Origin of the sequence: Nonomuraea sp. NPDC050394 (assembly GCF_044459065.1) — a bacterium.
Lineage (GTDB): Bacteria > Actinomycetota > Actinomycetes > Streptosporangiales > Streptosporangiaceae > Nonomuraea.
Genome location: NZ_JBITIO010000010.1, coordinates 227,866 through 284,352 on the forward strand (window position 1 = coordinate 227,866; position 56,487 = coordinate 284,352).

The 56,487-nt window shown below is 70.9% G+C and carries 52 protein-coding genes and 1 tRNA gene (2 of these 53 cut by a window edge); 26 read left to right on the plus strand and 27 right to left on the minus strand.

The window, feature by feature from the left end:
- Together ACIBKY_RS34390 and ACIBKY_RS34395 are read right to left on the minus strand one after the other, a co-directional pair.
- Window positions 1–841: the 5' portion of a peptidoglycan D,D-transpeptidase FtsI family protein gene (locus ACIBKY_RS34390; RefSeq protein ID WP_397103300.1), read on the minus strand. It extends 617 nt beyond the left edge of the window; the window shows 841 of its 1,458 coding nt (coding positions 1–841); its start codon is at window positions 839–841; the stop codon falls past the left edge of the window.
- A gap of 36 nt (window positions 842–877) precedes the next feature.
- Window positions 878–1,246, minus strand: a complete 369-nt coding sequence (locus tag ACIBKY_RS34395) for a MerR family transcriptional regulator (protein ID WP_397103301.1) — start codon at window positions 1,244–1,246, stop codon at window positions 878–880.
- Between the two features lie 69 nt (window positions 1,247–1,315).
- On the opposite strand from ACIBKY_RS34395, the gene ACIBKY_RS34400 reads away from it, so the two are divergent.
- Window positions 1,316–2,239, plus strand: coding sequence for an aldo/keto reductase (locus ACIBKY_RS34400; protein ID WP_397103303.1), 924 nt, complete (start codon window positions 1,316–1,318; stop codon window positions 2,237–2,239).
- Here the strand turns inward: ACIBKY_RS34400 and ACIBKY_RS34405 are convergent.
- A complete protein-coding gene (locus ACIBKY_RS34405; protein WP_397103305.1) occupies window positions 2,236–4,101 on the minus strand; it encodes an ABC transporter ATP-binding protein in 1,866 nt (621 codons plus the stop codon). The genes ACIBKY_RS34400 and ACIBKY_RS34405 overlap by 4 nt on opposite strands.
- Window positions 4,102–4,242: 141 nt before the next feature.
- Here ACIBKY_RS34405 and ACIBKY_RS34410 point away from each other — a divergent pair, with 141 nt between their 5' ends.
- From ACIBKY_RS34410 to ACIBKY_RS34435, 6 genes are all read left to right on the plus strand, one after another.
- The gene (locus tag ACIBKY_RS34410) at window positions 4,243–6,651 is read left to right on the plus strand and encodes a LuxR C-terminal-related transcriptional regulator (protein ID WP_397103307.1); all 2,409 of its coding nucleotides are present in this window, start codon (window positions 4,243–4,245) and stop codon (window positions 6,649–6,651) included.
- A gap of 20 nt (window positions 6,652–6,671) precedes the next feature.
- On the plus strand, window positions 6,672–9,032 hold the full coding sequence (locus tag ACIBKY_RS34415) for a tetratricopeptide repeat protein (protein ID WP_397103309.1): 2,361 nt from the start codon (window positions 6,672–6,674) through the stop codon (window positions 9,030–9,032).
- A 392-nt stretch (window positions 9,033–9,424) separates the two neighbouring features.
- Window positions 9,425–10,204 carry an AMP-binding protein gene (locus ACIBKY_RS34420; protein ID WP_397103311.1) on the plus strand — a complete coding sequence of 260 codons (780 nt, stop codon included), beginning with the start codon at window positions 9,425–9,427 and terminating at the stop codon, window positions 10,202–10,204.
- 109 nt (window positions 10,205–10,313) lie between these two features.
- Window positions 10,314–11,612, plus strand: a complete 1,299-nt coding sequence (locus ACIBKY_RS34425; RefSeq protein WP_379612434.1) for an ABC transporter substrate-binding protein — start codon at window positions 10,314–10,316, stop codon at window positions 11,610–11,612.
- Window positions 11,613–11,661: 49 nt separating this feature from the next.
- Window positions 11,662–12,543, plus strand: a complete 882-nt coding sequence (locus tag ACIBKY_RS34430) for a carbohydrate ABC transporter permease (RefSeq protein ID WP_397103314.1) — start codon at window positions 11,662–11,664, stop codon at window positions 12,541–12,543.
- Entirely contained in the window at window positions 12,540–13,367 is an 828-nt protein-coding gene (locus ACIBKY_RS34435) for a carbohydrate ABC transporter permease (protein ID WP_397103316.1), read from the plus strand. The genes ACIBKY_RS34430 and ACIBKY_RS34435 overlap by 4 nt, the downstream gene beginning before the upstream one ends.
- Here ACIBKY_RS34435 and ACIBKY_RS34440 read toward each other — a convergent pair.
- The 9 genes from ACIBKY_RS34440 to ACIBKY_RS34480 form a co-directional block, all read right to left on the minus strand.
- Window positions 13,357–14,376: a 2-hydroxyacid dehydrogenase gene (locus ACIBKY_RS34440; RefSeq protein WP_397103318.1), complete on the minus strand. Its 1,020-nt coding sequence runs from the start codon at window positions 14,374–14,376 to the stop codon at window positions 13,357–13,359. The two genes, ACIBKY_RS34435 and ACIBKY_RS34440, sit on opposite strands and share 11 nt — an antisense overlap.
- On the minus strand, window positions 14,373–14,966 hold the full coding sequence (locus ACIBKY_RS34445) for a histidine phosphatase family protein (RefSeq protein ID WP_397103320.1): 594 nt from the start codon (window positions 14,964–14,966) through the stop codon (window positions 14,373–14,375). Before ACIBKY_RS34445 ends, ACIBKY_RS34440 begins: the two co-directional genes overlap by 4 nt.
- On the minus strand, window positions 14,963–16,423 hold the full coding sequence (locus ACIBKY_RS34450; protein ID WP_397103322.1) for an FGGY-family carbohydrate kinase: 1,461 nt from the start codon (window positions 16,421–16,423) through the stop codon (window positions 14,963–14,965). The genes ACIBKY_RS34445 and ACIBKY_RS34450 overlap by 4 nt, the downstream gene beginning before the upstream one ends.
- A complete protein-coding gene (locus ACIBKY_RS34455; protein WP_397103324.1) occupies window positions 16,420–17,871 on the minus strand; it encodes an FGGY family carbohydrate kinase in 1,452 nt (483 codons plus the stop codon). The genes ACIBKY_RS34450 and ACIBKY_RS34455 overlap by 4 nt, the downstream gene beginning before the upstream one ends.
- Window positions 17,871–19,064, minus strand: coding sequence for a sugar ABC transporter permease (locus ACIBKY_RS34460; RefSeq protein ID WP_397103326.1), 1,194 nt, complete (start codon window positions 19,062–19,064; stop codon window positions 17,871–17,873). The genes ACIBKY_RS34455 and ACIBKY_RS34460 overlap by 1 nt, the downstream gene beginning before the upstream one ends.
- Window positions 19,061–19,816 (minus strand): ATP-binding cassette domain-containing protein, encoded by a 756-nt coding sequence (locus tag ACIBKY_RS34465; RefSeq protein WP_397103328.1) that lies wholly within the window; start codon window positions 19,814–19,816, stop codon window positions 19,061–19,063. Before ACIBKY_RS34465 ends, ACIBKY_RS34460 begins: the two co-directional genes overlap by 4 nt.
- Window positions 19,817–19,818: 2 nt before the next feature.
- Complete coding sequence (locus ACIBKY_RS34470; RefSeq protein ID WP_397103330.1) at window positions 19,819–20,868, minus strand: sugar ABC transporter substrate-binding protein; 1,050 nt, start codon at window positions 20,866–20,868, stop codon at window positions 19,819–19,821.
- 68 nt (window positions 20,869–20,936) lie between these two features.
- Window positions 20,937–21,878, minus strand: coding sequence for a sugar-binding transcriptional regulator (locus ACIBKY_RS34475; RefSeq protein ID WP_397103332.1), 942 nt, complete (start codon window positions 21,876–21,878; stop codon window positions 20,937–20,939).
- 43 nt (window positions 21,879–21,921) lie between these two features.
- Window positions 21,922–22,920: an ArsR family transcriptional regulator gene (locus ACIBKY_RS34480; RefSeq protein ID WP_397103334.1), complete on the minus strand. Its 999-nt coding sequence runs from the start codon at window positions 22,918–22,920 to the stop codon at window positions 21,922–21,924.
- Between the two features lie 116 nt (window positions 22,921–23,036).
- On the opposite strand from ACIBKY_RS34480, the gene ACIBKY_RS34485 reads away from it, so the two are divergent.
- Window positions 23,037–24,245 carry an MFS transporter gene (locus ACIBKY_RS34485; RefSeq protein WP_397103336.1) on the plus strand — a complete coding sequence of 403 codons (1,209 nt, stop codon included), beginning with the start codon at window positions 23,037–23,039 and terminating at the stop codon, window positions 24,243–24,245.
- On the opposite strand, the gene ACIBKY_RS34490 is transcribed toward ACIBKY_RS34485, so the two are convergent.
- Window positions 24,202–25,191 carry a LacI family DNA-binding transcriptional regulator gene (locus ACIBKY_RS34490; RefSeq protein WP_397103338.1) on the minus strand — a complete coding sequence of 330 codons (990 nt, stop codon included), beginning with the start codon at window positions 25,189–25,191 and terminating at the stop codon, window positions 24,202–24,204. The two genes, ACIBKY_RS34485 and ACIBKY_RS34490, sit on opposite strands and share 44 nt — an antisense overlap.
- A 69-nt stretch (window positions 25,192–25,260) precedes the next feature.
- Between ACIBKY_RS34490 and ACIBKY_RS34495 the strand changes: the two genes are divergently transcribed.
- Genes ACIBKY_RS34495 through ACIBKY_RS34505 form a run of 3 tightly spaced genes read left to right on the plus strand, consistent with a single transcriptional unit; the run spans window position 25,261 to window position 28,208 of the window.
- Complete coding sequence (locus ACIBKY_RS34495) at window positions 25,261–26,433, plus strand: MFS transporter (RefSeq protein ID WP_397103340.1); 1,173 nt, start codon at window positions 25,261–25,263, stop codon at window positions 26,431–26,433.
- A 3-nt stretch (window positions 26,434–26,436) separates the two neighbouring features.
- Window positions 26,437–27,099, plus strand: coding sequence for a hypothetical protein (locus ACIBKY_RS34500; RefSeq protein WP_397103342.1), 663 nt, complete (start codon window positions 26,437–26,439; stop codon window positions 27,097–27,099).
- Between the two features lie 20 nt (window positions 27,100–27,119).
- Window positions 27,120–28,208, plus strand: a complete 1,089-nt coding sequence (locus ACIBKY_RS34505; RefSeq protein WP_397103344.1) for a glycerophosphodiester phosphodiesterase — start codon at window positions 27,120–27,122, stop codon at window positions 28,206–28,208.
- 7 nt (window positions 28,209–28,215) lie between these two features.
- On the opposite strand, the gene ACIBKY_RS34510 is transcribed toward ACIBKY_RS34505, so the two are convergent.
- Together ACIBKY_RS34510 and ACIBKY_RS34515 are read right to left on the minus strand one after the other, a co-directional pair.
- On the minus strand, window positions 28,216–28,788 hold the full coding sequence (locus ACIBKY_RS34510) for a cysteine dioxygenase (RefSeq protein ID WP_397103346.1): 573 nt from the start codon (window positions 28,786–28,788) through the stop codon (window positions 28,216–28,218).
- Window positions 28,785–29,645, minus strand: a complete 861-nt coding sequence (locus ACIBKY_RS34515) for an amidohydrolase family protein (RefSeq protein ID WP_397103348.1) — start codon at window positions 29,643–29,645, stop codon at window positions 28,785–28,787. The genes ACIBKY_RS34510 and ACIBKY_RS34515 overlap by 4 nt, the downstream gene beginning before the upstream one ends.
- Window positions 29,646–29,807: 162 nt before the next feature.
- On the opposite strand from ACIBKY_RS34515, the gene ACIBKY_RS34520 reads away from it, so the two are divergent.
- Window positions 29,808–30,797, plus strand: coding sequence for a LacI family DNA-binding transcriptional regulator (locus ACIBKY_RS34520; protein WP_397103350.1), 990 nt, complete (start codon window positions 29,808–29,810; stop codon window positions 30,795–30,797).
- 11 nt (window positions 30,798–30,808) lie between these two features.
- Here the strand turns inward: ACIBKY_RS34520 and ACIBKY_RS34525 are convergent, their stop codons facing one another.
- From ACIBKY_RS34525 to ACIBKY_RS34545, 5 genes are read right to left on the minus strand one after another with little or no spacing between them, the layout of a single operon-like run.
- Window positions 30,809–31,729: a glycosyltransferase family 2 protein gene (locus tag ACIBKY_RS34525; protein ID WP_397103352.1), complete on the minus strand. Its 921-nt coding sequence runs from the start codon at window positions 31,727–31,729 to the stop codon at window positions 30,809–30,811.
- Window positions 31,726–32,904 (minus strand): hypothetical protein, encoded by a 1,179-nt coding sequence (locus tag ACIBKY_RS34530; protein WP_397103354.1) that lies wholly within the window; start codon window positions 32,902–32,904, stop codon window positions 31,726–31,728. The genes ACIBKY_RS34525 and ACIBKY_RS34530 overlap by 4 nt, the downstream gene beginning before the upstream one ends.
- A complete protein-coding gene (locus ACIBKY_RS34535) occupies window positions 32,901–33,620 on the minus strand; it encodes a hypothetical protein (protein WP_397103356.1) in 720 nt (239 codons plus the stop codon). The genes ACIBKY_RS34530 and ACIBKY_RS34535 overlap by 4 nt, the downstream gene beginning before the upstream one ends.
- Window positions 33,617–34,606, minus strand: a complete 990-nt coding sequence (locus tag ACIBKY_RS34540; protein ID WP_397103358.1) for a hypothetical protein — start codon at window positions 34,604–34,606, stop codon at window positions 33,617–33,619. The genes ACIBKY_RS34535 and ACIBKY_RS34540 overlap by 4 nt, the downstream gene beginning before the upstream one ends.
- Window positions 34,603–35,499, minus strand: a complete 897-nt coding sequence (locus ACIBKY_RS34545; protein ID WP_397103360.1) for a GNAT family N-acetyltransferase — start codon at window positions 35,497–35,499, stop codon at window positions 34,603–34,605. Before ACIBKY_RS34545 ends, ACIBKY_RS34540 begins: the two co-directional genes overlap by 4 nt.
- Before the next feature lie 273 nt (window positions 35,500–35,772).
- Here ACIBKY_RS34545 and ACIBKY_RS34550 point away from each other — a divergent pair, with 273 nt between their 5' ends.
- Genes ACIBKY_RS34550 through ACIBKY_RS34565 form a run of 4 tightly spaced genes read left to right on the plus strand, consistent with a single transcriptional unit; the run spans window position 35,773 to window position 39,227 of the window.
- Window positions 35,773–36,690: an NAD-dependent epimerase/dehydratase family protein gene (locus tag ACIBKY_RS34550; protein ID WP_397103362.1), complete on the plus strand. Its 918-nt coding sequence runs from the start codon at window positions 35,773–35,775 to the stop codon at window positions 36,688–36,690.
- On the plus strand, window positions 36,687–37,808 hold the full coding sequence (locus tag ACIBKY_RS34555; protein WP_397103364.1) for an ATP-grasp domain-containing protein: 1,122 nt from the start codon (window positions 36,687–36,689) through the stop codon (window positions 37,806–37,808). The genes ACIBKY_RS34550 and ACIBKY_RS34555 overlap by 4 nt, the downstream gene beginning before the upstream one ends.
- Entirely contained in the window at window positions 37,798–38,583 is a 786-nt protein-coding gene (locus tag ACIBKY_RS34560; RefSeq protein WP_397103366.1) for a hypothetical protein, read from the plus strand. Before ACIBKY_RS34555 ends, ACIBKY_RS34560 begins: the two co-directional genes overlap by 11 nt.
- On the plus strand, window positions 38,580–39,227 hold the full coding sequence (locus ACIBKY_RS34565; RefSeq protein ID WP_397103368.1) for a hypothetical protein: 648 nt from the start codon (window positions 38,580–38,582) through the stop codon (window positions 39,225–39,227). The genes ACIBKY_RS34560 and ACIBKY_RS34565 overlap by 4 nt, the downstream gene beginning before the upstream one ends.
- Here the strand turns inward: ACIBKY_RS34565 and ACIBKY_RS34570 are convergent.
- From ACIBKY_RS34570 to ACIBKY_RS34580, 3 genes are read right to left on the minus strand one after another with little or no spacing between them, the layout of a single operon-like run.
- Window positions 39,195–40,514: an aromatic amino acid ammonia-lyase gene (locus tag ACIBKY_RS34570; RefSeq protein ID WP_397103370.1), complete on the minus strand. Its 1,320-nt coding sequence runs from the start codon at window positions 40,512–40,514 to the stop codon at window positions 39,195–39,197. The two genes, ACIBKY_RS34565 and ACIBKY_RS34570, sit on opposite strands and share 33 nt — an antisense overlap.
- Window positions 40,515–40,522: 8 nt before the next feature.
- Window positions 40,523–40,897: a phage holin family protein gene (locus ACIBKY_RS34575; RefSeq protein ID WP_379612382.1), complete on the minus strand. Its 375-nt coding sequence runs from the start codon at window positions 40,895–40,897 to the stop codon at window positions 40,523–40,525.
- Window positions 40,894–42,081, minus strand: a complete 1,188-nt coding sequence (locus tag ACIBKY_RS34580) for a cation:proton antiporter (protein WP_397103372.1) — start codon at window positions 42,079–42,081, stop codon at window positions 40,894–40,896. The genes ACIBKY_RS34575 and ACIBKY_RS34580 overlap by 4 nt, the downstream gene beginning before the upstream one ends.
- A gap of 105 nt (window positions 42,082–42,186) precedes the next feature.
- Here ACIBKY_RS34580 and ACIBKY_RS34585 point away from each other — a divergent pair, with 105 nt between their 5' ends.
- Window positions 42,187–42,462 carry a hypothetical protein gene (locus tag ACIBKY_RS34585; RefSeq protein WP_397103374.1) on the plus strand — a complete coding sequence of 92 codons (276 nt, stop codon included), beginning with the start codon at window positions 42,187–42,189 and terminating at the stop codon, window positions 42,460–42,462.
- Here the strand turns inward: ACIBKY_RS34585 and ACIBKY_RS34590 are convergent.
- On the minus strand, window positions 42,459–43,229 hold the full coding sequence (locus ACIBKY_RS34590; RefSeq protein ID WP_397103376.1) for an FAD:protein FMN transferase: 771 nt from the start codon (window positions 43,227–43,229) through the stop codon (window positions 42,459–42,461). The genes ACIBKY_RS34585 and ACIBKY_RS34590 overlap by 4 nt on opposite strands.
- Window positions 43,230–43,335: 106 nt before the next feature.
- Between ACIBKY_RS34590 and ACIBKY_RS34595 the strand changes: the two genes are divergently transcribed.
- From ACIBKY_RS34595 to ACIBKY_RS34605, 3 genes are all read left to right on the plus strand, one after another.
- Window positions 43,336–43,728, plus strand: a complete 393-nt coding sequence (locus tag ACIBKY_RS34595) for an OsmC family protein (RefSeq protein ID WP_397103378.1) — start codon at window positions 43,336–43,338, stop codon at window positions 43,726–43,728.
- 291 nt (window positions 43,729–44,019) lie between these two features.
- Window positions 44,020–44,937 (plus strand): nucleoside hydrolase, encoded by a 918-nt coding sequence (locus ACIBKY_RS34600; protein WP_397103380.1) that lies wholly within the window; start codon window positions 44,020–44,022, stop codon window positions 44,935–44,937.
- Window positions 44,938–44,982: 45 nt separating this feature from the next.
- Window positions 44,983–45,056: transfer RNA gene (locus ACIBKY_RS34605), tRNA-Lys, on the plus strand.
- An 18-nt stretch (window positions 45,057–45,074) separates the two neighbouring features.
- On the opposite strand, the gene ACIBKY_RS34610 is transcribed toward ACIBKY_RS34605, so the two are convergent.
- The 3 genes from ACIBKY_RS34610 to ACIBKY_RS34620 all read right to left on the minus strand — a co-directional run bounded on the left by ACIBKY_RS34610 (window position 45,075) and on the right by ACIBKY_RS34620 (window position 46,118).
- Complete coding sequence (locus ACIBKY_RS34610) at window positions 45,075–45,359, minus strand: hypothetical protein (protein ID WP_397103382.1); 285 nt, start codon at window positions 45,357–45,359, stop codon at window positions 45,075–45,077.
- 210 nt (window positions 45,360–45,569) lie between these two features.
- Window positions 45,570–45,857 carry a hypothetical protein gene (locus ACIBKY_RS34615; protein ID WP_397103384.1) on the minus strand — a complete coding sequence of 96 codons (288 nt, stop codon included), beginning with the start codon at window positions 45,855–45,857 and terminating at the stop codon, window positions 45,570–45,572.
- Between the two features lie 51 nt (window positions 45,858–45,908).
- Window positions 45,909–46,118 carry a 4-oxalocrotonate tautomerase family protein gene (locus ACIBKY_RS34620; protein WP_397103386.1) on the minus strand — a complete coding sequence of 70 codons (210 nt, stop codon included), beginning with the start codon at window positions 46,116–46,118 and terminating at the stop codon, window positions 45,909–45,911.
- Window positions 46,119–46,248: 130 nt separating this feature from the next.
- Here ACIBKY_RS34620 and ACIBKY_RS34625 point away from each other — a divergent pair, with 130 nt between their 5' ends.
- The 6 genes from ACIBKY_RS34625 to ACIBKY_RS34650 form a co-directional block, all read left to right on the plus strand.
- Window positions 46,249–47,292 (plus strand): Kelch repeat-containing protein, encoded by a 1,044-nt coding sequence (locus tag ACIBKY_RS34625; protein ID WP_397103388.1) that lies wholly within the window; start codon window positions 46,249–46,251, stop codon window positions 47,290–47,292.
- Between the two features lie 63 nt (window positions 47,293–47,355).
- Window positions 47,356–48,192 (plus strand): helix-turn-helix domain-containing protein, encoded by an 837-nt coding sequence (locus tag ACIBKY_RS34630; protein ID WP_397103390.1) that lies wholly within the window; start codon window positions 47,356–47,358, stop codon window positions 48,190–48,192.
- 427 nt (window positions 48,193–48,619) lie between these two features.
- Window positions 48,620–52,174, plus strand: coding sequence for a DNA polymerase III subunit alpha (gene dnaE / locus ACIBKY_RS34635; protein ID WP_397103392.1), 3,555 nt, complete (start codon window positions 48,620–48,622; stop codon window positions 52,172–52,174).
- 313 nt (window positions 52,175–52,487) lie between these two features.
- On the plus strand, window positions 52,488–52,871 hold the full coding sequence (locus tag ACIBKY_RS34640) for a hypothetical protein (RefSeq protein WP_397103394.1): 384 nt from the start codon (window positions 52,488–52,490) through the stop codon (window positions 52,869–52,871).
- Window positions 52,872–52,877: 6 nt separating this feature from the next.
- Complete coding sequence (locus tag ACIBKY_RS34645; RefSeq protein WP_397103396.1) at window positions 52,878–55,529, plus strand: Hsp70 family protein; 2,652 nt, start codon at window positions 52,878–52,880, stop codon at window positions 55,527–55,529.
- A gap of 588 nt (window positions 55,530–56,117) precedes the next feature.
- Window positions 56,118–56,487 carry the beginning of a CHAT domain-containing protein gene (locus ACIBKY_RS34650; protein WP_397103398.1) on the plus strand. The gene runs 3,749 nt beyond the window's last position, so 370 of the gene's 4,119 nt are visible here — the first part of the coding sequence; the start codon lies at window positions 56,118–56,120; the stop codon falls past the right edge of the window.

The window sequence follows — 56,487 nt, forward strand, 5'->3', positions numbered from 1 at the left end:
AGGCGTAGCCCAGCGGCGGATGCCCGTCGCCGCACGAGGTCCCGCCGGAGTTGCCCAGGGAGGTGGTCGTGCCGGGAAGCTGAAGCTGGACGGGCGCGTCCACCTGAGAGGACGGCGTGTACGCGCCGGAGGCCAGCGCCGCCGCCGCGGTCACGACCTTGAACGTCGAGCCGGGCGGGTAGTTCTGGCCGAGCGCGCGGTTCAGCAGCGGCCTGCCGGGGTCGGCGCGCAGGCGACGGTCGGTCTCGGCGAGCTCGCGGGCGTCGAACCCGGCGAAGGCGTTCGGGTCGTAGGACGGGTAGGAGGCCATCGCCAGGATCGCCCCGGTCACCGGGTTGATCGCCACGGCGGCGCCGGGCCGCCCGGTCGCCTTCAAGGCGTCGTAGGCGGCCCGCTGCACCCGGTCCACGATCGTCAGCCGGACGTCCGCGCCCGCCGCGCTCCCGTCCTTCACCAGCGCGCGTACCTTGACCTTGGGGTCGGACCCCGACAACACGCCGTCCTCCGCGTGTTCGACGCCGGTCTCGCGGTAGAGGGACAGGTAACCGGTCGCGGGTGCGTAGAGCTCCCCTTCGGGATAGACCCGCCGATAGAGGTACGGCCCGCCATACGCGCGCTCACTGTAGGCGATCACCGAACCGTCGTAGGTGGAGATGTCACCCCGGGCGTGGTCGAACCTGGCGATGATCGTGCGCTGGTTGCGCGGATCGGCGTTCAGGCTGTACGCCTCGAACGCCTGCAGATAGGTGACGTTGGCCAGCAGCGCGAACAGCATCGCCGAGCAGATCAGCGCCACTCGGCGCAGGGGGATGTTGATCCGTCTCGCCCTGGGTCCGGCCATGCTCCTCGGTCTAACAGCCGGAAACCCAAGCCAGGGCTAGAGGACGCTGCGGTAGTAGGAAATCTTGTGGTGGATGTACTTCTGCCGCTCGGCGAGGTTGGCGATCTGCTCCTTGACCCGCCGGTCGTGCTCCTCGAGAAGCTCGATGCGCTCGGCGACGGTGTGCTCGCCCTGGCGGACCAGGTCGGCGAAGCGCAGCATCCCGGCGATGGGCATGCCGGTGTCGCGCAGGCAGCGGATCAGGTTCAGCCAGCCGAGGTCTCGCTGGGTGAAGCGGCGCTGGCCTGCGGAGTTGCGTTCGATGCCGGACAGCAGCCCGATCTTCTCGTAGTAACGCAGGGTGTCGAGGCTGAAGCCGGTCTCCTCGACGACCTCCGACGGTGTGTAGACGCTCACGCGACCCATCGTCCCACCTGGAGTGCACTCCAGGTCAAACTTGACCTGGAGCGGGCTCCAGGAACCACAGTCATCGCCATGAAACTCGCACTGGGCACGATCGGCTTCGGCACCGCCGTCACCATGGACGACACCTTCGCCCTGCTCGACCGGTTCGCCGAGGCCGGCGGCACGATGATCGACACGGCCAACAACTACCCCTTCTGGGTGGAGGGGTGCACCGGGGACGAGAGCGAGGCGGCCATCGGGGCGTGGCTCGCCGCGCGGGGCAACCGGGACCGGGTGGTGCTGGGCACCAAGGCCGGCGCCCGGCCCACGGTCGCCGGTGACCGCACGCTCGGCTCGATGGAGGGGCTGTCGGCGTCGGCGATCGCGAAGGCCGCCGAGGGCAGCCTCACGAGATTGCGGACCGACTACATCGATGTGTATTGGTCGCACATTGATGATGCTTCCGTCCCGCTTGAGGAGTCTTTGGAGGCGTTCAACGCGCTGGCCGAGGACGGCAAGATCCGCGCTCTCGGGGCCAGCAACATGCGCGCCTGGCGGCTGGAGCGGGCCAGGAACCTGTCGGCGGGCCAAGGCTGGATGCCGTACACCCACCTGCAGCTGCGCCATACCTACCTACGGCCGCGCCCGCTGACCCGGCAGGCCGAGAGCGCGCACGTGCTGGCGACCGAGGAGACGCTGGAACACGCGGCCGGCACCGGGATCTCGCTGTGGGCCTACAACACGCTCATGTCCGGCTCCTACACCGGGCGGGCCGACCGGCCGCTGCCGGAGTCCTACGACCACCCCGGCACCACCCGCCGCCTGGCGGTCCTGCGGGAGGTGGCCGCCGAGCTGGGCGCCACCCAGAACCAGGTCGTGCTGGCCTGGCTGCTGGCCGACGGGCACGTGCCGATCGTGGGCGCGACCCGGCTCGCCCAGCTGGAGGAGGCCATCGGCGCCACCGCGCTGAGCCTCGATCCGGCCCAGAAGGACCGCCTCGACGCCGCCGTCTAGTCGCGGTAGGCCGACGACTGCAGGGTGTAGAGGTCGGCGTACAGGCCGTTCAGCGACATCAGGGCGGCGTGGGTGCCAGCCTCGACGACCTTGCCGTGGTCGAGGACGTAGATGCGGTCGGCGTAGCGGACGCTGGCCAGCCGGTGGGTGATCAGCAGGACCGTGCGGCCGTCGGCGTGGTCGCGGATGCGTTCGAACAGGGCGTGCTCGGCGCGGGCGTCGAGGGCGGCGGTGGGCTCGTCGCAGATCAGCAGCGGGGCGTCGCGGTGGAAGCCGCGGGCCACGGCGATGCGCTGCCACTGGCCGCCGGACAGCTCCTGGCCGTCCTTGAAGCGGCGGTCGAGCAGGGTGCGGTAGCCGTGCGGGAGGTCGGCGATCACCTCGTCGGCCCCGGCCACCCGGGCGGCGGCGTCCAGCGCCTCCTCGCCCTTGCCGGTGCCCATGGTGATGTTGTAGCGGGCGGTCAGGGGCCAGCGGGTGTGGTCCTGGGCGATGACCGCGGTGCGCAGCCGCAGCGCTTCGGGCTCGACGTCGCGCAGATCGACGTCGTCCCAGGTCACGCTGCCCGTGTCGGGTTCGTAGAGGCCGGACAGGATCTTGGCCAGCGTGGTCTTGCCCGAGCCGTTCTCGCCCACGAACGCGATGACCTCGCCCTCGTTGACCTCGATGGAGACACCGCGCAGCGCCGGGTTGTCGGAGCCCGGGTAGGCGAACGTGACGTCCTGGGCGGAGATCCGGGCGAACGACGCCGGAGCCTCCACCGGGCGCGGCTTGGACAGGCGGCGCTCGGCGTCCTCGCAGAAGTCGAGGAAGTCGGTGAAGTAGAGGCCCTCCTCGTAGAGGCGGTTGGTGGCGTACATGAGATTGCCCAGCGACGACTGGCCCTGGCGGATGGCCAGGACCGCGGTGCCGGCCACGGCCAGCGGGATCGAGCCGAGCGCGAGCAGGACGCCGAGCGCCACGTAGACCAGGCCGCTGCCGAGGCCGCCCAGCGACTCGCCCACGACCCGGGTGAGCGTCTGGCGCTTGGCCAGGCGCAGCAGAACCTCCTGCTCGGCGCGGGCGACCGCGTCGTACATGCGCAGAAGGAAGCCGCGCATCGTGAACGAGCGCACCTCGGCGGCGGGCTGCCGGTTGGCCAGCAGCTCGGCGATGATCCATTTGCGGCGGTTGGCCGGGATGAGGGCGTAAAGGGTGGTGTAGCGCATGCGGGCGCTGCGCACCGCCGCCCACGCGTCGGGCAGGACGGCCAGCAGCAGCAACGGCAGCAGCACCGGATGCAGCACGCCCAGGACGCCGGCCACCGCCAGCAGCCCCACCGCGGCGGTGACCACGTCGATGGCCGAGGTGACCACCGAGTCGGCCATGGCCACGCCGCGCAGCCTGGCCCGCTGCAGCGCGTCGTGGAAGTCGGGATCGTCGTAGGCGGCGAGCTCGACCCTGCTGGTCAGGCCGTAGAGTCGCTCCTCGGTCAGCCGGCTCACCTGCGGGTCGAGCCGCGACTGCGCCCACCCGGCCCCGGCCTGTACGGCGGTGCGCATCGCCGCGGCCCCCGCCACCAGAGCCAGGCTCGGCAGCGCGGCCACCACCCGGTCGGGCGTCGGACCGTCGCTGAACAGCGCCGTCAGCACCCCGGTCGTGGCCAGCAGCCCGAACGCGGTGAACACCCCGCCGAGCAGGTTGAGTGCGACGGTGGCGACGGTGTCGCGCGGGCTGGCCCGCCACGCCAGCCGCATGGCCTGCCCGATGAGCGAGGGCAGCCGCCTGGCGATGGTGAGGAATCCGGCCTCGGCCATCGTGTCGGTGTGGGCGTGCCAGTCGGAGATGGTGATCTCGCCGATTTCCAGCGCGTCGTCGGCCATGTATGAAGTGTGCGGGAGGGCACTGACAATCCGATCTGGCCCGCGGTCAGATAAGCCTGGTCTGGCTGGCCCCAAATTCTGCGTGACGGGTGTAACACTGTCGGTAGTGCTGTTGCCCGCCCCCCGCGAGGAGTAACGACGGTGCCCACGAACCTTCCGACGGTTCCCAACGCGTTCATCGGCAGGGAGTCCGACCTGGATGAGCTGTTGCGCCTGCTGATGGCGGTGCGTGTCGTGACCTTGTGCGGCACCGGCGGCATCGGCAAGACGCGGTTGTGCCTGAGTGTGGCGCACGAGGCGGTCGAGGTGTTCAGCGACGGCGTCTGGCTGGTGGAGCTGGCCGACCTCGACTGCGGTGACCTGCTGGCGCAACGCGTGGCCGCGGTGCTGGGCGTGCAGGTGCCGCCCGACGGCGACCCCGCGCAGGCGGTGGCCACGGCGGTCGGCGGCGGCAAGCAGCTGCTCGTGCTGGACAACTGCGAGCACCTCATCGAGGACTGCGCCGAGCTGTGCACCTACCTCCTGGGCGCCTGCCCCGACCTGCGGGTGATGGCCACGAGCCGCGAGCCGCTGCGGGTGCTGGGCGAGACGGTCTGGCGGGTGCCGCCGCTGTCGCTGCTGCCGGTCGCGGGTGGCGGCAGCGACGCGGTGCGGCTGTTCGTCGACCGGTCGGTGGCCGGCGGCGGGCTGACCTGGACGGCCCAGGACGACGCCGCGGTCAGCGCGCTCTGCGCGGAACTGGAAGGCATCCCGCTGGCGATCGAGCTGGCGGCGGCGATGACCAGGGTGCTGTCGGTGGAGCAGATCAGGTCGCGCCTGTCCGACCGGTTCAAGCTGCTGACCAGCGGTTCGCGCTCGGCGCCCGCCCGTCAGCGCACGCTGCTCGCCACCGTCGAGTGGAGCTACCGGATGCTGAGCGCCCCGGCGCAGCTGCTGCTGCAGCGCCTGACCGCCTTCCGCGGCGGCTGGACGCTGGAGCTGGCCGAGCTGACCTGCCCGTGCCCGGGACTGGCCGCCGACGAGGTGCTGGCGACGATGGCCGAGCTGGTCGACAAGTCGCTGGTGCTGGCCGACGGCGAGGCGGGCGGCGAGATCCGCTACCGCATGCTCGACACGGTACGCGACTACGGCAGGCAGCGGCTGCAGGAGTCGGGCGACGAGGAGGAGCTGAGGCAGCGGCACCTGGAGTGCGTGTTCCTGGTCTCGAAGCGGCTCGGCGACCTGATCGCGACCTGCGACCGGCGCCACTGGCCGGAGATCACCCGGCGGGCGCTGGTCATCGACGCCATGCAGCCCAACCTGTACGCGGGACTGGGGTACGCCCGCCGTACCGGCCAGGTGGAGCGGGGCCTGCGCATGTGCACGGACCTGCAGTGGGTGATCATCGCGGGCGGCCGGTTCGACGAGGCGGCCAGGCACATCGACGAGCTGCTGCAGGACTCCGACACGGTCATGCCCGGCCAGGTGGCGCACGCGCTGGCGATCAGGTCGGTGGTCTGCTTCTTCGGCGGCGACGCGGTCGGCGTGGTGCGCCACGGCCGCGAGGCGGTGCGCCTGGGCCGGGCGAGCGGTCATCTGATCAGCGAGGCGCTCGCGATCATGATGATGTGCGCGGTGGGCGCCGGCGACGAGGAGATCACCCTCGACCGGGCCGCCGAGCTGGCGGGCAAGGCCGGCGACGAGTACGTACGCTCGCTCGTGACCTACATCAGGGCGCTGCACGCGCAGGTCGCCGGGCAGCTGAGGGAGTCGGCCAGGCTGTACGAGCAGATGATCGACAGCCACCGCGACGCCAACGACTGGGGGATGGCGCTGGCGGTGATCGGCCTGGCCCAGATCGCCCACTCCCGCGGCGACCTGGAGGCGGCGGCCCACCACTACCAGTACGCGCAGGAGCTGCTCGACCCGATCGACCACCGGGGCGAGCGCATCCGCTGCCTGACCGGGCTCGGCCGGATCGCCACGGAGCTGGGCGACTTCGACACCGCGCGGCGCCGGCTGGCCGAGAGCCTGGCGCTCAGCTCGGGCCTGGGCCAGCGGGCGGTAGCGGTCGAGCTGGTCGACGGCTTCGCCGACCTGGCGCTGCGCGAGGGTGAGCACGTGCGGGCCGTACGCCTGATGGCGGCGGCCTCGGCGTTGCGCGAGCGGATGGGCGGCACGCTGCTGCTCAGCATGAGCGGCGCGCGCATCCAGGAACTCCTCGCGCCCGCCAGGCGCGCGCTGGGGGAGACGATGGTGGCGCAACTGTGGGCGGAGGGCCGCACGCTGCCCTGGCACCAGGCCATCGAGTACGCCGTGCGCGGCGAGCCCCCCGTACGCCCCCGCCTGGGCATCCCGGTCCCGGTGGCGCCCGACGGCACCCTGACCGAGCGCGAACGCGAGATCGCCGGCCTCATCGCCCGGGGCCTGTCCAACAGGAAGCTGGCCGAGGAACTGGTCATCAGCCCGGCCACCGTTGCCAGGCACGTCAGCAACATCCTGGCGAAGCTCGGCTTCACCTCCAGGACGCAGGTGGCCACCTGGGCGATCGAGCATGGTATGAACGAGTAGTCGATGTCACACTCAGAGTGATGATTACCGCTTGGAACCTCCCCGCCGAGCCCAATCTGTTCGTCGGCCGCGAGTCGGATGTCGACGAGCTGGTCCAGCTGCTCGACGTGGCGCGCGTCGTGACGCTGTGCGGGGCGGGGGGCATCGGCAAGACGCGTCTGGCGATCCGCCTGGCGGCCCGGCTCGCGCCGCGCTTCTCCGGCGGCGCCCGGCTGGTCGACCTGTCCGACCTGGGTGCCGACGCGAGCGTGGCCGACCACGTGGCGGCCGCGCTGGGGCTGGCCGCCGACCCGGGCACGCCCCTGCCCGAGCGGATCGGCGAGCGCCACGTGCTGGTGGTGCTCGACAACTGCGAGCAGCTGGTGGGCGAGTGCGCCGAGCTCTCGCGCGACCTGGTCGGCGCCTGCCCGGGGGTGACCGTGCTGGCCACCAGCAGGGAGCCGCTGCGGGTGCCCGGCGAGACGGTCTGGCGGGTGCCGCCGCTGTCGCTGGCCGGCGATCCGCGGCGCTCGGAGGCGGTGCGGCTCTTCCACGCCAGGGCGGCCGCGGTCCGTCCCGGCTTCGAGCTGAGCGACGAGGTGCTGCCGCAGGTGGTGCGGCTGTGCCAGGCCCTGGACGGGCTGCCGCTGGCGATCGAGCTGGCCGCGGCCATGGTCAGGGCGCTGTCGCTGCGGCAGCTTGTCGAGCGGCTCGACGACCGCTTCCGCCTGCTGTCGGCCGGCGCCCGCACGGCCCCGGCGCGCCAGCGCACGCTGCGGGCGGCGGTCGACTGGAGCTACCGGTTGCTGTCGGAGCAGGAGCGCCTGCTGCTGCGCCGCCTGGCGGTCTTCCGTTTCTGCTGGACCCTCGACGTGGCCGAGTGGGTCTGCCAGGGCGAGGGGCTGCCCGAGGAGGACGTGCTCGCCCGGCTGTGCGACCTGGTGGACAAGTCGCTGGTCGTGGTGGACGGCGAGATCGCCGGTGAGGCGCGCTACCGGCTGCTGGAGACCGTCAGGGAGTACGCGGTCGAGCAGTTGTCCCAGACGGACGAGGAGATGGACCTGCGCCGGGCGCACCTGGCGGCGATGGCCCGGCTGGCGGTGGAGTTCAAGCAGGCGGTGGCGCCGGGGGCGCGGACGTCCTGGGCGGTGATGGAGCGCTTCGGCAACCTCTTCGACGGACTCAAGACCGAGATCGGCGCGGCGCTGGACTGGTCGATCGCGATCGGCCGCCAGGAGGTCGCGCTCAGGATGCTCACCGACATGCGCTACATGCTGGTGGCGAGCGGCCGCAATCTCGGCCTGGCCGGGCCTCTGGACCGTCTCCTGGCGACCGAGACCGGCGACCTCGGGCTCCTCGGGCAGGCGACCTTGCTCCGCGGCGAGCTGGCCGTACAGAGCGGCGACCTCGCCACCGCCGCGCGGTGCGCGCGTGCCGGCCTCGGGATGTGCAGGTCCGCGGGCGACAGCTACGGCGAGGCCGTGGGCATGATCCTGCGCGCCCAGACCTCCGGCGAGCAGGAGCCGCTGCGGCAGGCGCTGGAAGTGGCGGCCAGGAGCGGCGACGCGATCCTGGCCTCGATCGCGCAGGGCGCCAGGGCGGGCCTGGCCCTGCACGACGGCCGGCTGCACGAGGCGCGGCGGGCCTTCGAGGAGGTGCTGGCGCTGTGCGAGCGGCTCGACAACCACTGGGGCCTGTCCAACGGGCACATCGGCCTGGCCCAGGTGGCGCGCCGGGTGGGCGACAGCGCGACCGCCAAGCGCCACTACGAGAGCGGCCTGCGCCTGGTACGCCACGTCGACGCCCGCCAGCAGACCATCAGCTGCCTGGCCGGGCTCGGCAGGGTGGCGCTGGAGGAGGGTGACCTGCGCGAGGCGCGGGCGCGGCTGACCGAGGCGCTGGAGCTCAGCCGTGACGCCGGCCTGCGCACGGGCATCGCCCGCCGGCTGGAGGCGTGGGCCGGGCTGCTCGTGGCCGAGGGCGACGAGCGGCGCGCGGTGCTGCTGATGTCGGCATCGGTGGCGCTGCGCGAGCGCCGTCCCGAGGCGCGGGAGGAGGAGATCCTCGCGCCGGCGCGCCGCAGCCTGGGGGAGGCGCTGGTGGCGCAGCTGTGGGCGGAGGGGGCGGCGATGAGCGCGGACGACGCGGTGCGGTGCGCGCTCGACGGCACCCTGCCCGAGCGTTCTGACGTGCCTGTGGTGCCGATGGGCCAGGACAGCAAGCTGACGGCCAGGGAACTGGAAGTGGCCGAGCTGGTCTCACGGGGGCTGAGCAACAAGGGGATCGCCGACGAGCTGGTCATCAGCCCGGCGACGGCGGCGCGGCACGTGGCCAACATCCTGGCCAAGCTGGGGTTCGGCACGCGTACACAGATCGCCGCCTGGGTCATCGAGCAGCGCTGAGCGCAACCTCTCTACACATCTTTCCGCACCGGCGGATACATCCTCGAATGGCCATCTCAGTGCATGTGCCGCGCTCCCGGTCGGCCTAGCGTTTGCCATGTGATCGGCCGACTGGCGCCAACCTCCGAACCCCGGTGCTCCGGGGTGCCCACACCGGAGGCGCGCCCGGCCGGTCCGCCGGGAGCGTCGCGTGCCCATCACGGATCAGGGCCTCCTCGGAGGGGTGGGGGTTTTGGTCTGGGGCACGCGACAGCGGGCTCGAGCCGCGCAGGGCTCGAGCCCGCCCCCGCAACGGATTCGGTTGACGAACTGTCGAGGAACCGGTGAATGCACATCGGTATACATACATCGGTGGATGCTGCGGTACGCATGCCCGCCGTACCGTCCTAAGCATGAAGCCGATCGTCTCGTCTGCGGGCACCGTGACCAACGAGGTGTTCGGCCGGGCCTACGAACGAGGGGACCGGCCGGCGCTCGTGGATCTCCATGGCGGCCTCGTGTACAGCTATCGCAGGCTGGTCACCGAGGTGACCAGGGCGGCGTCCGGGATGGTACGCAGGGGCGCCAGGCGTGAGCAGGTCGTGGGTGTCCATGTGAGCACGGCCTGCGCGCAGACGCTGGCCGTTCACACGGTGCTCGCGGCCGGAGGCGTCGCCGCGCCGCTCGACCCGCGCCTGTCGGGGGCGGAACTGGCCGAGCGGCTTTCCGAGTGTGACGCGCGGACGCTGATCACCACGCCGGACCTGGCGCCACTGTCGCTGCGGGCGGTGGAGGAATCGCGGGTCCGGCAGGTGATCGCCTTCGGTTCCGTGGTCGACACGATCGACTTCGAGGACCTGCTGAATCTGGAGCCGGCGCCCTTACCGACGATCGACGCCCGGCTGCAGGACGCGCTGGTGCTGTCCGGCGGTCGCCGGATGGGCCAGGCGGAGCTGCTGGCGCGGATGGCGGAGCTGGACGAGCGGGTGAAGCTGTCCGAGTCCGACGTGGTTCTGGCCACCTGGAAGCCCGATGACGGGTGCGATCTGATCGCGCTGGTCGGGCTGGCGGTGCTGAGCGGCGCGCTGGTGGTGGCGGCGGCCACGTCGGACGCCGTGGATCTGCCGGGCACCAAGCACGACTTCGGCGTCACGGTCGTGACCGGACCGGGCGGTGGGTTCGAACGTCTCTGAGCTGTTATCGCGCATGCCTTGACGTCGCCGCGGGCGAAGTGGGTTGATGGCCCTACTGACAACGTTGTCAACCTGAGTTCGTTCGGGGGTCTCGAAGGGACGGTGTGCGATGCGACGACGGTGGTTGGCAGCCGTCGCGATCACGATGGCTGGCCTGCTCGGAGTGACCGCCTGTGGCGGTGGGAACACACCCGCAGGCCAGGCCACCGATGGCGCTACGAAGGCTGCGTCGAGCGACGTCGAGGTCTTCTCCTGGTGGACCGGGCCCGGTGAGGCCGACGGTCTGGCCGCGATGCGGAAGATATTTGAAACCCAGAACCCGAACCTGAAGTTCCTGGACGCCGCGGTCGCGGGCGGTTCGGGGGACAAGGCGAAGGCTCTGCTCCAGACCAAGCTGCAGGGCGGCGAGCCCCCGGACTCCTTCCAGGGTCACGCGGGCGCCGAGTTGCAGGGCTACATCAAGGCCGGGCAACTGGAGGACCTCACCTCGCTGTATGACGAGCTGAAGCTCAAGGACGTCTACCCGGCCCAGCTGGTCGAGCAGATCAGCGTGGACGGCAAGATCTACTCGGTGCCGGTGAACATCCACCGCTCCAACGTGCTGTGGTTCAACCCGGCGGTCCTGAAGGAGGCCGGGGTCGCGGGGGCGCCGAAGACGATCGAGGACTTCATCGCCGCGCTGGGCAAGGTCAAGGCCAAGGGCAAGATCCCGCTCTCCATCGGCTCGGAGTGGACGGTCACCCACCTGCTGGAGAACGTCATGCTCGGCTCGCTGGGCACCGACGGCTACAACGCGCTCTTCAAGCCGGGCGCCAACTGGGCCGCCCCCGAGGTGACCAAGGCGCTGGAGAACTTCAAGACGATCATGTCGTTCGCCGGTGACCCGCAGGACGACTGGCAGCCCGCCGCCAAGCAGGTGGCCGACGGCCAGGCGGCCTTCAACATCATGGGCGACTGGGCCTACGGCTACTTCCACAACCCGCCGGACGGCGGCCTCGGCAAGACGTCGAAGACCGACTTCGACTGGGCGCCCGCGCCCGGCACCGAGGGCACCTACCTGTGGCTGTCGGACAGCTTCACCCTGCCCAAGGGCGCCAAGAACCGAGAGGGCGCGCTCGCGTGGCTGAAGGTGGCGGCCAGCAAGGAGGGCCAGGACGCCTTCAACCCGAAGAAGGGCTCCATCCCGGCACGCAAGGACGCCGACGCCGCCCTGTACACCGACTACCTCGGTGACGCGCTGAAGGACTGGTCGGGCAACAAGCTGGCCGGATCCGTCCAGCACGGCGTGGCGGTCAGCCAGCCGTGGCTCACGGCGATCAACGAGCAGGTCGGTCTCTACCTGGGCAAGCAGGACGTGGCAGCGCTGCAGAAGGGTCTGGCCGACGCGGCCATGGCCAACGCGCAGTGACATCAAAGGGGGTACGGCCGGGCCGTACCCCCTTTGGAAAGGACTGGTTGTGAGACGGGCACGCACCTGGCTGCCTGGGCTCCTCCTCGTGGCGCCGTCCATCGTGGCGATCGGCGTCTTCGTGTACGGCATGCTCGGCTGGAACGTCCAGCTGGCCATGACGGACAAGCACAGCGAGGTGGCCGAGGGGAACTTCGTCGGGCTGAAGAACTTCATCGACATCTGGGACCTGGAGAGGTGGCACCTCTCGGTCAACCACGCGATCCTGTTCACGGTCGTGTTCGTGCTGGGCGCGCTGCTGCTCGGCTGGTTCCTGGCCTTCCTCATGGAGAAGGGGATCAGGGGCGAGGGCACGTTCCGGGCGATCTACCTGTTCCCGATGGCGATCTCGTTCGTGGCGACCGGCATCGTGTGGCGGTGGCTCATGAACTCGGGCACCGGGGAGCGGGCGGTCGGCCTGAACCGGTTGTTCGACACGATCGGGTTGCCGCAGTGGGCGTGGTTCCGTGATCAGGACTGGGGGATGGCCGCGATGGCGATTCCCGCCATCTGGCAGATGTCCGGATATGTCATGGCACTCTTCCTGGCGGGCTTCCGTGGCGTGCCGGAGGAGCTTCGTGAGGCCGCCCGGGTCGACGGCTGCACCGAGTGGGGCGTCTACCGGCACATCGTGCTGCCGCTGCTGCGGCCCGTCACGCTGTCGGCGCTGATCATCCTCGGGCACATCTCGCTCAAGGTCTTCGACCTGATCGTGGCGGTGTCCGGCAAGCAGATCATCACCGACGTGCCCGCGGTCTTCATGTGGGTGGCGGTCTTCGACTCCCAAGACCCGGCCAAGGGCGCCACCATCGCCACGTACATCGTGCTCAGCGTCGCGATCTTCGTGATCCCCTACCTCATCTGGACCGTACGGAAGGACAGGCGTTCATGAAGGCCGTGCGCCTGACCCTTCTGCTCGCCTTCGTGGTGGTCTTCCTCATCCCGATCTACGTCCTGCTGGCGACCAGCTTCAAGCCGCTCACCGAGGCGGACCCGTCACAGGCGTGGGCCCTGCCCCAGACCTGGACGCTGGAGCCCTGGCGGGTGGCGTGGGAGAAGCTGGCCCCCGGCATCTGGAACAGCGTGCTCCTCGCGGTACCCGGCTCGCTGCTGTCGTGCGCGCTGGGCTCCATGAACGGCTACGTGCTGTCCAAGTGGCGCTTCCCCGGCGCGGACCTGCTGTTCACGCTGTTCCTTTTCGGCATGTTCATCCCCTACCAGGGCGTGATGATCCCGCTGGTCGAGCTGCTGGTGAGCCTCAACGACCTGTTCGGCGTCCAGGGCGTCTTCTACGGCGGCCTGCCGGGGCTGATCCTCGCCCACGTGGTCTACGGCATCCCGATCTGCACGCTGATCTTCCGCAACTACTACGTCACCATCCCGGACGAGCTCATCGAGGCCTCCCGGGTGGACGGCGCCGGCATGCTGCGCACCTACTGGTCGGTCGTGCTGCCCGTCTCGGGCCCGGCCATCGCCGTGGTGATCATCTGGCAGTTCACCTCGTTGTGGAACGACTTCCTGTTCGCCGTGTTCATCACCGGGCCCAGGAGCTGGCCGACGACCGTCATGCTCAACAACATCGCCGGGGCGCAGGCCACGCCGTACAGCCAGCAGATGGCGGCGGCGATCCTGGCCTCGATCCCGACGATGATCATCTATGTCCTGCTCGGCCGCTTCTTCATGCGCGGGCTGATGGCCGGCGCGCTCAAGGGCTGAGCAGTTCCGGGTTGGCGAGGTGGGCCAGCGGCTCGCCGCGCGTGTAGCGGCCGACCTCCTCGGCGGCGATGCGCGCGGCGTTGGCCGCCGTCTGCTTGCTGCCGCCGGCCAGGTGCGGGGTCATCACCAGGTTCGGCGTGGTGAGCAGGCGCGAGCCGGCCGGGATGGGCTCCTCGGGGAAGACGTCAAGCGCCGCGCCGAACAGGTGGCCGGACTCCAGCGCGTCGCAGAGCGCGTCGTAGTCCAGCAGGGAGCCGCGGGCGGAGTTGACCACGACCGAGCCGCGCGGCAGGGCGGCCAGCTCGGCGGCGCCGATCATCGCGTCGGTCTCGGGGGTGGCGCGGGCGTGCAGCGACAGGAACCGCGAGCGGGCCAGCAGCTCGGGCAGCTCCACCGACTCCTCCAGCTCCACGTACGGGTCGTGCACCAGCACCTCGGCCCCGAACCCGCGCAGCATGCGGGCCACGCGGCTGCCGATCGCGCCGTAGCCGACCAGGCCGACCGTGCCGCCCTCCAGCTCGGGGCCGACGTTGTCGTAGACGTAGTAGTCGCCGCGCCAGACGCCCGCGGCCAGGTCGGCGTGCGTCTGCGGGATGCGGCGGGTGGCCGCCAGCAGGAGCGCCACCGTGTGCTCGGCGGTGGCCACCGCGTTGCGGCCCGGCGCGAACGTCACCGCGACCCCCGCCTTCGTGGCCGCGGCCAGGTTGGCGTTGACCGGCCCGCCGCGGGTGACGCAGAACAGCCTGAGCTCCTTGGCCTCGGCCAGCACCCGCTCGGTCAGCGGCGCCATCTGCGTGACGCAGACCTCGACCCCGCGCAGCGCCTCGATCAGCGACTCCTCGACGTCGGAGGCCTCCCGCACCTCGCCCACGGGGCCGAACGGCACCACCGGCCAGGGCAGCGTCAGCTCCCCGACCGCAAGTCCCGAGGGCACCTCGCGGCGCATGGCCGCCACGAGCAGGCGGTTGAGTACGAAGTGATCGCCGGCGGCGAGCACACGGACAGTCACGTGCGGCTCCAGGAAGTAGGTGCGTTGTAGCGGAGGATCGCGCCCTTGAGGTCGATCTCCGTGATCGCGCAGTTGTCCAGCCTCGGGAAGGCCCTTCTGTAGGCGCCCAGCGGCAGGCCGACCAGCGCGCACAGCGCCAGCCTGATCGCGGTGGTGTGGGCGACGACCAGCACCCGGCCGGGCGGAATCTCCCGCAGGCAGGCGAGAAAGCGCCCGGCCGCCGCGACCGGATCCTCCCCGCCGGGCAACGGGTTGGCGGCGGGGTCGGCCTCGAAGGCCGCGCGGGCCTCGGGGAAACGCTCGCGCATCTCGGCCGCGGTCAGGCCGTCGCCCTGGCCGAAGTCGAGCTCGCGCAGCCGTTCGTCCACGTGCAGCGGCACCCCGGCGGCCGTCGCGCTCGCCGCGGCGGTGATCTTCGCGCGGCTGAGCGTGGACGCCCACACGGCGCTCAGGTCCGCGCCCTTGGCCCAGGCGGCCAGCTCACGCGCCTGCTCCTCGCCGCGCGGGGTCAGCGCGACGTCGCTGAGCCCCGCGTAGCGGTTGCCGTCGTGCCAGATGGTCTCGCCGTGCCTGGCCAGCAGCAGGGTCATGCTCGTGTCCTCTCCGTCGCGTGGCGGGCCACCCGCTCGTCGAGCCAGCCCCGGGCGCGCAGCTCCTCCACGAATCGCAGGTACGGCTCCGCGTCGCGGGGCCGTGGCTCGACGATCTCCCTGGTTCTGGCCAGATCGGCGGAGGCGGCCAGGGCGGCCATGCCGAGGGCGGGCTCGGCGTTCTCGCGCAGCGTCACCGGGCGGCCGAGCACGTCGGCGCGCAACTGGTTGCCGTAGGCGCTCCTGGTGGCGCCGCCGGTCAGGATGATCTCGCCGTCGACGGGGGCGCCGAGCAGGTCGAGGTAGTCGAAGCAGAGCCGTTCGACGTAGGCCGCGCCGCGCAGGATCGCCATGTAGGTGTCCACGTCGCCGGCGGGGTCGCCGAGGGTGAAGGAGCGGGCGTCCGCGGCGGCGAAGGGGAAGCGCTCGCCGGGCGAGACCAGCGGGTAGATCACCGGCGGAACCGACCGCCCCGCGCCCTCCCGGTCCCCGATCCCGCGGGTGCCTTGGTCGCGGGTGGTGGCCTTGTGGCTCAGGGTGGTGAGGTCGCGGCCGGGCAGCGCCGTGGACAGGACGCCGGTGCCGGTGCTGGAGGCGCCGCCGGGCAGCCAGGAGCCGTCCGGGGCCCGGTGGGAGTAGACGACGCCGAGCGGGTCGTGGATCAGGTCGCGGGTGACGCCCTTGAGCACGAGCGTGGTGCCGAGCACCGAGTTCCAGGAGCCGACCCGGATCGCGCCCGCGCCGAGCTGGGCCGCGCAGCCGTCGGTGGTACCGGCCAGGATCGGAGTGCCTTCGGGCAGACCGGTCTCCCCGGCGGCCCGCGCGCAGACGCTCCCGATCCGCGCCCCCGGCCGCACCACAGGGGGCAGCACGTCCGGCGGCACCCCGAGCGCGTCCATGACCGCCGCCGGCCAGTCCTCGGCGATGAGGTCCACGCCGGTCTTCAGCGCGTTGCTCAGGTCGGTGGCCACCGGCTCACCCGCCAGGCGGCGGGTGACGAAGTCGCTCTGGTGCGCCAGCCGGACACCGGGTCCGGCCGAGCGCAGGAGCCACAGCAGCTTGGGCAGTGCCCAGTTGGCCTGCATCCGCTGGTACCCCAGCCGCGCCCACACCTGCCCGCCCACGTCGTTGACCCGGTCGAGCTCCGCGGCCGCGCGCCGGTCGTCGTACATGAGCGCCGGTGTGACCGGTTCGCCGTCCTTGGTGGTGAGCAGGATCGTTCCAGAGGTGGCGTCCACGGCGACCCCCGCGACCTCCGCGGGCTCCACGCCCGTGAGCGCCTCGGCGCAGGCCGCGGCGAGCCGGCTCCACCACCGCTCGGGGTCCTGCTCGTGCCGGTCCCCGTCGCGGCGGCTGGTCAGCGGGCGCGCGGCCGTGCCGAGCACCTCGCCGTCACCGGTGACCGCCATGGCGCGCACGCTCTGCGTCCCGAGATCGATCCCGACCCAGACACTCATGTACGGCCCCGCAACTCCGCCAGCAGGGGCCAGGTGCCCGAGGCGGCCTCCCGCAAGGCGATGAAGTCCTGAAATTTCATGATTGACCCGGATGGGTGAACGGGGCGGCCGGGCCGTACGTGCTGGGCGGCGGCCTGTGCCGTCGACGGCGCGGCACCCGTGGCGACCAGCCCGACCAGGAACGCGCCCCGCGCGCCCGCCTCCGCGTCGGCGGAGCGGAGCACGGGCAGCCCGGTCATGTCCGCGATCAGCCGCACCCACAGCGCGCTGGCCGCCCCGCCCCCGCAGACCCGCAGCTCGTGCGGCGAGCCGCCCGCGGCGGCCAGGCAGTCGGCGATGGCCAGGGCCAGTCCTTCGAGGACGGCCCTGGCGACGTGTTCGCGGCCGTGTTCCAGCGACAGCCCGAGGAAGGAGCCCCGGGCCTGCGGGTCGACGAAGGGCGAGCGCTCGCCGGCGGGGGAGAGGTAGGGCAGGAACGCAAGCCCGCCCGCGCCGGTCGTGCCCCGGGCGGCGAGGTCGGCCAGTTCCGCCGGACCGCTGAGGCCCAGCAGGCGGCAGGCCCAGTGGATCACTTCGGTGCCGGCGAACGTGGGCATCGCGCGCAGGTAGGAGGAGCCGAGCGCGACGGTGATGCCGGACGGCTCGCCGGCCAGCGAGGGACGGTCCACGACGATCTCGGTGCACAACGTGGTGCCCAGGATCGCGCAGGCCTGCCCGTCGGCCACCGCGCCCGCGCCCAGCGCGGTGGCGGCGATGTCGTAGGGCGCGAGGACGACCGGAGTGCCCTCGGGCAAGCCGACCTGCCCGGCGGCGGCGCGGGTGAGCGGCTCGGCCCGGTCGGTCAGGCGCAGCTCGGGCAGCAGCCGTCCCGCGTGCTCAAGGCCGAACAGCGTGAGGAGTTCGGCGGAGTAGCGGCCGGCGAGCAGGTCGGTGAAGGCGGAGTAGTCGGTGGCCAGGTGCCCGGTGAGCTTGGCGAACAGCCAGCCGCCGCAGTTGAGCACCGACGAGGAGCGGGACAGGCGGTCCGGGTCGTGGGCGGAGAGCCAGGCGAGGATCGCGCTCGGCAGCCCGGAGGCGGGGGCGGAGCCGTTGACGCGGAAGGCCCGCTCGGAGACGCCGGAGCGGTTCCAGCCGCGGACGATCCCGGCGGCCCTGGCGTCGTTCCACAGGATGGCCGGGCCCGTGGGCGCGCCGTCCGGGCCGACCGGCCAGCAGCCGTCGCCCTGGGCGGTCAGCGCCAGGAAGTCGACCGGGCCGACCTCGGCCGCCACCTCGGCGACCACGGCGGCGACCGCCGTCCAGACCGCGTCCATGTCCTGCTCGGCGTGGCCGGGGGCGGGCCGGGAGACGGCCACGGAACGGCGGGCCACGGCGGACTCGGTCCCGTCGGCGGTGTAGCCGACCGCCTTGATCACCGTGGTCCCGGCGTCGACGCAGATGGCCGCCATCACGCCCTGCCGTGGGAGGTACGCGACCTGCGCGCGACCGAGTCCACGATCACGGCGAGCAGGAGGACGGCCCCGGTGACCATGAAGCGGATCGAGGAGTCGAGGTTCAGCAGTGTCAGGCCGCTGGAGATCGACTGGATGACGACGATGCCGAGCAGCGCGCCGAAGGCGGTGCCGCGCCCGCCGAACAGGCTGGTGCCGCCGATCACCGCGGCGGCGATCGCGTTGAGGTTGACGTCGCCGGTGCCACTGCTCTGGTTGGCGGCGGCGAGCCTGGACGCCATGAGAATGCCGCCGATCGCGGCGAACGTGCTGCACAGGACGAACACCGAGGTGTAGGTGGCCTTCACGTTGATCGCGGCGCGCCGGGCCGCCTCGACGTTGCCGCCGACGGCGTAGACGGACTTGCCCCACTTCGTCCGGGAGAGCAGATAGTGCATGACCAGCACCATCGCCACGAACAGGACGAACATCCAGCCGACGCCGCGGGCCTGGTTGAGGTACCAGACCACGGCGCCGAGACCGATCAGCAGCGCTCCGCTGCGCACCAGCAGCCCGGTCAGGCCCCGTGCGGGCAGCCCGGCGTCGCGCCTGGCGCGGGCGTGCAGGAAGCCCGAGACGAACAGCCATCCGGCGGCCACGGCCACGAGTACGTAGGCCAGCCACGGCGGCACGAAGCTGAGCTGGGCGAAGTTCACCAGTCCCGACTCGAAGGGCAGGTTGATCGCGCCCTTGCCGCGCAGCACCCACAGCTGCAGCCCGAGGAAGGCCAGCAGCCCGGCGAGCGTGATGACGAAGCTCGGGACGCCGAAGCGGTTGAACAACTGGGCGTACAGGTAGCCGATGAGCGCGCCCAGCGCCATCGCGGCGAGGATCGCGACCACGACCGGCAGGCCACGGTCGACGAAGAGCACCGCGAGCACCGCGCCGGACAGGCCGCTGACCGAGCCGACGGACAGGTCGATCTGACCGACCAGCAGGACGCACACGATGCCCAGCGCCATGATCCCGACGGGGGCCGAGTCCATGGCCAGGTCGACCAGGTTGCGGCTGGACAGGAAGACCGGGTTGAGTATCTGGAAGACCGTCCAGATCACCACGAGCCCGACGACGACCGGGATCACGCCCAGGTCCCCGCCGCGTACGCTCTCCACGGTGCCTTTGAGCCGCTGCTTCTGCAGGGTTGTGGTCATGAGCGCGCCGCCCTTCTGCTCACCACGTTGTCGCTCGCGCCGGTGATGGCGGCGACGATCTCCTCGGCCGAGACCTCGGCGGCGTCGAACACGCCGTTGTTGCGCCCGAGTCTCAGCACCGCGACCTTGTCGGCCACCGCCTTCACGTCGGCCATGTTGTGGCTGATCATGATGACGCCCAGGTCGTTCTCCCTGAGCCGCTCGACGAGGTTGAGCACCTCGGCGGTCTGGGCCACGCCCAGCGCGGCGGTCGGCTCGTCCAGGATGATGACCTTCGGCTCGCCGAGCAGCGAGCGGGCGATGGCCACGGTCTGGCGCTGGCCGCCGGAGAGCCCGGCGACCGGCGCGCGCAGGTTGGGGATCTTCGCCGACAGCTGCTTGAGCAGGTCGTGCGAGCGGGTCTCCATGGCCACGTCGTCCAGCCGGAGCGGGCGGATCTCCTGGCCGAGGAAGAGGTTCTCGATCACGTTGAGGTTCTCGCACAGCGCCAGGTCCTGGAAGACGGTGGCGATGCCGAGCCGCTGGGCCGCGGCGGGGGTGGGGATCGCGGTCCGCCCGCCGTCGAAGGTGATCGTCCCGCCGTCCTGCGGGTGGACGCCCGACAGGACCTTGACCAGGGTGGACTTGCCCGCGCCGTTGTCGCCGACCACCGCGACGACCTGGCCGGCGCGCACGTCCAGGTCGACGTCGGTGAGCGCGGCGACCGCGCCGAAGGTCTTGGTGATCCCGCGCAGGGAGAGGATCGGGGGCATGGTTACTTGATGCCCAGCTCGGCGCAGCCCGCCGCGTACTCGCCCTTGCAGGCGTCGGCCGCCTTCATCAGCCCGCTGTCGAAGAGCACTTCCTTGATGTTCTCCTTGGTGACCACGGTCGGCACGAACAGCTCCGACGGCGTGTTGTACAGCGTGGCCTTGCCCGCGGGCTTCTTGCCCTGCATGAACTCCCACGCCACCACGGCCGACGCCTCGGCGACGATCTTGATGGGCTTGGAGATCGTGTTGTACTGGTCGCCGGCGATGATGCGCTGGGCGGCGGCGAGTTCGGCGTCGTTGCCGGTGATCGGCGGCACCTTCACGCCGGCCGCCTTGAAGGCGGCGATCGCGCCGCCGCCGGTGCCGTCGTTGGCGGCCACCACGCCGGCGATGTCGTCGCGGAACTGGCTGATCTGGCCGGCCACCCACTGCTGGGCCTTCTCCGGCTGCCAGTCGGGGGTGTCGTACTCGGCCAGCAGCTTGAAGCCGCTCGGGTCGACCGCGCTGTGGATGCCCTTCTTGATCAGGCCCGCCGCGGCGTCCGTGGGGGAGCCGTTGACCTGGAGCAGGCCGCCCTTCGCGTTCTCCTTCTTGAGGTGGTCGACGAGCGACTGCGCGATCATCGAGCCGATCTTCTCGTTGTCGAAGGAGATGTAGTAGTCGGCGGGGGTGGCCGGGATGGGCCGGTCGTAGGCGATGACCGCGATCTGCTGCGACTGCGCGGACTTCACGATGGAGGCCGCGGCGGCCGAGTCGACCGGGTCCAGCACGATGGCCTTGACCCCCTGGGCCATGGCCGAGTTGGCCTGTTGCTGCTGCTTGGAGGCGTCGGAGTCGGCGTTCTGGTAGATCACCTCGCAGCTCGGGCAGAGCTGCTTCATCTTGGCCTTGAACAGCGGGGCGTCGGCCTGCTCGTACCTGGTCGAAGCCAGGTCGGGCATGAGGAAGGCGACCTTCGCGCCTTCCGTCGAGCCCGTGCCCCCGGTGGTTGTGGCACTCCCGCACCCGGCGAGCAACGCCACCGCCAATGCGGCCGTCAGGGTTGTCTTCACGGCGACCTCCGTCCTGTGGTGCGCATCACGCTAACGCGACCACAGAACAGATGTCCAGAGCAAAATTTCTACGAGATGGTAAGGATGCTCTCCGCGGTCGTCGCGTCGGTGACCAGCCGGTTGAAGTAGCCGCCCTTGGCCGCGGCCACGATCGCGGCCGCCTTCTCGGTGCCGACGGCCACCGCGATCGAGTGGGGGATGCGCCGCAGTTCCTCGGGGCTCGTGGCCACCAGCCGCTCGCTGCCGGAGTAGCCCACGGGCTCGCCGTCGCGGTCGTAGAAGCGCGAGCACACGTCGCCGACGGCCTGGTTCAGGCCGGGCGCCTCACGCGGGACGAACGCGGGCACGACCTGGCGCATCAGCGGCGCCGAGCCGACGCCCATGATGGCGCACTTGGCCCGCGCCCACAGGTCCATGACCCGGCGCACGGACGGCTCGTGCTGCAGCGAGTAGAACAGCTCCGGTCCCGGCAGCGCGGGCGCGTACAGGTAGCTGGGCACTCCGCCAAGGCCCTCGGCAAGGATGCGGGTGGTCTCGTTGGTCTGGAACCAGGGCTGCGGCTCCTCCTGCCCGCCGACGGCCGGCGCGACCGTGACGCCGGGGAACCTGCCCAGCCCCTCGCGGGCGCACTCGTAGACGGTGCTGCCCGAGGAGACGAGCACCACGTCGCCCGGCTCCAGCCCGGTGTCGGCCAGAGCGCGGGCCAGGCCCGGCGCAAGCCACGGCCCGAGCTTCGGCCCGCTCACCTTGGGCACCAGGTAGACGCGCTGGATACCCAGGAATCCGGCCAGTTCGGCGGCCAGGCGCCCGTCCTCCAGCGTCTCCGGCCGGTGCACGCGGATCTCGACGATGCCCTGCTTGCGGGCCTCGGTCAGTAAACGGCTGACGGTGGCCCTGCTCACGCCCAGGCTGGCGGCGATCTCGGCCTGGGTGGCGTCCTCCAGGTAGTACTGCTTGGCCGCGGTGTACATCAGCTGGTGCGGGAAACGCGCTTCGGTCTCGGGATTCATGCGCGTGCTCCCTTGAACACTTGTGCTGAACGGATGATCTCGACTATACCTGTCCCTGCACCAGGGCGTCGCCGAGCGCGGTGCGAGTGTAAAGGACCTTGCGTCCGGTTCGCGTGCCTGACACCAGCCCGGCCCGGCGCAGCGCCGCCAGGTGCCCGCCCGTCGTGCCCGCGCTGTGCCCGAACAACGCCGCCAGGTGCGTCGTCGTCGCCGGCGCGGCCAGCTCGGTCAGGATGCGGGCGCGGGTGCGCCCGACGAGCCCGGCCAGCCCGCCCGGCGAGACGGCCGTGCCCGCCATGATCCCGCGCGCCGGATAGGTCAGCGCGTACGGCCACGCCTCCTCCAGATACAACCCCAGCCCCGTGGTGAACACCGACGGCAGGAAGAGCAGCCCCTTGCCGCCCAGCCGGTGAGTCCTGCCCACGGTGTCGCGCAGCCGTACCTCGATGTGCCCGGAGGGGTCCCAGCGCACCTGGGAACTGAGGTCGTCCAGCGCCGCCGCCCAGCCGTAGGTGGCCAGCCGCCCCGCCCGCTGCACGACGTCCCGCTCCAGCACCGCGTGGAAGAACGGCCAGCTCGTGGAGACGATCTCCGCCCACAGCGCCTCGTAGGCGTCGGCCAGCAGCGTGACCACGTCCGGGCCGAGGAGCATCTCGCTGATCGGCCCGGGAACCGCCGGCCGGTGCGCCGAGCGCCGTCCGGCCAGCGCCCGGTCGATCTCCGCGTGCGCCTGGGAGACCGGAGTGGCCCGCATGGCCGCCAGTTCCCGCTCGAACGGCACGTTCACGCCGGTCGGCGGCGGGGCCAGGAAGTCCACGTTGTCCGAGCCCCTGTTGCCGGAGATCACCGCCGCCGCGCGCAGCGCCGGGTGCCGCCGTTCCAGCTCCCGGTAATGCTCGCGCCAGCGCCGCGTCCAGTTGGCGTGGACCCCCGCCTCGGTGCGGCCGTCGAGCACCCATTGCGCGTGCATGGTCTCGACCAGCGGCGAGATCGCGAACCTGCTGGCCACCACGTCCTGCGGGGTGACTTCGACCCTGAACACCTTTCGGTTATATCCGAAAGTTTGGCCTGTACGGGAGAGCACGGCCCAGCATCGTGACGACCGGCGGCTCCGAACCTCCCTCCGGAGCCGCCATTCCGCTTTCGCGAGGAGTCGTGTTGTCCCAGACGAGTGAGCGCGGCGCCACCTTCGGCGAGGTCTTCGCCGTGCGGGAGTTCAGGGTGCTGTTCGGCAGCTTCGCGTTGCTGATCGCCGGTGACTCGGTCAAGATGCTGGCGCTGTCGGTGCTCGTCTACGCCCAGAGCGGCTCACCGGGCCTGTCGGCGGCGGCCTACATGGCGGGCTGGCTGCCCTACATCTTCGGCGGCATGTTCCTGCTGTCGCTGGCCGACCGGCTGCCGCCGCGGGCGCTGATGATCGCCGGAGAGCTGGTCAGGATGGTCGTCTGCCTCCTGCTGGCCTTCGCCGGGCTGCCGGTGTGGGCGATGCTCGCGCTGGTGCTGGTGACCGGGCTGTTCTCGCCGGTGTTCGGGGCGGCGCGCAACGCGATGCTGCCCGACGTGCTGCCGGGTGACGCGTTCGTGCTGGCCAGGTCGCTGATGGGGGTCACCTCCGCCGGGGCCCAGGTCGGCGGGCTGGCGCTGGGCGGGGTGTTCCTCGCCTGGACCGGAGCGCATGGGGCGCTGGCGGTCACCGCCGTCCTTTCGCTGGCGGCCGCGCTGGTGCTGCGGCTCGGCCTGCCGTACCGGGAGGCTCGGCAGGAGGGGGAGCGGGGCGCGGTGCGTACCACGCTGCGGGTGAACAGGGAATTGCTCGCCGACCGGCGGGTACGCGGGCTGCTGCTGGCCGGATGGCTGCCGGTGCTGTGCCTGGCGGGGCCGGAGGCGATGGTCGTGCCGTACATGGGCGGGCAGGGGCAGGCGGGCGTGGTGCTCGCCGCGGCGGCGGTGGGCATGGCGGTGGGGGAGTTCGTCGTGGGGCGCTTCGCCGCGCCGTCCCTGCGCGAACGGCTGTCGCTGCCGCTCGCGGTGCTGCTCGGAGTGCCCTGGTTGTTCTTCGCCCTGGAACCGGGGGTGGTGTGGGCGGCGGTGCTGTCGGCGTGCGCGACGGCCGGGCTGGCCTACCAGCTCGGGCTGCAGCGGCGCTTCCTGGAGGCGGTGCCCGAGCACGTGCGCGGGCAGGCGTTCGGCCTGCAGTCGGCGGGGCTGATGACCGGGCAGGCGGCGGGGGCGGCGATCGTGGGCGGCGTGGGCGAGCTGACCGGCCCGCCGGCGGCCATGGTCATCGGCGGCGCGGCCGGGGTGGTGGTGGCGCTGGCCCTGTTCAGGCAGCTGAGGGGGCCTGCTCGCCCGATCCGCGGGCGATGAGGCGTACCGGGAGCTGGAGGTGCTGCGCGGGGCCGCGATCACCCGCCAGGCGGCGGAACAGCAGTTCGGAGGCCACCCGGCCGAGCCCGGCCGGATCCTGGGCGATCACGGTGACGCCCGGGGTGAGCAGGTCGGCCAGTTCGAAGTCGTCGAAGCCGACCAGCGCGAGCGGCCGCCCGCGCAGCGCCCTGAGCGTGGTGACGGTCAGCCGGCCGTTGCCGGTGAACAGCGCGGTCGGCGGGTCGGGCAGGCCGAGCATGCGCTCCAGGTCGGCGACGGTGCCGGCCAGGTCGGGGGCACGCATCGAGACCAGCGCCGGGTCGGACAGCCCGCCCAGCGCCGCGCGGTAGCCCTTCAGCCGCTCGGCCGCGGTGAAGATGGACGGGCTGTCGCCGAGGAAGGCGATCCGCCGGTGCCCCGCCTCGCGCAGGTGCGCGACGGCCAGCCGGGCGCCGCCCGCGTTGTCGCACAGCACGGTGTCCACGTCGATCCCGGGGCCGGGCGGCCGGTCCACGAAGACCGCGGGTGTGCCGGCGTCGAGCTCGGGCCGCAGGTAGGAATGGTCGTCACCGGCCGGGACCACGATCAGCCCGTCCACGCGGCGCGCGCAGAACGTGCGGACCAGCTCCCGCTCGCGCTCCGGGTTCTCGCCGGAGGAACCGCTCAGCAGCAGGCAGCCGTGGGCGATCGCGACCTGCTCGACGGCGCGGCCGAGACCCGAGTAGAAAGGGTCGGAGATGTCCTCGATGACCAGGCCGACCGTGGAGGTACGGCCCTGGCGCAGGACTCTGGCGCTCTCGTTGCGGCTGTAGCCGAGCGCGTCGATGGCCGCGCGCACCCGCTCTGCGGTGGCCGGATTCACGCCGGGTTCGCCGTTGACCACCCGCGATACAGTCTTCAGCGCGACTCCGGCGGCCGAGGCGACGTCCTTCATCGTCGGTCTCACGATGCGATCATTTCTCAAGCGGCACCCCTAGACAACGTTGTCAGGAGGTTATGCGAGAGTAGATCCCCTATGTCGTTCAGGTTCGTACTGCTCGTCGCCGGATTCGTGCTCGCCGCGCTGAACCTGCGCCCGGCCATCGCGGGTGTCTCGCCGCTGCTGGACGAGATCATGACCGACGTCGGCCTCACCCCCGCGGGCGGTGGTGCGATCACCACGGTCATGATCGTCTGCCTGGGCGTCTTCGGTCCGCTCGCGCCGGTGCTGGCCCGCCGGATCGGCCTCGACCGCACGCTGCTCGCCGGGCTGCTCGTGCTCGCGCTCGGCGTGGTCCTGCGCACCCTCGACGGCGCGCCCGCCCTGTACGCGGGCGCCGCGATCGCCGCCACCGCCATCGCGGTCATGAACGTCGTCATGCCCGGCATCGTCAAACAGCACTTCCCCGGTCGCGTCAACCTCTTCACCGGCATCTACAGCTCCGCCGCGAGCGCGGGCGCGGCGACCGCCTCCGCGCTCATGATTCCCCTGGAGAGATCCACAGGGTACGGCTGGCGCGGCGTCTCCGCCATGATCGCGTTGCCCGCGCTGGCCGGTGCGCTGCTCTGGCTGCCGCAGGCGCTGGGCAAGCAGGCCGCCGCCCAGAACGGTCCCCGCCCCTTCCGCGCGGTCATCCGCAGCCGGATCACCTGGTACGTCACCGGCCTCATGGGCCTGCAGTCGCTCACCTTCTACGTGATCCTGGCCTGGCTGCCGACCGTCTTCCTGGAGGCAGGGCTCCCGGCCGACCAGTCCGGATACCTACTCAGCATGACGACGCTCGTGCAGGTGGGCGCGACGTTCGCGGTGCCGGTGCTGGCGGGACGGCGGCGCTCGCAGTCGGGGTACGTGGCCGCCGCCGTGCTGCTCACGATGGCCGGTTACCTCGGGCTGCTGGTGGCGCCGGTCGCCGTGCCCTGGCTGTGGATGATCGTGCTGGGCGTGGGGCAGGGGGCGGCGTTCGGGCTGGCGTTGCTGCTGATCACGCTGCGGGCGCCCGATCCGACGGCCGTGACGGCGTTGTCGGCGGTGGCACAGTCGGCCGGGTACGTGCTGGCCGCGGTGGGACCGGTGCTGTTCGGGGCGCTGCGGCAGACCTCGGGCGGGTGGACCGCTCCGCTGGGCGTGGGCCTGGTGATCCTGGTGGTCCAGCTCATCGTGGGATGGCTCGCGGGACGGCCTGCTACTTTAGGTAAGGCTAACCTATAGGGCGTGGAGGGTTCGGTGCTGACGGAGGTGCTCCGGCGGGTCGCCGCGGGTCGTGACGGCGTGCTCGGGGTGGATCCCGGGCTGGAGATCGAACCCGACGGGAGCTGGACCGCCGTCTCCGAGCTGGTGCGGGAGCCGTACACGCTGATGGGGGAGCTTGTGGAGCAGACGGCGGGGCGCTGGAACGCGCCACGCCACGTCGGCGCGGCGCTGTTGTGGAAGACCTACGGGTATTGGCACATGTTCCCGATGGCGCTGGGGTGGGCGCTGGATGGGCGCGTGCCTGTCATGAGGCTTCGGGACACGTATTTCAAGGTCTCCGAGGCCGGCGTGACCATCGGGGCCTCGCGGATCACGTGGGAGAGTGGCGCGGCGGCGATCGCGGGCGCGCTGGCCGAATCCCAGGCACCGCTGGTCAAGGTGCTCAGCCGCATGGCCAGAGTCGGCGAGCGCACGCTGTGGGGCTCCACCGCGGAGGCCGTCGCGCACCCGCTCACCCAGGTCGTCAAGGGCGACTACATGACGCTGCTGCGCGAGATCGGCAAGCCCGTGGACGGGCTGCTCACCCCCTCGGGCGACGGCTACTTCCGCAAGACCTGCTGCCTGTGGATCACGCTGCCGGATGTTGAGCCGTGTTCCACCTGCTGTGTTCTCGCGCGTCACTAAGCGGGTCTACTCTGCGCGGCATGATGCAGCAGCGATTTTCGGGCAGATTATGGGGCAAGGTGCTGGCCGGTGTTACGGTCGCCGTCGTGCTGATCTCATCGGAGCCCGTCGCGGCTCACTCGCCCAGGGAGCCGGTCGTCATCGGGCACCGGGGCGCCAGCGCCCACCGCCCCGAGCACACCCTCCTGTCCTACGAGGCCGCGATCGCGATGGGCGCCGACTACATCGAGCCCGACCTCGTGTCCACCAAGGACCACGTGCTCGTCGCCCGGCACGAGAACGAGATCTCCGGCACCACCGACGTCGCCGCCCACCCCGAGTTCGCCGGCCGCCGCACCACCAAGACCATCGACGGCCGCCCCGTGACCGGCTGGTTCACCGAGGACTTCACGCTGGCCGAGCTCAAGACCCTGCGCGCCAAGGAACGCATCCCGGACCTGCGGCCCGACAACGCCGCCTTCGACGGCCTGGCCGAGATCCCCACGTTCGAAGAGGTCGTCCAGCTCGCCCAGCGCCACCGCGTGGGCGTCTATCCCGAGACCAAGCACCCGACCTACTTCGACTCCATCGGCCTGTCCCTGGAGGAGCCCCTCCTGGAGATCCTCGGCCGCCACCGGGTGCGCAAGGCGTTCATCCAGTCCTTCGAGACCGCCAACCTGCGCGAGATGCGCTCCAAGACCCGGCTGCCGCTGATCCAGCTGATCACCTTCGGCGGCAAGCCGTACGACTGGACGGTCTCGGGCGACCCGCGCACCTACGACGACATGGTGAAGCCGCAGGGCCTGCGCGAGGTGGCCACCTACGCCAACGGCGTCGGCGTGGACACCCGCCGCATTCTCCCGGTGGGCGCCGACGGCCGCCTGCAGCCGCCGACCACGCTGGTGAAGGACGCGCACCGGGCCCGCCTGGACGTCCACATCTGGACGATCCGCAACGAGAACTCCCAGCTCCCCCTGGACCACCGCCTCGGCAACCCGGCCAGCCCGGTCTACGCGCGGGCGACCGGTGACGTGATGGGCTTCCTGTCGCGGCTGGTGTCCCTGGGCATCGACGGCGCGTTCTGCGACGACCCGGCCATGGGCCGGGCCGTCGTCAGCGGGCGCGGCTGAGCCGGGGTCAGGCCACCTCGGCGGCGGAGTCGAGCGGACGCAGTTCGTCGGCGTAGCTCACCGACGTGCGGCGCATCACGCCGCCGTCGTCGATCGAGTACTGGCCGAGCCGCCACAGCGGCGGCGAGTAGGCGTGGATCGAGACGCTGTGCGAGGTGGCGCCGTTGAGACGGTGGATGTGGTCGGGGCCGAACGAGAACGACTGGCCCTCTCCCACCACCGTCTCCAGGTGTTCGCCGCCGATGCGCGGGTTGCACTCCAGCAGCGCGCCTTGCACCACGTGCACGGCGCCGGAGCTGATGTCGTGGTCGTGCCAGCCGGTGTCGTCCTCGGGCCGCCAGCACAGGAGCCACACGTCCACGTAGGCGTCGCGGTAGAGCGAGGCGTAGTGGCGGCCGCCGTCCTGCGGGAAGTCGACGAGCTCCTGCCAGCCGTCCGGGTTGGCGGCGAGGTCGTTGACCAGGTCACGCAGCTCGCGCCGATCGAGGGCGCGCTCCGGGAGGCGGGTGCAGGCGCCCCCGTCCTTAGTCTGGGTTGCCTCGCCGGGGAGCTCGGCTGTGTTGACCAGTCGCGTGCTCATGTGCGGTTCTCCTTTCTGCCGAGTAGACGACGGGGGTTGGTCACGCGGATGGCGTGCGCCGCCGCGTTGCCGAGGCCCGGGTCGGGGGCCGAGGCGTAGGGGGCGTCGGAGCCGTTGACGACGACGTCGACGCCGAGCTCGCGCACGATCGCGTCGATCGCGCGCGGGCCGTAGCTCGAGGTCTCCACGTAGAAGCCGGGGTCGACCAGGCCGCGGTTCTGGCCGCCTCTGGCGATGAGGCGTTCGGAGTGCAGCGGTGCCAGGCCCGCGAGCAGGGTGAAGCAGACGCGCAGCTTCGGGTGGCGCGGGCGCACGACGGCGTGGAAGTGGTACCAGGCCGCGTGCATCTGCTGGACATACGGCACGACGGCCGGCCACCAGGACGGGCGGCCGGGGCCGCCCGCGGCGGGGCCGGGGTGGACCAGCAGGGGCAGGTCCCGCTCCACCAGCACGTCGAGCAGTTCGTCGAGGGGCTCGGCGGTGGCCGGGATCTGCAGCCCGGCGAAGCCGCGGTCGAGGTCCTTGGCCAGACGGGCGGGGTCGGGCTCACTGTGGCAGGTGGCGGCCCAGGCGCCGAAGCGCTCGGGCAGCTCCAGCGCGCCGTCGTGGTAAGCCTCGATGAGCGGCCAGGACTCCTCCGGCGGCAGCGACTCGATGCCGAGCGGGCTGGACAGCGACACGAGCGCGAGCTCGCCGGTCTCGCGGGTGGCGGGGTCGTGGTCGGCCGGGTCCACCTCGTACGGCGGCTCGCCGTCCAGGTGGAGCGTCCACCCGTCGAGGTACGGCGCGGCCGTACGCGCACGCAGCGCCTCCACGAAAGAACGCGTCCACAGGTGCTGATGCACATCGATGCTCACGGCCACACCTCCCTGTATTTCCTACTGATAATATAGGTAAACGTCGCCGCCTCGGAAGACACAAGCGTGAAGCGGTTCACTGATACGGTTCAGTGAACCGCTTCACCTACCGTCCTGTCAACGCTGCGCCCTTCTGTCGGCCACACGCAATAGGCTGGCTTGATGCCCCGCAAGAGAGCGACCATCAAGGAAGTGGCCCAGGCCACAGGCCTGTCACCGGCCGCCGTCTCCTATGCGCTGCGCGGCATGCAGGTCTCCGAGGAGACCATGGAGCGCGTGCGGGCCGCCGCCGCCGAACTCGGCTACGAGGCCGACCCCATCGCCCGTGCCCTCGCCAGCGGCCGTACCGGCATGATCGGTGTGCTCTGCGGCTCACTCGAAGACCTGTGGCAGCAGTCGCTGGCCGTCGGCATCAGCAGGGGCCTGCGGGAGAAGGACCGCTACGCGCTGATCCTCGACGCGGTCGGCGACCCCGACCGCGAGCGCGCCCTCGCCCAGCAGCTACGCGACCAGCGCGTCGACGGGCTCATCGTGCAGCCGGTCGACCCCGCCGCGGCCTTCTGGCCCGAGCTGTGCGAATCGCTGCCCGTGGTCTCGGTCGGCGACTCCCTGGCGGGCACCGCGGGCGAGGTCGTCTTCGACAACCGGCGCGGCGTGACGCTGGCCCTGGAGCATCTCCAAGCACTCGGCCACCGCAGGGTGGCCGTCCTCACCCCGACCCGCCCCAGCACCCCCGACCGGCCCGCCGACGTCCACGTCAGCGCCGAGGCCGAGCGGCTGGGGCTCGACCTGGAGGTCACCACCGCCCCCTACGAGCTGGCCGGCGCCACCGCCGCGGCCCGCCGCATCCTGGAGGAGGACCGGCCGAGCGCCGTCTTCTGCTTCTCCGACTCCATCGCCTACGGCGTCTACGCGGCGGCGGCCGAGCTGGGCCTGTCGATCCCGGACGACGTGTCGGTGATGGGCTACGACGACCATCCGATGTCCGGCCTGCTCACGCCCGGCCTCACCACCGTCGACTGGACCATCGCCGGCATCGTCAGAGCCGCCGTCCGCCTGGCGGTCGCTGCGGTCGACGGCGGGCCGAAGCGCCGCCGGGTCGTCCAGCAGCCCACGCTGCGCGAGCGCGGCTCGATCAGAGACGTCGCCTGACCCGGACCCGTCTACAGCACGCCGCGCGGGACGACGGGCGGCGGGGGGCAGGGCGCCCCGCCCGTGAGCGTGTCCCCGTCACGCAACGGCACGTTCGCCTCACGCACGTAGAACAGCGGACGCCGCGGCGCGATCCGGTGCACGTAGCGGCCGACCACCGCCAGCCCGGCCAGCGTCACGGCCGACAGCGCGAGGTGCGCCCCGGTGAGGCCCAGCGCCGCGACCACGAGCCCGAGCGCCGCCAGCAGATAGAGCAGATTGAGCGGCCGCCAGGAGAACCCGAAGAACAGCTCGAACGCGTGCCCGGCCAGCCGGCCGAGACGCAGCTTCGACCGTCCGGCGCCGCGCTCGCGGTGCGTGACGCTCACCGCCGCGTACCGCGCCCCCACCAGGGGTACGGCCGGCATGAACCACGGCAGGCGCAGGTCGCTGATCGTCGCGGCCACCGGCGTGCGGACGAGCCGGAAGGTGGAGGCGCCCCGCGGCATGCCGATCTTGAACACGGCGCGGGCCGACCAGTGCAGGCCGAGCGAGCCGAGCTTGCGCACGAGCGGGTCGCGCCGGTTGACCCGGTGGCCGAAGACCACGTCGAACCCCTCGGCGGCCTTGGCGAGCAGCGTCCAGATCTGCGAGGGCGGCACCTGGAGGTCGGCGTCGCACTGCACCGTCCACGGCTGGGCGGCGTAGGAGAATCCGGCCGCCATGACCGCGTCGATGCCGAAGTTGCGGGTGAAGGACAGGTAGCGCACCCGGGGATCGGCCTCGGCCAGGGCCCGCATCCGGGCCAGCGAGTCGTCGGAGCTGCCGTCGTCCACGAAGAGGATCTCCAGGTCCTCGATCGCCGACAGTTCGGCGACGAGCTCGCGGTAGGCCACGTCCACCTGGGCGCCCTCGTTGAAGCACGGCACCAGCACCGTCAGGCCCGTCGTCACTGCGATCTCCTCAGCACCAGGCCGAGGACGAGCGGGTTCGCCCCCAGCGCGTACACGGCCCCGGCCGCCCCGGCCAGGGGAATGGCCACCGCGCCCAGCACGGCGACCGCGGCCAGCGCGGCCACCACGGCCCTGGCGTTGGCCCGGGGGTCGGTGTGCTCGACGACGAACGTGGCGCCGCTGGCCAGCGCCTGCACGGGAAGCAGGGTGAGCGCGAGCACGCCGAGCGCGACCGGGCCGTGGATGTGCCGGACCAGGGCGACCCCGGCCAGCGCCAGCCAGAGCACGCCGGCCACGGCGGCCAGTCCGGCCATGCGACGTCCCAGCACCCGCGCCCCCGCCGCGCCGCCGCCCGCCACCCTGAGCGACAGCTGCGGCTGGTAGATCCGCTGCAGCGTGTAGAGCACCGAGAGGGCGAAGCCCCAGGCCAGGGTGACGAAGTAGAGTTCGCCGCTCTGCCCGGCGTGGGCGCTCAGCGAGAGCTCGACGAAGAGCGTGCCGATCATGGCGTTGTTCATGACGTCGGCCGCGCCCATCAGCACGATCGTGCCCGCCAGCACGCGGCGCAGCCCGGGGCGCGGACGTCCGGCGCGGGGCAGGCCGGGCAGGAGCGAGAGGTTGAGCACGGTGACCAGCGCCAGCAGCCCGGTCAGGTAGCCGGTCGGGCCGACCCCGGCGAAGAAGGCCAGCGCCGCCATCGCGCCCATGCCCAGGCCGAGCACGGCGAAGTGGACGGTGTCGCGGGCGTAGCGGCCGAGCGCGCGGTGCAGGGCGACGCCGAGCATGCCGCAGCCGAGCGCCACGTAGTACGCGATGCCCAGCAGATAGAGCGTGACCGGGTGGCCGGGGGCCAGGGCGAGCGCGACGACCGCGGCGGCGGTGGCCGGCAGCGGTACGTACGCCACCAGGGCGCGGAGCATGCCGGCGAGCTGGTCGCGGGTACGGCGGGCGCGCGGGATCAGCTTGAGCGCGGCCTTCTCGGTGCCCGACTGGACGACCATGCACAGCCAGCCGACGGCGCCCATGACCGCGGCGTAGGCGCTGAAGTCCGCGCGGCTCCAGGCCAGGGCGAGCAGGGCGGCGGAGCCGTACAGCATCAGGCGGAAGGTCGCGCGGCCGGCGATCAGGGTCGTGAGCCGCGTCAGCCCGATGCGGTGGGTGGCGGTGGCGGTCATCCGGCGTCCAGGTCGGCGAGGACACGCTCGCGCAGCGGGCGGCTGCCGTCGCGCAGGTAGGCGCGCAGGGCCGATTCCACCTGTTCGCGGCCGAACCGGTCGAGCACGCCGGTCAGTGACGGTCCCTTCTCCATGCCGAACAGCGCGGTGAAGAAGGTCCTGACCTGCGCGGCCTCGAAGGTGTCCGGCAGCGGCAGGAGGGCTTCGACGTGTTCGTGGGCGGGAGGTTCAGAGGGGCGCGCCGCGGTCCAGGTCGCCGGGCGGCCGGGCCCGGCCAGCCAGGCGCGGACGTGGGCCAGGCGCTCGGCGGCCGAGGGGTCGAGGCGGCCTTGGGCGAGGGCCAGGTCGTAGCAGGTGGCGTGCAGGGCCGCGCACACCTTGGAGAAGGCCGGCGGCTTGGCGGGCAACTCGTCGAGCGGGATCTCGCTGATCTCCTCGATGTGGGCGCGGACCGCCTCGTCGGTCCTGGCCTTGGCGATCAGCGCGTCGAACTCCTTGTACCAGCGCGCCAGCGTCTCCCGGTCGAGCGGCGAGCGGTCGTCGTGGTCGCGGATCCAGCGGATCATGCGCGCGGGCAGGTACGGCACGAGCGGATCGCCCGCCACCGGCCGGGGAGCCGAGGGAACGGCCCGGTAGACGGCGCCGCACGCCCGGCACGAGAATCGCCGCCGGCCCAGGTCAGAGGGGTGCGGATCACCGCACTGCAGGCACCTCACAACGGCACCGCCACCGCCGATGAGGGCACCAGCTCCGCGCCGAGCCCGCTCTTGACCTCGGCCTGCCCCTTGCCGAGCACCAGGCCGCGCTTGCCGGCACCGATCGCCCACTCGACCATGCGGACGTAGCCGTCGAAGTACAGGTGCTTGCGCCCGCCGCTCTCCGGCGGGAGCGCGCCCCAGCTCAGGCAGATGGGCCAGGCCGGATGGTCGAGGATCAGGGAGAGGCCGAGCAGGCGCCGCCCATGGCGGTAGGTCAGGGCGACGCTCTCCCCGCCGCCGATCAGCGCCTCCAGGTAGGGCAGGGGCAGCGGTGCGAGGGGGAGGAACCTGCTGCGGTGCTTGAGGTCGTTCTCGGCGCGCAGCCGGGCCGCCTCCTCCGCGCCGACCAGCTCGGCGGCGGGGCCGATCCGGACGGTCAGTTCCGCGGCGAACGTCCTGGCCCGCCTGCGCAGGGAGTCGCGGCGGCGGGGGTCCAGCCGGGCGTACCAGTCGTCCAGGCCGGACCAGGGGAGGGCGAGCTTGGCCAGGGGAGCGGTGGGCAGGTTCACCTTGACCGGCCCGGGGAGCAGGGAGCGCTCGTCGGCAGAGACCTCGCGCCAGACCATGCTCCGCCAGCCGGGGCCCAGCTCCCGTCGCAGCCCGCGCGCGTAGGCGCGCAGCAGGCCGGGGTCCGGTTCGTCGCGGAACCACCAGCCCTTCTGGGAGCGGTTGCCCGGCGCGTGGATGTCCAGGACACCGGCAGGGGCGCGTGTTCCGGCGTAGACGCCGCGCCGCAGCCGGGGGGTGCGCAGTGAGGCCGAGGCGGCGCCGACCGCCTTGCCGTCCTGCCGCAGGACCGCCAGCACCACGGGCGCTTGGGCGCCCCAGGCGTAGGCGCGCAGCAGGTCATAGCGCCAGGTCACCCATTGGCCGGCGGCGAGGCGTAATTCCTCCCAGCCGGCGGGCTCCGGGTCGTGCCGGGGATCCAGGAACTCCACGCTCATCCGATCGCCCACCTGGGTACCGCCACGACCTTCATGGGGAGGTATTCGAACCCCAGCGAGCGCTTCACGTCAACGAAGCCCCTGCCGGCGAACAGGCGTTTGGCGCCCGCGGCCGTCGCGTGGGCGACGATCCGGGCGTAACTGTCGAAGTAGAGGTCCTTGCGGCCGCCCTGCTCCGGCGGCAGCGCGGCCCACGGGCCGTACATGGGGGCGACGGGGTGGTCGTAGACCATGGCGAAGGCCAGCAGCTTCTCGCCGTGGTGGTAGCTGAGCGTCCACACGTCCTCGCGGCCCAGCAGCGCGGCGAAGTACGCGGGCGACAGCGGCAGGCGCGGATCGAGGGAGGAGCTCAGCCGGGCGGCGTGGCGTTCGTCGAGCGCGGCCAGTTCGGCCGGGTCGAGGTCGCGGCGGGCACTGCCCTCGCGTACGCGCAGCTCGCCGTCCTGGGCGATGCGCTTGATCTGCCGCCGCAGCGTGGAGCGGCGGTTACGGCTGAGCGTGCCGATCCACCCGTCCGCGGAGGACCAGCCCAGGTGCATCTCCGTGGTGCCGGGGGACGGCCTGACGATCGCGCCGCGCCGGGCGACCAGCGGCAACGCGGGCTCGGTGACCATGCGGTAGACCACACCGGCCAGGCGCCAGCCGAGCTCGGCGGCGGCGGCCCGCTCGAAGCTCCTGATGAGCTCGCGGCCGTCGGCGCCCTCGGGCAGGCACCAGGTGGGAGCGTTGGAGTGAGCCGGTAATCGCACGTCGAGAAAGAGCGGCGGGCGGGAGGTCCGCTTTGGCCACAGGCCACGGCAGACCGCCCCGATGGCGCCAGTGACATGGTCGCCGTCGCGGAAGACGCCCAGCAGCGGCCGAGCCCACGAGGCGGCAAAAGAGCTACGGATCACGTCATAGGACCATATAGCCGTTAACCCCTGACGAATCCGGAGATCTTCCCAGCCCGCAGGCTCTGGGTCAATATCCGGGTAAGACAGTTCAATCTTCACTTAGGTCCTTGATTCACCCGAAAAATTACGAAATGGCAACGAAATGACTGACAGTCATAGTTAGGAGTATATGTCTGATTTGATCATGGCCGCGCGCCATACCTGGACGCGTGTACCTATTGCCCGCGCACAACCAGCGCGGCGTTTGATCAGGGGAATGCCATGAAAGTTGGGGTGACGGGTGGTAATGGCTTCATCGGCCGTTACGTCTGTGAGGAGTTAGCCGCCAGAGGCCACACTCCGATCGTCTTCGACCATCAGGATCGCGGCTCCAGCCCGTTCGAGGTCATGCTCGGTGACATCAGGGACGCCACGGCCATGACCGAACTGGCCGCCCACGCCGATGCGATCATCCACCTGGCCGCCGTCCTCGGCACCCAGGAGACGATCACCAATCCGCGGCCCGCCGCAGAGACCAACCTCATGGGCGGTCTCAACTTCCTCGAAGCGGTCGCCCAGTACGACCTCCCCGGTGTCTACATCTGCGTGGGCAACCACTGGATGGACAACAGCTACTCGATCTCCAAGACCGCCGTCGAACGCTTCGCGCGCATGTTCAACGCCCACCGCGGCACCAGGGTCAACCTGGTCAGAGTGGTCAACGCCTACGGACCCCGGCAGATGGCGGCGCCGCCGTTCGCCGCCGGAAAGGTCCGCAAGATCACCCCCGCCGTGATCTGCCGCGCCCTGTCCGGGATGCCGGTCGAGCTGTACGGCGGCGGCACCCAGATCTCCGACATGGTGTGGGTCGGCGACGTGGCCAGAGGCCTGGTCGCCGCGCTGGAGACCGCCGCGGTCAAGCCGCCGCTCGGCCACGTGGTCGAGGTCGGCCCGACCGAGTCGACGAGCATCCGCGCGGTCGCCGAGATGATCATCGACATGTGCGAGGAGCGCGGCTACGAGCGCGCGCCGATCGTGGACCTGCCGATGCGTCCGGGCGAGACCCCGGAGACCGCCGTCACCGCCGACCCCGAGACGCTGCGCCCGGTCGGCATCGACCCTGCCTCGCTGGTCACGCTGCAGGAGGGCATGGCCAAGACCGTCGACTGGTTCATCGAGAACCGCGGCACCCACTGGAACACCCCGAGGTGAAGCACGTCGTGATCCTCGGCGGCTCGGACGGCACGGTCAGTGCCTTCCGGGCCGCCCGGCGGCTGGGCCTGTCCACGATCTGCGTGGACATGCGGGCCGACGCACCGGGTGTGGCGGAGTCCGACGAGTTCGTGCACGTCAGCACCCGCGACGTCCCGGCGATCGCCGCCGCGCTGCGCGAGCGCCATCGCCCGGCCGGTCTGCTCGCCCCCGGCAGCGACATCAACCTCCCGTCGCTGGCCGAGCTGGCCAACCTGCTCGGCCTGCCCTGCGCGCTCACCGAGGAGACCCTGCGGGTCTCGACGGACAAGGCCGCCTTCCGCGAGACGTGCCTGCGCCTCGGCCTGCCGGGCCCGCGCTACTCCACCGATCCCGAGGTACGGCCGGCGCTGCCGGTCATCGTCAAACCGGTCGACTCCGGCAGCTCACGCGGCATCACGATCGTGCGCGAGCAGGAGGACCTCGCACCGGCGGTCGAGCACGCGCGGGCCGTCTCCCCGACCGGCCGCATCATCATCGAACAGCTCCTGACCGGCCAGGACCTCTGCGGCGAGGCCATGCTCCAGGACGGCAGGATCGCCCTGCTCGGCCTGAGCCGGCGCGTCACGGAACCTCCCGAGGTGGTCGCGGTCGGCCACGACATGGAGCCGGGCGACGGCGTCCTGGACAAGGAGGTCACCCGGCAACTGGAGCTCGTCTGCGCCGAGGTCGGCTACCGCGACGGCCCGCTCAACGTCGACCTGTTCGTCGAGGACGGCGTGGTCACGCTGATCGAGATGGGCGCGCGCATCGGCGGCAACGGGCTGGGCGAGGCGCTCGGCCTGATGTACGGCGTGGACACGGTCGAGGCCACGGTCCGCCTGGCCATCGGCGAGCGGCCCGACCTCACGCCCACCCGCCGGGGCCCCGCCTCGGTACGGGTGCTGCGCGCGCCGTTCGAAGGCGTCCTGCTCGGGATCGACGGCCTGGAGTCGCTGCCGGACACTGCCGAGATCGTGGTGGTCGCCTCCCCCGGCGACCACGTCTTCCCCTACACCGAGTGCCGGGCCAAGCTCGGCTACGTCGTCGACCACACGCCCCCGGACCTGGACGCGCTGGTCAAGGTCGATGTCCGTTAGGTTCTCCGCCGCGGCGTGGGAGAGGTCCTACCGGCGCACGGTCCGGCTGGCCTTCTCCCGCGTGCCCTTCTACCGCGACCAGTGGGTACGCGCGGGCCGGGCGCTCGACGAGCCCCTGCCCACGCCCACCGGGGAGCTGGCCGATCAGCTTCACCGGCTGTGCCCGTTCGCCGAGCCGTACGATCCCGGGGCCGAGCCGAGCCTGTGGATCGGCCCGGCGGGCGGGCTGCGGGCGGCGCTGGCACAGGCCCTCGGCGCGGCGGGCGTGCGCGGGCGGGTTCCGGTGCTGGAGGTGCGCCGGGCCGTGCTGGATCGGCGGAGGCTGGGGCCGGGCGGCCCGCCGTACGGTGTGCTGCTGGAGCCGGATGCCACGGTCGTGCACGAGCGCAGGCGGCGTGAGCTCAACGCGCCCGCGCTCAAGCTCGCCGCCGACGCCGGCCGCGCGGTCGTGGTCGGCGAGCGGGCGGCGGTGGCGTCGTTCCTGCCCGACCTGGCGGGCGTCGAGGTGAACGTGCTGGAGCGTGTGACGCTCGCCGGCGCCGCCGAGGGCGCGCTGGTGCACGACCCGCATCTCGGCTACTACGCGGCCCGCGCCCGCTGCGGCCGGGTCCATCTGCTGTGGCGGCGCTTCCACGCCCGGCCGGAGGGCGGCGGTCTGGCCGTCTCCGCGCTGGGCAGGCGCCGTCCGGTGCTCGTCGCCGTGGTCCCGGACGGCGGTGGCGAACTCGGCCGCTGCCCCGGCCACGGCACCCCGATCCTTGGAGTCGCATCGTGATCAGAGCCAACCGGGTGACGCTGCTCGCGGGCGCCCTTGCGGTGGCGCTGGCGGGAGTCGTCCGCTTCGTCCTGCCGTACGAGCAGGAGATCACCTCGCTGTGGGGGTTCCTCGTCAAGCTCACGCCGCAGCTGGCCGCCATCGTGGCGATCGCCTGGCTGGACGTCGAGTGGGCGCGGCGGCTCAGGCTGCACCTGGTGGCCATCCCGGCCGTGTTTCTGGCCTTCCTGCTGTACTTCGTGCCGAAGACCTTCATGGCCGCCATGGACATCGAGGACAAGTCCGGCACTTTTGAGGACCTCTACCTGCACGTCGTGGTCTTCGTGCCGTTCCTGATCGTGGCGCTGCTGCTGGCCTACCGGATCGGCGGCGGCTCGCGGGAGGGCGTGCTGCGCACCGGCCTGGCGATGTCGATCCTGCACGTGTCGGGTCTCGAGGACCTCGTGGCGGTCTCCATGAACCGCCGTCTCGACGCCATCCCCGAGGTGTGGGGCTGGGCCGACCACATCACCGTGCGGATCGGCCACCCGGCCACCAAGTACGAGGCGTACGCCTTCATCGCCGCGCACGTCGTCGTGGCGCTGCTGGTGTTGTTCGTGCCGCGCCGGTGGCTACGGCGTCGGTCCGCCCGGTCGCAGGAGTAGCCGGGCCGCGTCGAGGTCGCCGTCCAGCGGTCGGTCCGGCTCGGCGCCGCGGCGGGCCCGTACGGCGGCCACCCGCTCGCAGGCCAGCACGATCTCCAGCGGCTCCACGCAGCGCAGCGCGTAGCGGGCCGCCTGGGTGGCGAAGCCGGCGTGGTCCTCGGTGCCGCGGGAGATCACCGCGGTGCCGGTGGTGACCGGCGTCGCCAGGTGGCGCAGCTCGGCCAGCGCGTCCTGGGCCACGTACTCCAGGATCATCAGGCCGGAGGCGCCCGGCCGGTCGGCGAGGAAGGGCAGGGCGCCGGTGTAGCCCGGCTCCATCAGCGTCGCCAGCCGGGCGGTGCTCAGCTGCGCCGTCTGCGCCACCGCCGCGCGCAGCGTGTCCAGGGCCAGCGCCACGGGCGCCGAGTGGAAGTTGCCGTTGTGCCAGGCCAGCGAGCGGTCGATGAGCGGGTTCTCGGCGGCGGCGTTGAGGTCCACCTCGACGGTCGTGGCGGCCCGCTCCAGCGCGTCGAGCGCGCCGCCGTGCACCTGGGCGAAGGCGCGGTAGCCGTACGGGTCCTGCACGCGGGCGGCGAGCTCACCGTTGAGCAGGCCGCGCAGCCGCGCGGCCACCACCGCCTGCCCCCGATGCGGTCTCGCTTCCTGTACGGCTGCCGCCAGCGGCTCCGCCGAAGCCCCGGCCGCGGTGAAGGAGAAGGCGGCCACGTCGACCGCGGCGTCCAGCAGCCCGCGCAGCCGATGACAGGCCAGCGCCGCGTCGGCCAGCGTCAGCGCGCCCGAGCTGATGAACGGCAGCCCGTCCGAGCTCGCCAGCGCGAAGCGGGGACCGTCGCCGCCGTGCCACGCCTGCTCGCCCAGCAGGCACAGGGCGGCGCTCGCCAGCGCCGTCAGGTCGCCGGTGCCGATGGCCCCGTAGGCGCGTACCGGGGGAGTGACGCCCGCGTTGATCGCCTCGGCCAGCACCGGCAGCACCGCCGGGTCGATCCCGGAGCCGCCCGCGAGCAACTGGTTCAGGCGTACGGCCAGCATCCCCCTGGCCCGTTCCGCCTCGATCAGGGGCCCGGCGCCACCCGCGTGACTGCGCAGCAGGTCGAGCCCGGACGCGGCCACCTCGACGTCCTTGTTCGCCCCGACGCCCGTGCTCTGCCCGTAGACCGGGCCGGTCAGCGCCTGGGCGGTGGCCCACGCGGCCCGGGCGCGATCGGTGGAGCCGATCGTCACCCGGGCCTGGCCGGTGGCCACGGCCGCGACCCGTGAGCAGGTCAGGCCGGCGCCGTGGAGTTCCATGGGCGTGATCAGTCGCCGTCGGGGATGACCAGGCTGAGCAGCCAGCTCACGATGCTGATGATGACCGAGCCGATGAGCGCGGTGACGAAGCCGTCCACATGGAACGGCACGTCGAGCTGCCCGGCGATCCAGCTGGTGAGCAGCAGCATCGCCGCGTTGATCACCAGGAGGAAGAGCCCCAGCGTCAGCACGATCACCGCGCAGCCCAGCATCTTGACGATGGGCTTCACGATCGCGTTGATCAGGCCGAAGATGAGGGCGACCACGACGAGCGTGCCCCAGTACTTCGCCGTGGTGTCGGTGTCGACCGTGATGCCGGGGAGCAGTTGTGTGGCGACCCACAGGGCGACCGCGGCCGCCAGGGTTCTCAAGATGAATATCACGCTGATAGATCCTCGCACTCCTTGAGGGCCGATCGGTAGAGGCGCAGCGCCACCAGGGGATAGATCATGACGCTGAGCACGCCGGCGGTGACCATCGCGGCGGCGTGCGCCGAGCTGATCGCGCCCTGCTGCACGCCGGTGTTGGTGATCACCACGATCAGGGGCAGACCGGCCGCGGCGAACAGCGCCAGCGCCTTGTGCTCGCCGGGCCGCAGGTCGGGGTCGCGCCGGTGCAGCAGGTACGTGGGCAGGCCGCGTACCAGCAGGAACGCGAGCAGGAAGATCGGGATCAGCAGCAGGCTGCGCGGGTCGGTGAACAACGCCTTCAGGTCCAGGTTGGCGCCGCTGACCACGAAGAAGAACGGGATGAGGAAGCCGAAGCCGATCGCGTCGAGTTTGGAGGAGATCACGTGCTCCTCGGCCTCCGGGCCGGAGGCGACCGCCAGCCGTACCACGATGCCCGCGGCGAACGCGCCGAGCAGCACGTCCAGGCCGAACGCCGACGCGGCGGCGATCATCGCGATCAGCACGAACATGACGATGCGCACCGCGAGCTGGCCGCTGCTGCCCATCGTGCCGGCGACCAGCCGCGACAGAAGCGGGTGCCGCGGCCGGGCGGCCATCGCCGCCGCGGTGATCGCGATGACGGTGAACAGCGCGATCAGCGCGATCGTGTGCCAGCGCTCGTCCTCGGAGAAGACGAAGGCCATGGCCACGATCGGGCCGAACTCCCCGAGCGCCCCGATCCCCAGCACCCGGCTGCCGAACGGCGTGGGCAGCGCGCCGGCGTCCCGCACCATCGGCAGGATCGTGCCGAGCGCGGTCGTGCACAGGGCGAGCCCGATCACCTGGGCGGCCAGCGTGAAACCGTTCGTCGCCACCGCCACGAGCAGCCCGAGCGCCAGCGACGCGAACCAGCCGTAGATCGCCAGCCTGATCGGCCGGCCCTTGATCCGGGCGAACTCGATCTCGTAGCCGGCCATGAACATCAGCATGGAGAGCCCGAACTGCGAGATCGTCTCGATGACGCCGTCGGTCTTGATCCAGCCGAGCACCACCGGGCCGCACAGGACGCCGAGCAGGATCTCCAGCACCACGTTCGGCACCCGGACGAACCGGCCGAGCGCGTGGGCGACGATCGGCGAGATCGTGGCGGCCAGGACGATGATCAGAACAGTGATCATGCACGCTATGTGCCCACCCGTCACTCCATGTAGTCACTCGCCGGACTGTTGGCGTTATGCAGGCCCAGGATGGGGAAGAGCGGTGCAAGGGGGGAAGGGAGCGAGATGGACGCGAAGGAACTGGAGTCGTTGCCGGCCAGCGAACTGCACGAGCGTGCGGTGCGTTACGCGGTACGCCATGGAGACCTGGGGTTTCTCTGGAACCTGCTCAAGGTGATCCCGGCGGCCGAGGCGGCCAGCGGTCACGACGGGGAGACCGCCAACGACCTCAGCCGCGTCTCGGCCTTGCTCAGCGACGCTCTCGCCGCGGGTGAAGGGGACCTGGGGGAGGCGCTCAAACCTGTCTATATCGATTACCTCACCCAGCATCCGGAGGCTTAGCCGGCGAGTTCCGACGGCGTGCCGTACAGGGCGAAACCGGGTGTGCTCACCGAGCGTCCGCCGCGCGTGACGATCATCACCTCGTACGGCTCGGCCGCCGCCAGATCGATGGCGAAGCGGCGCGCGCGGACCGGGCCCATCGCGTACATGGCGGTGGCGAACGCGTCAGCCGTACTCAGATCCGGCCCGATCACCGTCACCGACCCGAGCGCGTGCTGGGCCTCGCCCGTGCGGGGGTCGACCACGCGGGTCTGGCCTGAGGTCGAGATGGCCAGGTCGTTGGCGAAGACCATGCGGCGCACCGCGTTGGTGCGCGGGTCGCGGATGCCCACGCGCCACGGCCGCCCCGGCAGTGAGGAGCCGCGTACCCGGATGTCCCTGCCCGCGGTGATCCGGTGGTCCACCGCTCCGGCGCCGGCCAGCGCCCGCGACAGCCGTTCGACCGCCCAGCCCTTGATGTAGCCCGAGACGTCCAGGACCCCGCCGATCCGCGAGTCGAACCACCCGTCCGTCGCCTCGGCCATCTCGTCACACCGGTGCAGTACCTCGATCAACTCCGGCACCTGCTCGATCGTCCTGCCCGCGTTGAGCCGGGCGATCTGGCTCTCCTCGTCGAACGGGTCGAACGTCCGGTCCACCCAGCGCAGCCAGGCGAAGGCGTTGTCCAGCATGGGAACCAGCTCACGCTGGGGCAATGCCGTGCGGATGTCCACATTGACGGAGGTGTTCAGTACCGTCTCCGTGCGTGCGGATCCAGGGAACGTCATGTGGGGCTCCTCTCTCGGGAGGACACATTTTCATAACGGGCGTATGGCGGACCTAAGCGCTTTGCCGGTGCCCTGGCTTCAGGTACGCGTGAGTAGGGTCTGATGCATGGCAAACGTGCGTGTTGAGCGGACAGAAGACGGCGGGTTCCGGGTGACCAACGCCCGCGGGGCCGAGGTGCGGATCGGTGGCGGCGACGAGGACGGCGTCTTCAGCCCCGTGGAGCTCCTGCTGGCGGCGGTGGGCGGATGCAACATCGTCACCGTCGAACCGCTCACGGCTCAGCGGGGGCATCAGCTCATCCGGCTGGCGATGACCGTCGAGGCGGAGAAGGTGCAGCCGAACCTGCTCGGGCCGGTGACCGTCACCTATGACGTGGAGGTGCCGTCGGAGAAGGCCGACGAGGTGTACCGCGCGGTGGCCCACCGGGTGCACGAGAAGTACTGCACGGTGAGCCGGTCGCTGTCTGAAGGTACTGAGGTCCGTTTGGAGCTTCCGTAGCCCTTTTGGGGAGACATTCGACCCCTATATGACGCGTCCGTTGCATTCGCCTCTGTAGTGTCGAAGCAGGTCAAGAGTCCTGCGACTGACTTGCAGACTTTTACCGATGCGGACGCGGAGGGGGACCGTCGTCTGCAGTGCGGGACCGCCGGTGCTTCGGGGGAAGGTACCGGCCTGGACCGCCATATATCGGGGCCGGGGTAGCTTTGGGGGAAGCTGCTCCGGCCCCGATTCACGTCCTGAGCCCTGTGTGGCGATTTTTGCTGACAAACACCCATACGCTGGGTTTTTGTGACAGTTTCCATGCTGATTGACTGCGACCCCGGCATCGACGACGCCCTCGCGCTCGCCCTGGCCGCCGGATCCGCCCTCGACCTCCGCGGCATCACCACCGTGGGCGGGAACGTCGGCCTGGACCTGACCACCGCCAACGCCCTCGCCCTGCGCGAGTTCCTGGACCTCGGCGACGTCCCCGTGGTCCCCGGCTGCTCCGGCGCCCTGGTCCGGGGGCCCATGGACGCCGCTCACGTGCACGGCGCCGGTGGGCTGGGCGACGCCGTACTCCCGCCGGCTCTCCGCGCCGTCGCCGACGGCCACGCGGTCGACTTCATCATCTCCGCCCTCCGCGACAACCCCGGCGAGATCACCCTCGTCGCCACAGGCCCGCTGACCAACATCGCCCTGGCCGTCCGCAGGGAACCCAGAATCGTGGGCTGGGTCCGGGACTTCGTGATCATGGGCGGTTCGTACACCCGCGGCAACCACAACCCCGCCGCCGAGTTCAACATCCTCACCGACCCCGAGGCCGCCGCCATCGCCTTCAACGCCGGCTGGACCGTCACCCAGGTGGGCCTGGACGTCACCCTGACCGCCCGCGTCACCACCCGGGTCCTCGACCGGATGCGCGACCTGGGCCGTCTGTCCTCGCTCATCCTCCCCAGCGTCCAGTACTACGCCCCGGTCACCGCCGAAACCGGACCCGCCCTCCACGACGCGGTCGCCGTGGCCCACGTCATCGACCCCACCCTCCTCACACTGACCCCCGCCGAGGTACGCGTGGAGACCGCCGGCCAGTACACCACCGGCATGACCGTCACCGACTTCAACTCGCCCACCCCCAACGCGCGGGTGGCCACCCACCTGGATGCCGACCGGTTCTGGGACCTGATGATCACCTCTTTTGGAGGGTTGGCTGGGCGGCTTGGGTGATGTGCGTGGTGGTCTTGGTGGCTGCTACAGTTACGTGTGTCGCAAGCGCCGCTAGCTCAGTTGGTTAGAGCAGCTGACTCTTAATCAGCGGGTCCGGGGTTCGAGTCCCTGGCGGCGCACCCGGCCGAAGCCCCAGTTCACTTTGGTGAACTGGGGTTTCTTCGTTTCTGGAGACCCTCGGGCGAGCGCCCGTCGTCGAGGAACCGCGCGTCGTCCAGATTCGACAGCCGCATCAGCAGGTCGTCGTCACCGGCCGCCTTCACCATGGCCGCCGCCGCGCACCGACACCGGCAGGCCGTGCCGGCGGCGAACCTGACCACCTGAGCGTCGTCACCCGCCCCGGGGATTTGGCCGCCCCCGGCAAAGAAGGGATCACGCCGTTCCACCATGCCAGCCGCCATGCGCATGCAGATGTGAGCCATGGGCGCACCCCTTCCGGGCCGTGGTGCGGTGGTGCCAAGCGGTCATCGGCTCGTCGCGCCGGCGACCTTGCCCGCACCTCGGCGCGCGGGGTGCGTCCACGCCGCCTTCCTCGGCCTGACTTGCGACGAGACGGCCGGGGAGCGGGACGGGGGTGTCCTCGATACCGGCGGGGACACCCCCTCACGTAGCCGAAGACGGCGTGATCCGGGTCAGTGGACCGCGGGGTTGCAGGCGTGGATGTAGACGCTACGCCCGTTGGAGTCCAGGCATCCGCCGGTCTGGCGGTTCCTGAGCTGGTACCAGAGCACGTCCTTGCCGACATCGTGGTGGAACGTCTTCTTCTTGAAGGTCACGTCCCAGCGCTGCCAGGTTCCGCCGTTGCAGCTGTGGCCGTAGGCCTGGGTGTGGTTGCCGTCCAGGCACCTCCACACGGCGTTGGCCTGGACGATCTCGAAGCCGTTGCCCTTGTTGATGAACGGGAAGTGCCCGCCGTACATCTGGAGGGTGGCAGGGCCGATGCCGTTGCCTCCGCCCAGCTTCAGCGGGGGTCAGGCGTGTCGCTGGATCTTGGCGAGCGTCAGGACGTCGCCCCGGATGCCCCAGCCGCCGTCCACGACCTCGTCGACGAGCACCATCGTGTTGTCGCGTACGGCGTCGCCGAAGGTGTCGCAGTACAGATCGGTGACCTTGGCGATCAGGTCCGCCTTCTGCCCGGCGGTGAGCGTGCCCGCGGGGACCTTCAGATTCGCGAACGGCATGTCCTTCTCCCTTACTCGGTTCGGTGATGAACACCTTCGCCGCGCCGGGAAGTGGTATCCAGGTGCCGTCCAGCCGGGGGACGGCGGCACCTGGATGACGCCCGCCGCGTGGGTCAGAGTCGGGCGGGTGATGAGACTATGGACAGGCCTGCTGGCCGGCGCCGTGTTCGCCACCGGCCAGGCGCACCCGGGTCACCAGGAAGTTCGGACGAAGACCGTGGCCGCCGATCCGGTGTACGGCCAGGGGTGGCGGCGGCTGGCGCCGATCGCGGGCGGTCCCCGGCAGGAGCACAGCGTCGCCGCGCTCGGCGAGAAGGTCTACGTGCTCGGCGGCGTGCTCGACGGCCCCGGCTTTCCCACCACGGGCCGGGCCGAGGCCTACGACACCCGGCGCGGCATCTGGTCGGAGGTGGCGCCGCTGCCGGTGCCGATGAACCACCCCAACGCGGTGGCGGCCGGCGGCAGGATCTACGTCCTGGGCGGGCTGTCCGGTGGCGCCTCCTGGCAGGCGCTGCCCGACAGCTTCGTCTACGAGCCGCGTACGAACCGCTGGACCCGGCTGCCGCCCGTGCCCGCGAGCCTGGCGCGGGGCAGCGCCGCGATCGGCGTGCGCGGCACGAAGATCTACCTCGCGGGCGGCATGCTGACGCTGCAACCCGGTCCCGGCGGCCTTCAGGACACCGTGGACACCGTCTCGTCGTACGACGTCGTGACCGGACGCTGGGAGAAACTTCCCGATCTGCCGCAGGCGCGCGACCACGTCGGCGGCGCCGTCATCGGCTCGACGTTCTACGTGGTCGGCGGCCGGGATCGGGGACAGGTGAACGTGCGCGACAGCGTGTACGCCCTCGATCTGCGCACCCGCCGCTGGTCGGAGCGGGCGCCGATGCCGACCGCGCGGGGTGGGATCGCGGCCGCCGCCGTCGGGGCGAAGATCTACACCTTCGGCGGCGAAGGGCGGCACGACGGCACCGACCCGAACACCGTCTTCCCCGACGTCGAGGTCTACGACACCGTCCGCGACCGCTGGAGGCGGCTCGACCCGATGCCGGTTCCCCGGCACGGCACCGCCGCCGTCACCGTGGGCGGGACGGTCTACATCCCGGGTGGCGGCACCGCGGGCGGCGGCGCCCCGGTGGACATCAGCGACGCCTTCCGGCCCGGCAGCCGCTGACCGCCACGAGCCGGGGGGTGACGTCCCCTGGCTCCCGTAAATCCGGCATGTCACGCTGGGCAGGTGAATCTCCCCGAACTCGGTACATTCCTGCGAACCCGGCGTGCGAGGATCACGCCGGCCGAGGTCGGCCTGATCGGCGGGTCGCGCCGCCGGGTGCCGGGACTGCGCCGCGAGGAGGTCGCCCATCTCGCGGGTACCTCGGTCGACTACTACATCGAGCTGGAACGCGGCCGCGGCTCGCAGCCCTCGGCCCAGGTCCTGGCCGCCATCGCCCGCGCGCTGCGCCTGGACGCCGACGAACACGACCACCTGTTCCTGCTGGCCGGCCGTACGGCTCCCGCCTCTCATGGGACGGTGGCGCACGTGCAGCCGGCCATGCTCGCCCTGCTGGACCGGCTCGACTCGACCCCCGCCCGCATCATCACCGACCTTCATGAAACCCTCGCCCAGAACCGGCCGGCCACGGCGCTGATCGGCCCGTCCACGGACGGCAGCTACGTCTACCGCTGGTTCACCGACCCTGCCAGCCGGTCGATCTACCCCGTGGCGGACCATCCGCACCACGCGCGCGTGCTCGTCCACGACCTGCGTGCCGCCGTGGCCCGGCGCGGGCACGACGCCGAGTCGATGGAGATGGTGGTACGGCTGCGCCGTACCAGCGAGGAGTTCGCCGCGCTCTGGGACACCGGAGACGTCGCCGTACGCCGCGGGGACCGCAAGCGGATCATCCACCCCGAGCTGGGGATCATCGACATCCACTGCCAGAACCTCTTCAGCGAGGACGGGCGGCAACGCCTGCAGTTCTACACCGCTCCGGCCGGTAGCCCGGCGGTCGAGCAGTTGCGCCTGCTGTCGGTGATCGGCGTCCAGGCGCTCACCGAGCCGTCGTTCAGGTGAGGGCCGGCGGCTCTCCCGCACGTCCACCCGCTCCTGGCGAGGGTCCCGCCCCGGCACGATGCCCAGCGAGGCCGCCGTTCACTGGAACGTCACCGTGTGAGCGACCACGGGCTGTAGGTGTTCGCCGCATTCACGTCGTCGGGGCCGGGAGGTCGGGCGAGATCGCGCCGCCCTGCGGACTGCGGGGATCCGGGACCGGCCTCGCGCGTCTCGCGGGTCGGCTCCCGCCGGGGTGAGGGGACCAGGGGCCCGAGGAAGCTGCGAGCTTGGGGGCTCGCCGCGCCGCCGTGACGGTGGGTCCGCCGGGGCGTTCGCCGAGGTGGGTTACGCAACAGGTATTTACCGGTTGCGTGCAATGCCCCAGCAGCCTCAGAAGACGGAATAGGCTCGTGCGGGTAGTGGGCGGAGCGCAAGGCAAGGGGACCAGGTGAGCGACTCGTTCGTGCATCTTCACGTACACACTGAGTATTCGATGCTGGATGGCGCGGCGAAGGTCAAGCCGCTGGTCGCCGAGGCTGCCCGGCTGGAGATGCCGGCGATCGCGATGTCGGATCACGGCAACATGTTCGGCGCGTACGAGTTCTATCAGTCAGCCAAGGGCGGCCCGGTCAAGCCGATCATCGGTATCGAGGCGTACGTGGCGCCGGAGAACCGGTTCGTGAAGAAGCCCGTGTTCTGGGGGGCGAGAGCCGAGACCGGTGTTGCCGACGCCGAGGGTGGCAAGGACGTCTCCGGCGGTGGCCGGTTCACCCACATGACCATGTGGGCCAAGGACGCTCAGGGGCTGCGGAACCTGTTCCGGCTGTCGTCGCTGGCGTCCTTCGAGGGCTACTACTCCAAGCCTCGCATGGACCGTGAACTGATCTCGAACCATGCCCAGGGCATCATCGCCACCACCGGCTGCCCCTCCGGCGCCGTGCAGACCCGGATCAGGCTCGGCCAGTACGAGGAAGCGGTCAAGGTCGCCGCGGACTACCAGGACATGTTCGGCAAGGAGAACTACTTCCTGGAGCTGATGGACCACGGCATCGACATCGAAAGGGACGTCCGCGAGGACCTGCTGCGGCTGGCCAAGCAGCTCGACATCCCGCTGCTGGTGACCAACGACAGCCATTACGTCACCGAGGACCAGGCCGACGCCCACGACAGCCTCCTGTGCGTCGGCGTGGGCAAGAACAAGGATGATCCGAACCGCTTCCGGTTCAACGGTTCCGGCTACTACCTGAAGTCCGCGTCCGAGATGCGCAGCCTGTTCTCCGAACTGCCGGAGGGCTGCGACAACACGCTGCTGGTCGCCGAGATGGTGGGCGACTACGGCGACGTGTTCACCTACGTCGACCGGATGCCGCAGTTCCCGGACGTGCCCGAGGGCGAGACCCAGGAGTCGTGGCTGCGCAAGGACGTCGAGCGCGGCCTGGAGATGCGCTACGGCTCCCCGATCCCCGCGGAGGTGATGGAGCGCTACGAGACCGAGATGAAGATCATCGGCCCGATGGGGTTCTCCAGCTACTTCCTCGTCGTCGCCGACATCTGCAAGTACGCCCGCGACAACGGCATCGCCGTGGGCCCGGGGCGTGGTAGCGCCACCGGCTCGATCGTCGCCTACGCCACCCGGATCACCGAACTGTGCCCGCTGGAGCACGGCCTGCTGTTCGAGCGCTTCCTCAACCCCGAGCGCATCAGCCCGCCCGACATCGACCTGGACTTCGACGACCGCCAGCGCGACCGGATGGTGCGCTACGTCACCGAGAAGTACGGCACGGAGATGACCGCCCAGGTCAACACCTTCGGCACCATCAAGGCGAAGGCCGCGGTCAAGGACGCCTCACGCATCCTGGGCTATCCGTTCGCGGTCGGCGACAAGATCACCAAGGCGATGCCGCCGGACGTCATGGGCAAGGGCGTACCGCTGGCCAAGCTGTTCGACGAGGATCACCCGCGGTACGCCGAGGGCACGGAGATTCGCGCGCTGTACGAGACCGATCCGGACGTGAAGAAGGTCGTCGACACCGGCCTGGGCATCGAAGGCCTGATCCGGGGCACGGGCGTGCACGCGGCCGCGGTCATCCTGTCGTCGGCGCCGCTGCTGGACCTCATTCCGATGCACATGCGGGACAAGGACAAGGTGGTCATCACCGGGTTCGACTATCCCTCGTGCGAGGAAATGGGCCTGATCAAGATGGACTTCCTGGGTCTTCGGAACCTGGGCATCATCGATCACGCCATCAAGATCATCGAACAGAACCGGGGTGTGAAGCTCGACACCCTGAGCATGCCGTTGGACGACGCGACCACGTACAAGCTGATGGCACGAGGCGACACCCTCGGCGTCTTCCAGCTCGACGGCGGTCCCATGCGCCAGCTTCTGAAGCTGATGGAGCCGACCCGGTTCGAGGACATCGCCGCGGTGCTCGCGCTGTACCGGCCGGGCCCGATGGCGGCCAACGCCCACACCAACTACGCCCACCGCAAGAACGGCCGCCAGGACATCGAGCCGATCCACCCCGAGCTCAAGGAAGCGCTGGAGCCGATCCTCGGCACGACCTTCCACCTGCTGGTCTACCAAGAGCAGATCATGGCCATCGCCCGGGAACTGGCCGGCTACACCCTCGGCGGCGCCGACCTGCTGCGCCGCGCCATGGGCAAGAAGAAGAAGGAGATCCTGGACGCGGAGTTCGTCAACTTCCAGTCCGGCATGCGCGACAACAACTTCTCCGACGATGCGATCCAAGCGCTGTGGGACGTCATGCTCCCGTTCTCCGGCTATGCCTTCAACAAGTCCCACACCGCCGGTTATGGTCTGGTCGCGTACTGGACGGCCTATCTCAAGGCGAACTATCCGGCCGAGTACATGGCCGCGCTGCTCACCTCGGTCGGTGACGACAAGGACAAGGCGGCGGTCTATCTGGCCGAGTGCCGCAAGATGGGCATCCAGGTCCTGGCCCCGGACGTCAACGACTCCATGCAGGACTTCGTCGCCGTCGGCGAGGACAAGGTCCGCTTTGGCCTGGGCGCCGTCCGTAACGTGGGAGAGAACGTCGTCGAGGGCATCGTCAAGGGCCGTAAGAAGGCCACCTACGGCGACTTCAACGACTTCCTCGACAAGGTGCCGCTGGTCGTGTGCAACAAACGCGTCGTCGAATCCTTGATCAAGGCCGGGGCGTTCGACTCGCTCGAGCATCCCCGCAAGGGCCTGCTGCTGGTGCACGAACAGGCCGTCGACTCCGTCATCGACATCAAGAAGAACGAGGCCCACGGCCAGGACTCGCTGTTCGGCTCCTTCGCGGAGAGCGGCGACGAAGAGAGTTCGTTCTCCATCGCGGTACCCGACATGGAGTGGGACAAGAAGACCAAGCTCGACTTCGAACGAGAGATGCTCGGCCTGTACGTCTCCGATCATCCCCTGGCCGGCACGGAACGGCTGCTGTCGCGCAACCGCGACACCACCATCGCCGAACTGCTGGAAAGCGGCCGGGAAGACCGCGGTGACGTGCGTGTGTGCGGTCTGATCACCAAGGTGGAGAAGCGGGTCAACAAGGCCGGGAACCTGTGGGCGATCGTCACGGTCGAGGACATGGACGCCGCGATCGAGTGCCTGTTCTTCCCCAAGAACTACGAGCTGTACGCGCCGGAACTGCGCGGCGACGTCGTGGTGTCGGTGGGCGGTCAGATCAACAACCGCGACGGCGCGATCAGCATCTTCGCCAACGACCTGACCCCGCTCGACATCTCCGGGATCGCCAGCGACAGCGGGCACCCCGTCACGCTGCAACTGCGTGAGGAGCGGCTGAACCAGCACCACGTCGAGGAACTGCGGCACGTGCTGAAGGCGCATCAGGGCAAGGTGCCGGTCAGGATCCACCTGGAGCGCCTGTCGGGCAAGACGGTGCTGTTGTCGCTGCCGGAGTTCTCCGTCAACCCGGAGGCGTCGTTCGCCGCCGACATCAAGACGCTGTTCGGGCCGGAGGCGATCAGCCTGTAACCGAGCCGAGCCGAGCCAGAGCCCGAGCCCGAGTCTGGGCCTGGGCCTGGGCCCGAGCCTGGGTCCGAGCCCGAGCCTGGGCCTGGGCCTGGGTCCGAGCCCGAGCCCGAGCCGGGTGGATCTCGTGGTCACGATGTGGCGAGCACGGGCCGCCGTCCGCCCGGCTTGCCCTGGCTGGGCCGGCACCTCCGGCGCCGTGCTGCCGTGCGGCGCCCGTGGCGGCCATGGGCGTCGCGGTGAGGCCGCTTCGCCGGGCCGTACCTGATGGCGCCCTGAGGTTGTCATGTGGGCGGGGATGCGAGAAATTCCCTGTGTGTCAGAACTCGTCATCCAGGTGGATGATCCCTCGATCGATCCGTCGCAGCTGGCCGATCTCACCGATGAGCTGCGGCGAAGCCTTCTCGACCTCGACGTCGACGACGTGCGGTTCGCCGCGTCCCCCGCGCCCCCGGGAACCCGCGGCACGGAGGCGCTGGAGCTCGCGGTCGTCGTCGTGCAGTTCGTGGCGGAGAGCGGCCTGATCGCGAGCGTCGTCCAGACGGTCTCCGGCTGGCTCGCGCGCTCGCGGGTCCACCAGGTGGAGATCACCTTGGGCGAGGACAAGCTCGTGCTGTCGAACGCGTCGGCCGATGAGCAGCAGCGGCTCGTGGAGCACTTCATCAAGGCGACGGGCGAGGGCACCGCAGCGGAGGCGTGATCCGTCGTGCGCAAGAAAGCACTGATCATCGCGAACCAGGAGTACGGGGACGAGCGCTTCGGCGCCCTTCCCGGTGCCGCCCAGGACGCGAGCCAGCTCGCCGAGGTGCTCGCCGAGCGCGCGGTCGGCGAGTTCACGGTCGAGGTGGTCGCGGAGGGCAGCGCCCGCACGGTCATGAAGCGGATCGCCGCCTTCTTCGGCTCGGCCGCGCGTGGCGACCTCCTGCTCCTCCACATGTCGTGTCACGGCCGCACCCACGACCGCAGCCGCGAGCTCTACTTCGTCGCCGCCGACACCGAGCTCGACGCGCTCGCGGCCACCGGTGTGCCCGCGTCGTTCATCAACGAGCAGGCGGAGCACTGCCGTTCGACGAGCATCGTGCTGCTCCTCGACTGCTGCTACAGCGGCACCTTCGCGCGGGGCATCCGCTCCAGAGGAGAAGGCGTGCCCCGCATCCCGGTGGACCGGCACTTCGCCGGCAGCGGCATGGCGGTGATCACCGCCTGCTCTGCGCTGCAGTTCGCCTACGAGAACGAGGCGCAGAGCACCGTCCGCGCGGAGCCTTCGATCTTCACCTCGGCGGTCGTGGAGGGTCTGCGCACCGGCAAGGCGGACGTGGACGGCGACGGATACATCAGCGTGCACGACCTCTACCAGTACGCCAGGGAGCACGTCGTCAACCGGGTGCCGAACCAGACCCCGGAGTTCTCCGTCAACCGGCTCAGCGGCACGCTCTACCTCGCCAGGAACGTGCAGTCGCTCTACCTCGGCGAGGCCGCCGCGCCGCTGCTCACCCCGGCCCTGTACCGGGCGGTGACACAGGGCGAGGAATGGGAGCGGTTCGGCGCCACGCTGGCCCTTGACCGCATGCTCCAGGCGGGCGAGCTCGCCTCCAAGATGGCGGCCAGGGAGGCGCTGATCCCGCTGACCAGGGACGCCGACCCCGAGATCCGCGAGCGGGCCAGGTCGATCTGGACCCGTGTCGTCTCGCGGACCCTGCCCATCGCCACCGATCCCCAGACCCGCCTCGCGGGCGAGGCCGACGAGCGGCACGCCTCTCAGCACATCATCGGCATCGACTTCGGCACCACGAACTCCACCGTCGCCGTCGTCGAAGGCGGCGCGCCCCAGGTCATCTCCAACCTGTTCTACTCGACGGTCACCCCGAGCGTGGTGGGCTTCTCCACCAGTGGCCAGGTCCTCGTCGGCGACCTGGCCAAGCGGCAGGCGACGCTCTATCCCCACCGCACCGTGCAGTCCGTCAAGCGCAATCTCGGCACCGACTGGAGCATCACCATCGGGGAGCACACCTACACGGCCGTCGACATCGCGGCATACGTGCTGGAACGGCTGCGCCTCGACGCGGAGGCCCACCTCGGCGAGCCGGTGGGAGGGGCGGTCATCACGGTTCCCGCCACGTACGGCCTGGCCGAGAAGGAGGCGCTCCAGGAGGCGGCGTGGATCGCCGGGCTGCGCGCGTTCCGTTTCGTCAACGAGCCCACGGCCGCCGCGGTCGCGTACGGCCTGGGCAGACAGGGCGACGAGGACATCCTGGTCTTCGATCTCGGCGGCGGCACCCTGGACGTCTCCCTCCTGGCCGTCGGGGCGGAAACGGACCACGGCTTCGTCCAGGTCCACGCCACGTGCGGATACAGCGACCTGGGCGGCGACGACTGGGACGAACGGCTGGTGAAGCATCTGGCCGGGACCTTCGCCGACCTCCACGGAGTCGACCTCTCCGCGGACCGGGCGGCGGCGCAGAAACTGCGGGAGGCGGCCGAGCAGGCGAAGATCGAGCTCTCCACGGCGGACCGGACCACGGTCAGCCTGCCGTACATCGCGGCCAAGGACGGCAGGCCGCTCCATCTGGACATCGAGATCAGCCGGGAACAGTTCGAGTCGCTCACCGCGGACCTGATCGAGCGGTGCCGTCAGCCGGTCAAGCAGGCACTCCTGGACGGTTTCCGCAAGCCCGGCGACATCGCGCACGTGGTGCTGGTGGGCGGCTCCACCCGCATGCCGGCCGTCGCCAGGCTCGCCAAGGAACTCCTCGGCGGCAAGGACCACGCCGAAGGGGTGGACCCGAGCGCGGCCATCGCCCTGGGGGCCGCCGTGCAGGGCGGAATCCTCTCCGGGCAGATCAGGGACGTGCTGCTCCTGGACGTGATCTCCGCCTCGCTCGGGGTGGAGACCAAGGGCGGCATCTTCACGAAGATCATCGAGCGCAACACCACGATCCCGACCAAGCGCTCGGAGGTCTTCACCACAGACCGGGACAACCAGTCGTCGGTGCTGATCCAGATCTATCAGGGCGAGCGCGAGCTCGCCGCGTACAACCGGAAGCTGACCACCTTCGACCTGACGGGCATACGCGCGGCCCCCCGCGGCGTGCCCCGGATCGAGCTCATCCTCGACGTGGACTCCAACGGCATCATCCACGCCACGGCCCGGGATCTGAGCGTGGGCGTCGAGCGCACGGTCACGGTCTCGCGCAAGGACACGCCGTCGTGTGCCCCCGAGTCCCGGCTCGAGACCATCTCGCTGGTCGAGCTTCCCGAGCCCGCGGTCATCGAGTCGGTGCGCCCCGCGGCGGTGCCGCCGCCCACGTATGAGCCTGCCCGGCGCGAATGGCTTGGCGGGCCCGGGGCGCAGCCTTAGCCGAGGGGCGGCCGGATCATCGTGCCGCGGGGTGCGAGGGCGGGGTGAAACGCCGGATCCAGGCCACCGTGTCCGGCGCCGAAGAGCGGCAGGGCCATCGATCGCAGGTGCGGCTGGAACCGGGAGCGTTCCTCCTCGGCCAGGCGGAAAGGCCGCAGAGCGCCACCGCGGTGTCGAGGGCTGCCAGCCTGGTGTCTCGAAGTCGCGTGGGGCCCCGGAATGTGGTCGCGTACGGGCTGAATTCAGGTCAACGGGCCACCGGGAAGGGCGCCGGTGGGGGTGTTCAATGTGAAACCTCGGGACGAATCAGATACCGCGCCGGATTCGCCGCTCTCCCCTCCTGAGCGTCTAAAAGCACTAAATGTCGACAGAAGCCGCATATAGCCAAAAAGCCCGTGGGAATCGCCGGACCATGGCTAACGACAGGACCGAGACCCCGCCACAGTCCTTGGTGAGCATCCGTAAATTGTTTTGATGAATGCCCGATTATCGCGCAATAAGCTTTATTCCAGCTATCTCCGGAGATGGTGAATTCCGGCGTAGTACGGTCTGTTCGTTCGCATCGGGCAGGGCACAGGAGCGGCCACGATGACAGCAGGTCCAGGGGATGAGTTCGCCGTCGAGGAGCTGATCGAAGCGCTTCGGGCCAGGGCGCCCGAGGAGACGAGCTTCGAGCTTTTCGCCGAGCTCGGCTCACTTCTGGCGGCCCGCTATGTGACCGGCGGCGCCCCCGAGGACCTCGACGAGGCCATCACGTCGTTGCGCGTGGCCCTGGACACGCCGGTCCCACCGGATGCCGAACCCGCGTGGATCGAGATGGAGACCGCCCGGCTCCTGGTCCTGCGCGCAGAGACCACGCAGAGTCTCGACGACGTGGAAGCCGCGATCACGTACGCCGGACGCGCCCTGGCCGGACTGGCGCCACCCACCGACGATCCCGACCCGGACCTTGCTCTGG

Bases quoted from the DNA above. Each gene is read 5' to 3' on its own strand.
- ACIBKY_RS34625 (WP_397103388.1), top strand. From the start codon at position 46,249: ATGAGACTATGGACAGGCCTGCTGGCCGGCGCCGTGTTCGCCACCGGC.
- ACIBKY_RS34465 (WP_397103328.1), bottom strand. From the start codon at position 19,816: ATGCCCCCGATCCTCTCCCTGCGCGGGATCACCAAGACCTTCGGCGCG.
- ACIBKY_RS34455 (WP_397103324.1), bottom strand. From the start codon at position 17,871: ATGGCGGCCATCTGCGTCGACGCCGGGACCACGGTGATCAAGGCGGTC.
- ACIBKY_RS34520 (WP_397103350.1), top strand. From the start codon at position 29,808: ATGCCCCGCAAGAGAGCGACCATCAAGGAAGTGGCCCAGGCCACAGGC.
- ACIBKY_RS34615 (WP_397103384.1), bottom strand. From the start codon at position 45,857: ATGTACGGCGGGCACTTCCCGTTCATCAACAAGGGCAACGGCTTCGAG.
- ACIBKY_RS34570 (WP_397103370.1), bottom strand. From the start codon at position 40,514: ATGGAACTCCACGGCGCCGGCCTGACCTGCTCACGGGTCGCGGCCGTG.
- ACIBKY_RS34400 (WP_397103303.1), top strand. From the start codon at position 1,316: ATGAAACTCGCACTGGGCACGATCGGCTTCGGCACCGCCGTCACCATG.
- ACIBKY_RS34405 (WP_397103305.1), bottom strand. From the start codon at position 4,101: ATGGCCGACGACGCGCTGGAAATCGGCGAGATCACCATCTCCGACTGG.
- ACIBKY_RS34595 (WP_397103378.1), top strand. From the start codon at position 43,336: ATGGCAAACGTGCGTGTTGAGCGGACAGAAGACGGCGGGTTCCGGGTG.
- ACIBKY_RS34585 (WP_397103374.1), top strand. From the start codon at position 42,187: ATGGACGCGAAGGAACTGGAGTCGTTGCCGGCCAGCGAACTGCACGAG.
- ACIBKY_RS34420 (WP_397103311.1), top strand. From the start codon at position 9,425: ATGAAGCCGATCGTCTCGTCTGCGGGCACCGTGACCAACGAGGTGTTC.
- ACIBKY_RS34425 (WP_379612434.1), top strand. From the start codon at position 10,314: ATGCGACGACGGTGGTTGGCAGCCGTCGCGATCACGATGGCTGGCCTG.
- ACIBKY_RS34530 (WP_397103354.1), bottom strand. From the start codon at position 32,904: ATGACCGCCACCGCCACCCACCGCATCGGGCTGACGCGGCTCACGACC.
- ACIBKY_RS34505 (WP_397103344.1), top strand. From the start codon at position 27,120: ATGATGCAGCAGCGATTTTCGGGCAGATTATGGGGCAAGGTGCTGGCC.
- ACIBKY_RS34510 (WP_397103346.1), bottom strand. From the start codon at position 28,788: ATGAGCACGCGACTGGTCAACACAGCCGAGCTCCCCGGCGAGGCAACC.
- ACIBKY_RS34435 (WP_397103316.1), top strand. From the start codon at position 12,540: ATGAAGGCCGTGCGCCTGACCCTTCTGCTCGCCTTCGTGGTGGTCTTC.
- ACIBKY_RS34610 (WP_397103382.1), bottom strand. From the start codon at position 45,359: ATGGCTCACATCTGCATGCGCATGGCGGCTGGCATGGTGGAACGGCGT.
- ACIBKY_RS34540 (WP_397103358.1), bottom strand. From the start codon at position 34,606: ATGAGCGTGGAGTTCCTGGATCCCCGGCACGACCCGGAGCCCGCCGGC.
- ACIBKY_RS34450 (WP_397103322.1), bottom strand. From the start codon at position 16,423: ATGAGTGTCTGGGTCGGGATCGATCTCGGGACGCAGAGCGTGCGCGCC.
- ACIBKY_RS34395 (WP_397103301.1), bottom strand. From the start codon at position 1,246: ATGGGTCGCGTGAGCGTCTACACACCGTCGGAGGTCGTCGAGGAGACC.
- ACIBKY_RS34460 (WP_397103326.1), bottom strand. From the start codon at position 19,064: ATGACCACAACCCTGCAGAAGCAGCGGCTCAAAGGCACCGTGGAGAGC.
- ACIBKY_RS34415 (WP_397103309.1), top strand. From the start codon at position 6,672: ATGATTACCGCTTGGAACCTCCCCGCCGAGCCCAATCTGTTCGTCGGC.
- ACIBKY_RS34495 (WP_397103340.1), top strand. From the start codon at position 25,261: ATGTCGTTCAGGTTCGTACTGCTCGTCGCCGGATTCGTGCTCGCCGCG.
- ACIBKY_RS34475 (WP_397103332.1), bottom strand. From the start codon at position 21,878: ATGAATCCCGAGACCGAAGCGCGTTTCCCGCACCAGCTGATGTACACC.
- ACIBKY_RS34445 (WP_397103320.1), bottom strand. From the start codon at position 14,966: ATGACCCTGCTGCTGGCCAGGCACGGCGAGACCATCTGGCACGACGGC.
- ACIBKY_RS34560 (WP_397103366.1), top strand. From the start codon at position 37,798: ATGTCCGTTAGGTTCTCCGCCGCGGCGTGGGAGAGGTCCTACCGGCGC.
- ACIBKY_RS34590 (WP_397103376.1), bottom strand. From the start codon at position 43,229: ATGACGTTCCCTGGATCCGCACGCACGGAGACGGTACTGAACACCTCC.
- ACIBKY_RS34580 (WP_397103372.1), bottom strand. From the start codon at position 42,081: ATGATCACTGTTCTGATCATCGTCCTGGCCGCCACGATCTCGCCGATC.
- ACIBKY_RS34620 (WP_397103386.1), bottom strand. From the start codon at position 46,118: ATGCCGTTCGCGAATCTGAAGGTCCCCGCGGGCACGCTCACCGCCGGG.